General features: G+C 41.2%; 50 protein-coding genes, 15 tRNA genes and 1 other annotated feature (1 of these 66 running past the window's edge). Of the genes, 12 read left to right on the top strand and 53 right to left on the bottom strand.

Annotation, left to right across the window (positions count from 1 at the left end; translation table 11 throughout):
- Nucleotides 1-24: the 3' portion of a creatininase family protein gene (locus tag KHM83_RS05210; RefSeq protein ID WP_213235849.1), read on the top strand. It extends 741 nt beyond the left edge of the window; only the last 24 of its 765 coding nucleotides appear in the window; its start codon lies off the left edge, out of view; its stop codon occupies nt 22-24.
- 48 nt (nt 25-72) lie between these two features.
- On the opposite strand, the gene KHM83_RS20010 is transcribed toward KHM83_RS05210, so the two are convergent.
- Nucleotides 73-285, bottom strand: a complete 213-nt coding sequence (locus KHM83_RS20010) for an SDR family oxidoreductase (protein WP_213235929.1) — start codon at nt 283-285, stop codon at nt 73-75.
- Nucleotides 282-620, bottom strand: a complete 339-nt coding sequence (locus KHM83_RS05200) for an SDR family NAD(P)-dependent oxidoreductase (RefSeq protein WP_213235848.1) — start codon at nt 618-620, stop codon at nt 282-284. The genes KHM83_RS20010 and KHM83_RS05200 overlap by 4 nt, the downstream gene beginning before the upstream one ends.
- A gap of 105 nt (nt 621-725) precedes the next feature.
- Between KHM83_RS05200 and KHM83_RS05195 the strand changes: the two genes are divergently transcribed.
- The 3 genes from KHM83_RS05195 (at nt 726) to KHM83_RS05185 (ending at nt 2,723) form a co-directional block, all read left to right on the top strand.
- Nucleotides 726-1,511: an ROK family protein gene (locus KHM83_RS05195; protein ID WP_213235847.1), complete on the top strand. Its 786-nt coding sequence runs from the start codon at nt 726-728 to the stop codon at nt 1,509-1,511.
- A gap of 130 nt (nt 1,512-1,641) precedes the next feature.
- Nucleotides 1,642-1,717, top strand: a tRNA-Thr gene (locus KHM83_RS05190).
- 367 nt (nt 1,718-2,084) lie between these two features.
- Nucleotides 2,085-2,723 carry a hypothetical protein gene (locus KHM83_RS05185; protein ID WP_213235846.1) on the top strand — a complete coding sequence of 213 codons (639 nt, stop codon included), beginning with the start codon at nt 2,085-2,087 and terminating at the stop codon, nt 2,721-2,723.
- 14 nt (nt 2,724-2,737) lie between these two features.
- On the opposite strand, the gene KHM83_RS05180 is transcribed toward KHM83_RS05185, so the two are convergent.
- From KHM83_RS05180 to KHM83_RS05160, 5 genes are all read right to left on the bottom strand, one after another.
- Nucleotides 2,738-3,229 carry a GNAT family N-acetyltransferase gene (locus KHM83_RS05180; RefSeq protein ID WP_213235845.1) on the bottom strand — a complete coding sequence of 164 codons (492 nt, stop codon included), beginning with the start codon at nt 3,227-3,229 and terminating at the stop codon, nt 2,738-2,740.
- A 301-nt stretch (nt 3,230-3,530) separates the two neighbouring features.
- The gene (locus KHM83_RS05175) at nt 3,531-4,025 is read right to left on the bottom strand and encodes an arsinothricin resistance N-acetyltransferase ArsN1 family B (protein WP_213235844.1); all 495 of its coding nucleotides are present in this window, start codon (nt 4,023-4,025) and stop codon (nt 3,531-3,533) included.
- A gap of 14 nt (nt 4,026-4,039) precedes the next feature.
- Nucleotides 4,040-4,660: an NUDIX hydrolase gene (locus KHM83_RS05170; protein ID WP_213235843.1), complete on the bottom strand. Its 621-nt coding sequence runs from the start codon at nt 4,658-4,660 to the stop codon at nt 4,040-4,042.
- Nucleotides 4,661-4,686: 26 nt separating this feature from the next.
- Nucleotides 4,687-5,499, bottom strand: a complete 813-nt coding sequence (locus KHM83_RS05165; protein WP_213235842.1) for a mechanosensitive ion channel family protein — start codon at nt 5,497-5,499, stop codon at nt 4,687-4,689.
- A gap of 20 nt (nt 5,500-5,519) precedes the next feature.
- Nucleotides 5,520-6,344, bottom strand: coding sequence for a histidinol-phosphatase HisJ family protein (locus tag KHM83_RS05160; RefSeq protein ID WP_213235841.1), 825 nt, complete (start codon nt 6,342-6,344; stop codon nt 5,520-5,522).
- Nucleotides 6,345-6,649: 305 nt separating this feature from the next.
- Between KHM83_RS05160 and KHM83_RS05155 the strand changes: the two genes are divergently transcribed.
- Nucleotides 6,650-7,402: a winged helix-turn-helix domain-containing protein gene (locus tag KHM83_RS05155; protein WP_213235840.1), complete on the top strand. Its 753-nt coding sequence runs from the start codon at nt 6,650-6,652 to the stop codon at nt 7,400-7,402.
- A gap of 129 nt (nt 7,403-7,531) precedes the next feature.
- Here KHM83_RS05155 and KHM83_RS05150 read toward each other — a convergent pair whose 3' ends face one another.
- The 4 genes from KHM83_RS05150 to KHM83_RS05135 all read right to left on the bottom strand — a co-directional run bounded on the left by KHM83_RS05150 (nt 7,532) and on the right by KHM83_RS05135 (nt 13,668).
- Nucleotides 7,532-7,795 carry a metal-sensing transcriptional repressor gene (locus KHM83_RS05150; protein ID WP_213235839.1) on the bottom strand — a complete coding sequence of 88 codons (264 nt, stop codon included), beginning with the start codon at nt 7,793-7,795 and terminating at the stop codon, nt 7,532-7,534.
- Between the two features lie 8 nt (nt 7,796-7,803).
- On the bottom strand, nt 7,804-10,422 hold the full coding sequence (locus KHM83_RS05145; RefSeq protein ID WP_213235838.1) for a heavy metal translocating P-type ATPase: 2,619 nt from the start codon (nt 10,420-10,422) through the stop codon (nt 7,804-7,806).
- Nucleotides 10,423-10,705: 283 nt separating this feature from the next.
- Nucleotides 10,706-13,114, bottom strand: coding sequence for a leucine--tRNA ligase (gene leuS, locus KHM83_RS05140; protein ID WP_213235837.1), 2,409 nt, complete (start codon nt 13,112-13,114; stop codon nt 10,706-10,708).
- Nucleotides 13,115-13,157: 43 nt separating this feature from the next.
- Nucleotides 13,158-13,346 (bottom strand) — a binding site (T-box leader).
- A 64-nt stretch (nt 13,347-13,410) separates the two neighbouring features.
- Nucleotides 13,411-13,668, bottom strand: coding sequence for a YkuS family protein (locus KHM83_RS05135; RefSeq protein ID WP_213235836.1), 258 nt, complete (start codon nt 13,666-13,668; stop codon nt 13,411-13,413).
- 199 nt (nt 13,669-13,867) lie between these two features.
- On the opposite strand from KHM83_RS05135, the gene KHM83_RS05130 reads away from it, so the two are divergent.
- Nucleotides 13,868-14,455, top strand: a complete 588-nt coding sequence (locus KHM83_RS05130) for a flavin reductase family protein (RefSeq protein WP_213235835.1) — start codon at nt 13,868-13,870, stop codon at nt 14,453-14,455.
- A 21-nt stretch (nt 14,456-14,476) separates the two neighbouring features.
- On the top strand, nt 14,477-15,928 hold the full coding sequence (locus KHM83_RS05125) for a SpoIIE family protein phosphatase (RefSeq protein WP_213235834.1): 1,452 nt from the start codon (nt 14,477-14,479) through the stop codon (nt 15,926-15,928).
- 107 nt (nt 15,929-16,035) lie between these two features.
- Here the strand turns inward: KHM83_RS05125 and KHM83_RS05120 are convergent, their stop codons facing one another.
- The 5 genes from KHM83_RS05120 to KHM83_RS05100 form a co-directional block, all read right to left on the bottom strand.
- Nucleotides 16,036-17,202 (bottom strand): ribose-phosphate pyrophosphokinase, encoded by a 1,167-nt coding sequence (locus tag KHM83_RS05120; RefSeq protein WP_213235833.1) that lies wholly within the window; start codon nt 17,200-17,202, stop codon nt 16,036-16,038.
- Nucleotides 17,203-17,471: 269 nt separating this feature from the next.
- Complete coding sequence (locus KHM83_RS05115; RefSeq protein ID WP_213235832.1) at nt 17,472-18,770, bottom strand: hypothetical protein; 1,299 nt, start codon at nt 18,768-18,770, stop codon at nt 17,472-17,474.
- Between the two features lie 62 nt (nt 18,771-18,832).
- Nucleotides 18,833-19,444, bottom strand: coding sequence for a Crp/Fnr family transcriptional regulator (locus tag KHM83_RS05110; protein ID WP_213235831.1), 612 nt, complete (start codon nt 19,442-19,444; stop codon nt 18,833-18,835).
- A 240-nt stretch (nt 19,445-19,684) separates the two neighbouring features.
- Nucleotides 19,685-19,760 (bottom strand) — tRNA-Val (locus KHM83_RS05105).
- A 227-nt stretch (nt 19,761-19,987) separates the two neighbouring features.
- Nucleotides 19,988-21,997: a methyl-accepting chemotaxis protein gene (locus KHM83_RS05100; RefSeq protein ID WP_213235830.1), complete on the bottom strand. Its 2,010-nt coding sequence runs from the start codon at nt 21,995-21,997 to the stop codon at nt 19,988-19,990.
- A 394-nt stretch (nt 21,998-22,391) separates the two neighbouring features.
- On the opposite strand from KHM83_RS05100, the gene KHM83_RS05095 reads away from it, so the two are divergent.
- Nucleotides 22,392-23,408: a helix-turn-helix domain-containing protein gene (locus tag KHM83_RS05095; protein WP_213235829.1), complete on the top strand. Its 1,017-nt coding sequence runs from the start codon at nt 22,392-22,394 to the stop codon at nt 23,406-23,408.
- 470 nt (nt 23,409-23,878) lie between these two features.
- Nucleotides 23,879-26,260, top strand: a complete 2,382-nt coding sequence (locus tag KHM83_RS05090; protein WP_213235828.1) for a hydratase — start codon at nt 23,879-23,881, stop codon at nt 26,258-26,260.
- A 218-nt stretch (nt 26,261-26,478) separates the two neighbouring features.
- Here KHM83_RS05090 and KHM83_RS05085 read toward each other — a convergent pair whose 3' ends face one another.
- The 4 genes from KHM83_RS05085 to KHM83_RS05070 all read right to left on the bottom strand — a co-directional run bounded on the left by KHM83_RS05085 (nt 26,479) and on the right by KHM83_RS05070 (nt 29,237).
- Complete coding sequence (locus tag KHM83_RS05085; protein ID WP_213235827.1) at nt 26,479-26,967, bottom strand: AbrB family transcriptional regulator; 489 nt, start codon at nt 26,965-26,967, stop codon at nt 26,479-26,481.
- 223 nt (nt 26,968-27,190) lie between these two features.
- On the bottom strand, nt 27,191-27,580 hold the full coding sequence (locus KHM83_RS05080; RefSeq protein WP_213235826.1) for an ACT domain-containing protein: 390 nt from the start codon (nt 27,578-27,580) through the stop codon (nt 27,191-27,193).
- 12 nt (nt 27,581-27,592) lie between these two features.
- Nucleotides 27,593-28,873, bottom strand: a complete 1,281-nt coding sequence (locus KHM83_RS05075) for a hypothetical protein (RefSeq protein WP_213235825.1) — start codon at nt 28,871-28,873, stop codon at nt 27,593-27,595.
- 31 nt (nt 28,874-28,904) lie between these two features.
- Complete coding sequence (locus KHM83_RS05070) at nt 28,905-29,237, bottom strand: antibiotic biosynthesis monooxygenase family protein (RefSeq protein ID WP_213235824.1); 333 nt, start codon at nt 29,235-29,237, stop codon at nt 28,905-28,907.
- A 319-nt stretch (nt 29,238-29,556) separates the two neighbouring features.
- On the opposite strand from KHM83_RS05070, the gene KHM83_RS05065 reads away from it, so the two are divergent.
- The gene (locus KHM83_RS05065) at nt 29,557-30,372 is read left to right on the top strand and encodes an alpha/beta fold hydrolase (protein ID WP_213235823.1); all 816 of its coding nucleotides are present in this window, start codon (nt 29,557-29,559) and stop codon (nt 30,370-30,372) included.
- Nucleotides 30,373-30,463: 91 nt separating this feature from the next.
- Here the strand turns inward: KHM83_RS05065 and glmS are convergent, their stop codons facing one another.
- The 6 genes from glmS to KHM83_RS05035 all read right to left on the bottom strand — a co-directional run bounded on the left by glmS (nt 30,464) and on the right by KHM83_RS05035 (nt 39,280).
- Nucleotides 30,464-32,290, bottom strand: coding sequence for a glutamine--fructose-6-phosphate transaminase (isomerizing) (gene glmS / locus KHM83_RS05060; RefSeq protein WP_213235822.1), 1,827 nt, complete (start codon nt 32,288-32,290; stop codon nt 30,464-30,466).
- An 826-nt stretch (nt 32,291-33,116) separates the two neighbouring features.
- Entirely contained in the window at nt 33,117-33,467 is a 351-nt protein-coding gene (locus tag KHM83_RS05055; RefSeq protein WP_213235821.1) for a DUF1667 domain-containing protein, read from the bottom strand.
- A 1-nt stretch (nt 33,468) separates the two neighbouring features.
- Nucleotides 33,469-34,716, bottom strand: a complete 1,248-nt coding sequence (locus KHM83_RS05050; RefSeq protein WP_213235820.1) for an NAD(P)/FAD-dependent oxidoreductase — start codon at nt 34,714-34,716, stop codon at nt 33,469-33,471.
- Nucleotides 34,716-36,158, bottom strand: a complete 1,443-nt coding sequence (locus KHM83_RS05045) for an NAD(P)/FAD-dependent oxidoreductase (protein WP_213235819.1) — start codon at nt 36,156-36,158, stop codon at nt 34,716-34,718. Before KHM83_RS05045 ends, KHM83_RS05050 begins: the two co-directional genes overlap by 1 nt.
- 227 nt (nt 36,159-36,385) lie before the next feature.
- A complete protein-coding gene (gene glpK, locus KHM83_RS05040) occupies nt 36,386-37,879 on the bottom strand; it encodes a glycerol kinase GlpK (RefSeq protein WP_213235928.1) in 1,494 nt (497 codons plus the stop codon).
- A gap of 321 nt (nt 37,880-38,200) precedes the next feature.
- A complete protein-coding gene (locus tag KHM83_RS05035; RefSeq protein ID WP_213235818.1) occupies nt 38,201-39,280 on the bottom strand; it encodes an HD-GYP domain-containing protein in 1,080 nt (359 codons plus the stop codon).
- A 258-nt stretch (nt 39,281-39,538) separates the two neighbouring features.
- Here KHM83_RS05035 and KHM83_RS05030 point away from each other — a divergent pair, with 258 nt between their 5' ends.
- Both KHM83_RS05030 and mnmH read left to right on the top strand, forming a co-directional pair.
- Nucleotides 39,539-41,185 (top strand): hypothetical protein, encoded by a 1,647-nt coding sequence (locus KHM83_RS05030; protein ID WP_213235817.1) that lies wholly within the window; start codon nt 39,539-39,541, stop codon nt 41,183-41,185.
- A 48-nt stretch (nt 41,186-41,233) separates the two neighbouring features.
- Nucleotides 41,234-42,274 (top strand): tRNA 2-selenouridine(34) synthase MnmH, encoded by a 1,041-nt coding sequence (gene mnmH / locus KHM83_RS05025; protein ID WP_213235816.1) that lies wholly within the window; start codon nt 41,234-41,236, stop codon nt 42,272-42,274.
- 158 nt (nt 42,275-42,432) lie between these two features.
- On the opposite strand, the gene glmM is transcribed toward mnmH, so the two are convergent.
- The 27 genes from glmM to KHM83_RS04890 form a co-directional block, all read right to left on the bottom strand.
- On the bottom strand, nt 42,433-43,770 hold the full coding sequence (glmM, locus tag KHM83_RS05020; RefSeq protein ID WP_213235815.1) for a phosphoglucosamine mutase: 1,338 nt from the start codon (nt 43,768-43,770) through the stop codon (nt 42,433-42,435).
- A 59-nt stretch (nt 43,771-43,829) separates the two neighbouring features.
- Nucleotides 43,830-44,843: a TMEM165/GDT1 family protein gene (locus tag KHM83_RS05015; RefSeq protein ID WP_213235814.1), complete on the bottom strand. Its 1,014-nt coding sequence runs from the start codon at nt 44,841-44,843 to the stop codon at nt 43,830-43,832.
- Between the two features lie 334 nt (nt 44,844-45,177).
- Complete coding sequence (locus KHM83_RS05010; RefSeq protein WP_213235813.1) at nt 45,178-45,723, bottom strand: 2-oxoacid:acceptor oxidoreductase family protein; 546 nt, start codon at nt 45,721-45,723, stop codon at nt 45,178-45,180.
- A gap of 2 nt (nt 45,724-45,725) precedes the next feature.
- The gene (locus tag KHM83_RS05005) at nt 45,726-46,469 is read right to left on the bottom strand and encodes a thiamine pyrophosphate-dependent enzyme (protein WP_213235812.1); all 744 of its coding nucleotides are present in this window, start codon (nt 46,467-46,469) and stop codon (nt 45,726-45,728) included.
- Nucleotides 46,469-47,533, bottom strand: coding sequence for a 3-methyl-2-oxobutanoate dehydrogenase subunit VorB (locus KHM83_RS05000; protein ID WP_213235811.1), 1,065 nt, complete (start codon nt 47,531-47,533; stop codon nt 46,469-46,471). Before KHM83_RS05000 ends, KHM83_RS05005 begins: the two co-directional genes overlap by 1 nt.
- Before the next feature lie 17 nt (nt 47,534-47,550).
- Nucleotides 47,551-47,769 (bottom strand): 4Fe-4S binding protein, encoded by a 219-nt coding sequence (locus tag KHM83_RS04995; RefSeq protein WP_213235810.1) that lies wholly within the window; start codon nt 47,767-47,769, stop codon nt 47,551-47,553.
- A 32-nt stretch (nt 47,770-47,801) separates the two neighbouring features.
- Entirely contained in the window at nt 47,802-48,488 is a 687-nt protein-coding gene (locus tag KHM83_RS04990; protein ID WP_213235809.1) for a nucleotide-binding protein, read from the bottom strand.
- A gap of 16 nt (nt 48,489-48,504) precedes the next feature.
- A complete protein-coding gene (gene buk / locus KHM83_RS04985) occupies nt 48,505-49,578 on the bottom strand; it encodes a butyrate kinase (RefSeq protein WP_213235808.1) in 1,074 nt (357 codons plus the stop codon).
- A gap of 37 nt (nt 49,579-49,615) precedes the next feature.
- Nucleotides 49,616-50,521 carry a phosphate butyryltransferase gene (locus KHM83_RS04980; RefSeq protein ID WP_213235807.1) on the bottom strand — a complete coding sequence of 302 codons (906 nt, stop codon included), beginning with the start codon at nt 50,519-50,521 and terminating at the stop codon, nt 49,616-49,618.
- 248 nt (nt 50,522-50,769) lie between these two features.
- Complete coding sequence (locus tag KHM83_RS04975; protein ID WP_343213120.1) at nt 50,770-52,512, bottom strand: sigma-54 interaction domain-containing protein; 1,743 nt, start codon at nt 52,510-52,512, stop codon at nt 50,770-50,772.
- Nucleotides 52,513-52,556: 44 nt separating this feature from the next.
- Complete coding sequence (locus KHM83_RS04970; protein ID WP_213235806.1) at nt 52,557-53,120, bottom strand: class I SAM-dependent methyltransferase; 564 nt, start codon at nt 53,118-53,120, stop codon at nt 52,557-52,559.
- A gap of 621 nt (nt 53,121-53,741) precedes the next feature.
- Nucleotides 53,742-55,037 carry a CdaR family protein gene (locus KHM83_RS04965; protein ID WP_213235805.1) on the bottom strand — a complete coding sequence of 432 codons (1,296 nt, stop codon included), beginning with the start codon at nt 55,035-55,037 and terminating at the stop codon, nt 53,742-53,744.
- Entirely contained in the window at nt 55,021-55,860 is an 840-nt protein-coding gene (gene cdaA / locus KHM83_RS04960) for a diadenylate cyclase CdaA (RefSeq protein WP_213235804.1), read from the bottom strand. The genes KHM83_RS04965 and cdaA overlap by 17 nt, the downstream gene beginning before the upstream one ends.
- 128 nt (nt 55,861-55,988) lie before the next feature.
- Nucleotides 55,989-56,252 carry a chorismate mutase gene (locus KHM83_RS04955; RefSeq protein WP_213235803.1) on the bottom strand — a complete coding sequence of 88 codons (264 nt, stop codon included), beginning with the start codon at nt 56,250-56,252 and terminating at the stop codon, nt 55,989-55,991.
- A 123-nt stretch (nt 56,253-56,375) separates the two neighbouring features.
- Nucleotides 56,376-56,451 (bottom strand) — tRNA-Phe (locus KHM83_RS04950).
- Between the two features lies 1 nt (nt 56,452).
- Nucleotides 56,453-56,529: transfer RNA gene (locus tag KHM83_RS04945), tRNA-Ile, on the bottom strand.
- Between the two features lie 31 nt (nt 56,530-56,560).
- Nucleotides 56,561-56,649 (bottom strand) — tRNA-Ser (locus tag KHM83_RS04940).
- A gap of 15 nt (nt 56,650-56,664) precedes the next feature.
- Nucleotides 56,665-56,741: transfer RNA gene (locus KHM83_RS04935), tRNA-Arg, on the bottom strand.
- Nucleotides 56,742-56,745: 4 nt separating this feature from the next.
- Nucleotides 56,746-56,820 (bottom strand) — tRNA-Gly (locus KHM83_RS04930).
- Nucleotides 56,821-56,825: 5 nt separating this feature from the next.
- A tRNA-Tyr gene (locus KHM83_RS04925) sits at nt 56,826-56,910 on the bottom strand.
- Between the two features lie 5 nt (nt 56,911-56,915).
- Nucleotides 56,916-56,991: transfer RNA gene (locus tag KHM83_RS04920), tRNA-Thr, on the bottom strand.
- Between the two features lie 30 nt (nt 56,992-57,021).
- Nucleotides 57,022-57,098: transfer RNA gene (locus KHM83_RS04915), tRNA-Asp, on the bottom strand.
- Nucleotides 57,099-57,102: 4 nt separating this feature from the next.
- Nucleotides 57,103-57,178 (bottom strand) — tRNA-Val (locus KHM83_RS04910).
- Nucleotides 57,179-57,212: 34 nt separating this feature from the next.
- A tRNA-Glu gene (locus KHM83_RS04905) sits at nt 57,213-57,287 on the bottom strand.
- A gap of 35 nt (nt 57,288-57,322) precedes the next feature.
- Nucleotides 57,323-57,397: transfer RNA gene (locus KHM83_RS04900), tRNA-Met, on the bottom strand.
- 58 nt (nt 57,398-57,455) lie between these two features.
- A tRNA-Leu gene (locus tag KHM83_RS04895) sits at nt 57,456-57,544 on the bottom strand.
- A gap of 6 nt (nt 57,545-57,550) precedes the next feature.
- Nucleotides 57,551-57,625: transfer RNA gene (locus tag KHM83_RS04890), tRNA-Asn, on the bottom strand.
- Nucleotides 57,626-57,671: the final 46 nt, after the last annotated feature.

Genomic DNA, 57,671 nt, shown 5'->3' with positions numbered 1-57,671 from the left:
CGCGAGGTCCTAAAAACACAATAAAGCGCATTCGATCATCACTGCTAAGATGTACTGCTTTACCTTGCCGCATCACACAAGCGTACCGCCGGTGCAGTCTATGATTGCACCATTTATTTGTTTTGAACGTTCTGAGCACAGAAAAGCAACGGCACCTCCGATTTCGTAAGGCGTCGCATAAGCTTTCAATGGCAATTGCCGTTGCTTCTCCCTTGATTTAAAGTCATCATCACGATAGTGTTTTTCAGTTTGAACATAGCCGGGAACAACGCCGTTTACCCTTATGCGTAGACAATGAGTTCTTTTGCCATCCCGCGTGTCAGTGTCATCAAACCACCCTTCGCAGCAATGTAGGCAGCATTATGCACACTGCTTGATAAAATCGCAGATTTAGAAAGCATATTCACGATACACCCGTTTAACCTTCTTATCAGCAGGTGATGCGCAAATTCACATCCTACAAAAAAAGCCGCGTTAAGCGTCCCTTCCTGAACTTTACGCCATTCACTGGTTTCAATTGACTGAAATGCTGTCTTCGTAAAGTCTGATCCAGCATTGTTAACCAATAATTCTATTGATGCAAAGGCTTGCGCTTTCTCGTCATCTGATCGATAATTCACAATTAAATTACAGCCTTCTTCTGCAAGTACGCTGCAACAGCCTTTATAAACCGAACTTTCTCCGATTCGACTGACGCTTCGCCAATGGGGGAGATGGTGCTGCGCATGCTCGATAAATTTAAAGATCGTACACTAATGGGCGTTTCTGTTGGTCTAAATGATAAATTCCCATATTTAAACGATGAGCTCGTCTTTAATCGCGAGGACACATCGCTGCCCATTAGCTTTCGCGATGAAATCACAAGGCGCATTGGTGTCAGCCCACTTGTAGATCATACATTGAATTTTGCAACTTATGAGCTGCATCTTAAAAATCTGCATCCAAGCGAAGGTACAACCGTTCTCTTCTTTATTTATAAGCAATCTGCTGAAAGCGGGCTCGTGATCAATGGTGAAATATATAAAGGCAAACATGGCAATAGCGGTTTATTTGGCGAAATTTACACGATAAGTTTAAGTGGCAAACGCGTTAAATACTGTGACTTGATTTCAGGTGATGCCATTTTATCGAGAGCTAAGGCGCTTAGATCCGAGTATCCCAATTCAATCTTCGCATCGAGAAGCGACTTTGAAATGGAAGCGCTCTGCGAAGGTTACTATCAGGACGATCCGCTCTGTCTTAAAGTCTTTAATGAAATTGCCTATTATTTAGGCCAGCTTATTGGCATTATTATTAATGCACTTGATCCTATTAATGTTATGCTAAGTGATTATCTTCCTATGGATGAACGCTTTATGAATCTCATCTTGTTTGAAGCTCAAAAAAATGTCGCAGTCCCCTTGTCCAGAGATTTAATCTCCGTTCAAAAAATAGGACGCGCACAATTTAGTCCCTCATTATCAGGCGGTATTCGATTGGTATCGCAGAATTGGATTTCTAATTTGTTCTAATTGGCAACCGTATATTTGCATCAAAAGAATGCCTATGGATAGAATCTAAGAAATACGGCCTTTCCGCCTTCTTTTTTTGCTATTAACCCTTTACGGATACGTCAAAATCCTTTATAATGTACAAGGATACGCCGTCTTAGCTCAGCAGGTAGAGCATCACCATGGTAAGGTGGGGGTCGTGAGTTCGAATCTCATAGTCGGCTCCATGAATAATGAAACCCAGTGATTAATTGAAATCACTGGGTTTTGTTGATTTTTTGAAATGGGATTACATTGCTTTTAGACGAACCTTCACCCAAAATCAATATTCAATAACAACTTAAAGAAACTGATTTGTACTGTTTGCCACTGCATCGCATTGATCCAATTCCGCCATGTTTTTCATAACGTGAAATCTGAATTCTTCATTTCCATATTCAGTCCGGTTACACTGTATTTATTGACTCGAAAAACACCGCTGTCATAATCAATTCAGTGAAAAAGTACACCCCATTGGCATATTTATCTCTTACGCGCACGGTGGTTTTGCGTTAAGCTATAGAAAATATACCTTTGGGAAAGGATTGTTGTCATATGTCTGTAGCTGAAAAATTCATTTTAAGCAATTCCAAGCAGTCTATTGAAGCCATACGCGCTTTGGCTCATAATTTTAACCGATCTGGTTTTGAAAAAATCGAAGAAACACTTGTCTGTAATTCTGCTACACCGGCAATTAATCGCAATCATTTGGAAGATATTCTCCATACCAAATTTGTCCAGCGCACTCTAATTGACAAATTGGATCATCCAATTTATATTTTTGTATTAGATTATTGTTTTAATGATGGCACAAATGCAAAGGTTTTTACTAATCAAGGCATCATTATGCTGGCAAAACCAATCTGCAACAACGCTGTTACTGAAATCTTGCTACATGAACTGGGACATATGCATAATGTCACCAGAACTGGTGATATCCGTTTGTGCCCAAATGATTTTAAAGGAATCGTCAATCATGAAGTTATTAAGCGCGATGCTTTTCTTCAATCGCACTGGAAACATACAGAACTTCGCTGCACTTATGATATTATGAGAGAAAAATATGCCGATGCCTATATGATTGCAGGCATGTCCTTTATCACAGGACACGATGTACAGCGCTTCATTACCAACCGCGTAAGCCATGAAACAAAACAGCTCTGTCAATCCTACTTTTTAAAAGAACTTCTATAACTTTAAAAGCTTCTCTATAGCGTCGCCGTCATATCATACCATTCGGCTCCGCCATGTGTCGATTCTGATAAACCTCTCAGGACAAACCCAAATTTTTCATAATAGGCTATCAGATGTGATTTGCAGGTCAAGACGACCTGCTTTCTTTTTTCTTTCCTTGCACGTTCGATAATCGCTTCCAGTAACATAGCTGCCACACCTTGTTGACGGTTTTCAGGCGCAACCGCCAAATCAAAAATCATTTGATTGGCACCATTCGGATCATGTCCGCCATCCGCTTCAAACAACTCATCACAAATGGTCGGCAAATCCGTACAACATCCATTAATGAGTCCAATAACCGTCCCAGCTTGCTCTGCTACAAGAAAAGACGTTGGAAATACTTCTATGCGATATCGAAAAGTTTCCATTGAAGCTGCCTCAACCTTTGGAAAACACATCAATTCAATCGCAGTAACGCGATCGAGATCTTCAAGTTTAACATTTCTAATCGTCATTTCATTCATCTTTGCCTCCAATAAGTTTTATGTAATATACAATCTCCGAACGATGGGCACTGCCTCTCTCTCAATTGATCTCCATTTTATTTTCGATGTCTAAAAGTTTATGAAGGCACATACTGAAGTATGTGCCCTATACGGTTCGACTGTTTATGTTTTTCATTTTCTAGATCATTATATTTTCGATTAATTAGCCTTACAACACAGTTGACATCCTCTAATCATTTGAATCCAAAATGCTTGTAAGACGCAGCTAATATTAATGTGCCAGTCTAGCTATTCTTATCATCAACTCATGCTTTTAATGTTACCGGTTTAGCTGAAGTTCCCAAAAGCCGATGTCGAGCCACTTGTCAAACTTAAAACCAACATTTTGAAAATGTGCCACTTTCTCAAATCCCACCGCTTCATGAACGCCGACACTTTTTTCATTCGGCAGAGCAATTCCCGCGACAAGCGCATTATATCCTTTGGCCTTCATGACTTCGATCAAAGCTTTATACAATGCTTTGCCAATACCATTTCCCTGAAAGTTTGGTGCAACATAGACGGTCACTTCGGCTGTAAAACGGTAAGCTTGACGCTCACGCCAAATGCCGGCATAGGCGTAACCATTAATCAAGCCAGTCGTTTCATCTACAGAGACAAGCCATGCATGGCGCGCCAAACGCACTTCTATACGTTTCGCCATTTCTTCCACTGAAACCGGGACCGCTTCAAACGTCACCGTCGTTTCCATCACATAAGGATTGTAAATCGCACAAATTGCTTCTGCATCTTCTATTCTAACTGTTCTAATCATTTCTACCTCATTATTTAATCCACTTCCATTTGCATGAGCATCTCACAAATGCGCTGAAAATACCTTGGATTTCGCTGGACAAACGTACTCCGATTCATCGTGACAGCATCTCCCGTATCAATATTTTGAATGGTCGATACTTGTTTCTTCATCAAAGCGATGAAATCCAGTCGCTTGACGAGCAATATACGTTCGACTTCTTCTGTGATGACGGGAGCAAACACCGCATCATGCCATATGAGCAAATGTACCCTAGCAATTTCCCGATCAACCATACCATCGTAAAAAAATGTTTCTTCAAAATCGAAAACATGCGCCAATTGTTCATACTTTACTTCAATACCCAGTTCTTCAAACAACTCCCGTGTTGCGGTAAAGTCCTCATCTGCACTATAATGTCCCGCACAGGAGACATCATACTGCCCACCGCCAAATCGTTTGAGCGGCGAGCGCTTTTGAATAACCAAGGCATCTTTGGATTTTACATAGACCCAGCAGTGCATGACATAGTGTCGATCACCGTCGCGGTGAACATCCTGGCGTCGTTTGATGCCAATTCTCTGATGAGCGGCATCATAAATTGCCAGTTTTTCATCTGCTGAATCGTTTATACTATTATCATTTTGATTTGTCATGTGCGTCCGATTACTCCTATGTCCGATTACTCCGCTTCTGCTCTATGAACAACCATTTGCGGGAACGGTATTTCAATCCCTGCCTGATCAAATGCTTCTTTAACTTCTTCCAACATTGTATGATAAACTTCCCAATAGTCCGAAGCATTTACCCAGACGCGCACTTTAAAATCTAGGCTGCTGGCGCCGTGATTAGTAAGCCTGATAAAAGGTGCAGGATCTTTTAAAATCATTTCATTTGCTTCGACTACATGCAGTATTGTTTGTTTAACCGTTGTAATGTCAGAACCATAGCCGACACCAAAAGTCAGGTCGACACGGCGTGTAGGAAACTCGCTGTAATTCACTAGAGAGCTGCTGATTAAATCTGAATTGGGAATAATGATTGCCCGATTGTCAAAAGTTGTCAGCCGTGTATAAAAGAGACCAATCTCTGTAATTACACCAGATTGGCCGGCACCTTCGATGTAATCACCAACTTTAAATGGACGAAGTGTTATAATCATAACACCTGCACCAAGATTGGCAAAATTACCTTGAAGTGCTAAACCAATTGCAAGACCGGCCGCACCAAGCATCGCGACAAAAGTAGAAGGTTCAACCCCCAACTTTGAAAGCGCCGAAATAATAACGACCGCTTTTAATCCCAATCTAAATGCCGAGCGTGCAAAAGACTGCAGCGTCGGGTCAACCTTTATCAGCGATTTTGTCTTAAATGTACGGCTTTCAATATAATTCACCACTCTAAAGCCTATGACAAGAATCAAGATGGCATAAACGATATTGATACCAGAATCCATAATCGTTGCTTTTAAACTATCAATTGCTTCAAATCCCATAACGCCTCCTTCATTAAATCTTATTTAAATTCATTTAAGCTGTGAAAAACAGGTTTCATCTTTTCAAAAGAACAAATGTATTTAAAACCCAATCCATCAAGCAGCGCAATATTTTCATCATGCATTAGCCCCAAATAATTAGGCGTGTGGGCATCGCTGCCAAGTGTGATCACTTCGCCGCCCTTCTCACGATAGCGTCTTAAAATATCAATCGTTGGATTATTATCCCCCAGCTTGTATTTATGCCCACCGGCATTTACCTCAATCCCCTTTCCTTGATAAATGATATGATCAAAGATAGAATCAATAATATCCATAAACTGAATGACGCTGACTGTTTTCAGATCTTTTTTATAACGCAAATATAGATCCAAATGACCGAGCACTGAGTAAGCATTCGTCATCTTCGCACATTGATCATACATTTCATAATAATGGCGAATGGATTCAAGTGCCGAATATTGATTAAAATAGGCACCATTGTACAAATCAATACCATCAACTGTATGCTGTGATGCAATGACAAAATCAAAATTGCCGCGGCTTATAAAAGTTTCCATTCGCTCTGCAAGATGGGGCTGTACACCAAATTCGATTCCCTTATAAAGATTCAATGTTCCTCGATACTGCTCCTTAAATTGCTGAATGGCCTCATCATATGCCGCTTCATCTATTTCCCAGCTCGTTATATCAGCCGTTAAATCATAATCGTAATCTACGTGATCTGTAATTGCCAAGTCTGTAATACCGGATTCAACTGCCGTCATGACCATGTTTTCAAGCGGTGTTTCAGAGTCACTCGAAAAGTCGCTGTGCACGTGAAAATCAATTTTTTTCTTTTGCATGGTCAACCTCCTTTATTTCATCATTATACTAAAATTACCACTTTTTTTGAATGAATATCAGTGAAATCATTTTATTTTAAATCATTTTCTAGTATAATTGCTTGAGTCTTACCCTGACTGGGACCAATCGACTACTTTCCATTCATTTGCTATCTTGCAGTTTCTTACATTTAGCCCACTTACAGCTTTTAGCCATACATAATATGTATAATAAAACTAATATAACCATATAATGGGGTGGATTATGTCCTTTTATCATTGCCCCTCAATATTGGTTTTTATACCGTGCTGATAAGGAGCTGTAAATGTCACAGTATTACGTATTATTACTTGATGAAAATTATAGAAATATAAAGAATTTATCAGAAGCTTTTTGGGCGAAAGGCATCTCTTATGAATACTTTCCAAAATTAGAACCATTCAATCTAGATAACTCAGAGTGTATTTTCATCGTATGCAATATTGCGCTATACGCCGATCTCGAATTACAAATACAAACAGAAGAAGAGCTTGGAAGCATTCCAACACAATGTCTTTACATTTTTGTTTACGGTGATCACAGCGATATTGACGATATTGAAGTCGCACTCTATCGCTTTGCGGATGACTATTTTTTTCTCCCTGTTTCACCGAAGCTTATCATGGCTAAGTTCAACGCACTGTCAAGACGTCATGATATTTATCAAACGCACTTGGCGTCTAAGACACATTGTATTAGCAACGATCATTTGATCATTGATCCCTCCACAAAAAAAATGCTGTTGAAAGGACAATTGGTCGCTTTGACGTTAACGGAGTTTAATATTATCTATACACTGGCCAGCAATCCGCAAAAGACCTACAGTATGGACTATTTGTTCACTTTGATTACCGGTCAAAAAAGTTTAGGTGATTACAATGCCATCATGACGCATATCAGCCGTATGCGTAAAAAAATCGCCGCCGTTGATCCACATAAAAAATACATTTTGACCGTTCGAAATCAAGGTTATCGCTTCAATGATAAAATTATAACACCCATTCCCATCGAAGCAAACAGTACTTCGAAAATGGCTTAAAGGGCTTATTAAAGTAAGCAAAGGTAAGTTTTCTCGTTTTGGCTCATACATAAAAAACCAGTATCACCGTGCTTTTATGCACAAAATGATACTGGTTTTTTCAGCTTGTCAAACGTTTTAGCGTCTGTGTTACTTGTAGTATTTATCCAAAATACCAATGACTTCCTCGATTTTTTCATCACCGTTGTTATTGGCAAAGGCATCTTTCACACATGTTTCCATATGTGTTTTTAAAATTTGGTGATTGGCCTTTTTTAAAAGAGCTTGCGCCGCTAATATTTGTTTTGAAATGTCAATACAGTATCGCTCATCTTCAATCATTTTGATGATGCCTTCGATCTGCCCTTTTGATGTTCTAAGCAGCTTTAACGTTTCAGAGCGATCTTTTCTCATGGCCGCTCCTAGTTTAATCCCAATACTTTATAGCCAGCTTCTTCAACGGCTTCCGTTAAGACGACTTCGTCAACTTCACCCATAATGCTAATCATTGCTTTACCGGCTTCGAGATCAACTTCTGCACTTACACCTTCAATGCCGTTTAATGCTTTTTCTACTCTCATTTTACAGTGATTGCAAGACATCCCTTCAATACTCATTTCTTTTTTCATTTGTTTTACCTCCTCTTTCGTTTCAATTTGGCTATTTTTAGCCGCACTGTCATCATTAATCACGTCTGTTGTCAACGCTTCGATATTTCCCTGTTTGTCTTCTTGACCAAATGTCAAAGTTTTAAAGCTTTGATGTTGTTTGGATTGCGCTTTCACATTCCGCGGTTTAAAAGTTCTGAGCCTTAATGCATTAGACACAACCGTAACGGAGCTGAGACTCATTGCTGCCGCGGCAAACATTGGATTGAGTTTAAAACCAAAGCTCAAATAGAAAACGCCTGCTGCAATGGGAATTCCCAAAGTATTATAGAAAAATGCCCAGAACAAATTCTGTTTGATATTGCGAATGGTTGCCTGGCTCAGTGTAACCGCTGAAACGACATCCCTCAAATCACCTTTCATCAAAACAATATCTGCCGCTTCAATTGCAACGTCGGTACCGCTTCCAATAGCAATACCCACATCAGCTCTTGCAAGTGCGGGCGAATCATTGATCCCGTCACCTACCATGGCCACGCGTTTGCCTTGCGCCATGAGTGCTGCAACGACTTTATCTTTTTCATCCGGCATGACTTCTGCATAACAGGTCTCAATGTTGAGCTGCTCCTGCACATATTTAGCAGTTCTCAGATTATCACCCGTCAGCATAATGACATCAATCCCTAAACCGTTTAATTGTTCAACCGCTTCAATACTGGTTGACTTTGGTACATCAAGCGCTGCAATAACACCGACTGCTTTATCGTCAATACCAATCATCAAAGGTGTCTTTCCAATTTCTGCAAATGCTTCTGCCTTTTCGCGCGCATGAGCATCATCAATCCCAACACTTTTCATCAGCGAAGAATTGCCAATATAGATTTGTTTACCGTCAACTTCAGCAATAATGCCTTTGCCGGTAATATTTTTAAATGCCACTGTATCCAGTGGACGAATCCCATGGACTTCACCATATTGTTTAACCGCCTCAGAAAGCGGATGTTCTGATGGTGTTTCAGCCGATACCGCTAATAACATCATCAGTGATTCATCAAAATCAAAAGTGACAACATCTGTCACGACAGGTTTCCCCTCTGTCAGCGTCCCAGTCTTATCCATGACAATTGTGTCGACTAAATGCGTCATTTCCAGCGCTTCGCCGCCTTTTATCAATACGCCGAGCTCTGCACCTTTTCCAGTTCCTACCATAATCGCCGTTGGCGTCGCCAATCCAAGCGCACAAGGACAGGATATAACAAGAATGGAAATGGCAATACTCATGGCAAAGACAAAATCATAACCCATAAGCAGCCAGACAACAAAAGCCGTCAAAGAGATTCCGAGCACTGTTGGTACAAAAATCGCGCTGATTTTATCCGCAATCTTTGCAATCGGCGCTTTCTGGGACTGTGCATCCTGTACAAGACGAATAATTTGCGCCAACATCGTGTTATTGCCAATGCGCGTTGCCTCCATTTTAAAATAGCCTGTTTTGTTAATCGACGCCCCAATGACAACATCACCCACTTGCTTCTCAACGGGGATACTCTCACCAGTAAGCATTGATTCATCTACAGCAGCACCACCTTCAACAATTTGACCATCTACCGGCACTTGTGCACCCGGTCTTACGACAAGGACGTCACCTACTTTGACATCTGTCAGCGGAATTTCATACGTCTCACCCTCTTTAAATAAAAGTGCTGTTTTAGGAACGAGATCAATAAGCTTTTTAATCGCATCTGATGTTTTGGCTTTAGCACGTGCTTCCAAATATTTACCGACTGTAATCAATGTTAGAATAACTGCAGCAGATTCGAAGTACAAATCATTGACGTATTTATGTGCCAGCACATCGTCCTGCGTCATTACGCCAATCGCAATCTGAACCAATGCGAAGAGGCCATAGAGCAGTGCTGCACTTGTACCAACGGCAATCAGCGCATCCATATTCGGATTTCTGTGCCACAGTGTTTTAAAACCGTGTTCATAAAAACTTCGTCCTTGCCAAATAACCGGCAATGTCAGAAGCAGTTGAATTACTGCGAAAGCAAGCGGTGCATCATGCGGCGTCATAAATGACGGCAACGGTAATCCAACCATGTGTCCCATGGTGATATAAAGCAGTGGTATGGTACTAATCAACGATATTTTCAACCGTTTTTCAAACGCTGCTTTTTCTTCCGAATGCGCTTTATCAATTTCCATTTTTATTTCATCAAGCGACTGTGTTGCACCATAGCCGGCATCCTCTACCGCTTTGATAATCGTGTTCGGTGCTGCCGAATCAGCATCATAAGTGACTTCCATCGTATTCGTAATGAGATTAACAGATACGGATGAGATACCCGTCACTTTCTGAACGCTTTTCTCAACAGCCAGTGAACATGCTGCACAGGTCATGCCGGTGATATCGTATTTTTCCTTTTGCATACTAAGAACCACCTTTCACACACCCCACCAGGGGTGTGTCTTCATTGTACACCTAACACCTCTTACTGTCAAGTTTCAAAGAACTGCTTCTAGTTTCATTTATTGATAAAGTACCCCCATGCTATGCACCATTCAACCATCTTCTTTTCATTGTCCATTTTAATGAAGGGATTCTTTTTCAAAAAAGACGGAGTCAGCTTTCCTACACCCCCAAGTGTATTAAAACTGACTCCATAACGTCTTATACTTTATAATCTATTTTTACCCCTCAAACAGCATGTCACTATTTTACAACAATGTTGTAAATTTTTCCTGGAATATAAATTTCTTTTACAACGCGTTTGCCTTCTGTAAATTGCAGCACTTTTTCATCAACAAACGCCAGTTCATGTGCCATCACTTGTGTTGCATCAATCGCTAGTGTAATAGTACTCCTCACTTTGCCATTGACTTGAACTGCCATTTCAATAACATCATCAATGACTTTTGCTTCATCGTAGGCTGGCCAAGTTTGATCGGCGACCATATTATCATAGCCTAAAACTTGCCAGAGTTCTTCTGTGATATGCGGTGCAACCGGATTTAACAAAATGAGGAATGTCTTCATTTCACCTTCCGTTATGGCTGTTTGCTTTTTAAAATCGTTTAAGAGTGCCATAAGCGTTGCAATTGCCGTATTGAATTTTAAATTTTCGTAATCTTCAGATACTTTTTTAATGGCCTTATGCATGGCAACTTCAAGTGTCTTGGAATAACCAGCATCATCGGTTACATTTTCTTGAAGCGTCCAGATGCGGTCCAAGAAACGTCGACATCCTTTGACACTGTTGTCTGACCACGGTACGCTTTTTTCAAAGTCGCCAATAAACATTTCATAAAGTCTGAGCGTATCTGCACCAAATTCTTGGATGATATCGTCTGGATTGACAACGTTTCCCCGAGATTTAGACATTTTTTCGTTATTTTCACCCATGATCATGCCATGTGAAGTACGTTTCATATAAGGCTCTTTGGTATTGACGACGCCGATATCAAACAGGAACTTGTGCCAAAAACGTGAATAGAGGAGGTGAAGTGTTGTATGCTCCATCCCGCCATTGTACCAGTCAACAGGCATCCAGTAGTTGAGTGCTTCCATGCTGGCAAATATATCATCATTATCCGGATCGCAATACCTTAAAAAATACCAACTTGATCCAGCCCATTGCGGCATGGTATCCGTTTCACGATGGGCAGGCCCTCCACATTTCGGACAGGTCGTTTCAATCCATTCGTCCATTGCAGCCAGCGGTGATTCACCATTATCCGTTGGTTCATAGCTTTCAACCTCAGGCAGTGTCAATGGTAATTCCGATTCCGGCAGCGCTACCCAACCGCAGGTTGGACAGTTGACCAATGGTATCGGCTCACCCCAATAGCGTTGTCTAGAGAAAACCCAGTCTCTGAGTTTGTAATTAACTTTGCGTTCACCAAGACCTTTATCCGTTAAATAATCGGAAATTTTTTCAATGGCTTCCTGAACATTTAAACCATTGAGAATATCTGAATTGACCATAATGCCTTTATCGGTATCCGTATAAACAGCTTCCTGAACATCACCGCCCTGAACGACTTCAATAATCGGAAGTTCAAATTTTTTAGCAAATTCCCAGTCTCTTGAATCATGCGCCGGTACAGCCATAATCGCACCTGTCCCATAAGACATGAGCACATAATCACTGATCCAAATGGGGATTTCTTCATCATTAGCTGGATTAACCGCACGAATTCCCTTAATTTCAACACCCGTTTTTTCCTTATTGAGCTCTGTACGCTCAAAGTCAGATTTTCGGCGCGCTTCATCGCGGTATGCTTGCAGCGCATCGAGGTTTTCGATAAGGTTTGCACGCTCCTCCAGCATTGGATGTTCAGGGCTAAGTACCATGTAAGTCGCCCCGTAAATCGTATCCGGTCTCGTTGTGTAGACTCTGAGGTTATCGCCGGATGTGGTTCTAAAATCGACTTCCATCCCTTCTGATCTACCAATCCAGTTCTTTTGCTGCGTCTTAACGCGTTCAATATAGTCGAGATCGTCGAGATCGTTAATTAAACGCTCTGCATACTCTGTAATTTTTAGCATCCACTGAGATTTAGCCTTTTTGATAACAGCACCGCCGCAGCGTTCACAAACGCCGCCAACAACTTCTTCATTGGCAAGGCCGACCTTACAGGAAGTACACCAGTTGATGTCCATTTCCTTCTTATAAGCGAGCCCCTTCTCAAATAATTTGAGGAAGATCCACTGTGTCCATTTATAATATTTAGGATCTGTTGAATTGATTTCCCGCGACCAGTCAAATGAAAGACCAAGGCTCTTGAGCTGACCTTTAAACCGCTTAATATTTTGCTCTGTTACAACTGCTGGATGTATTTTATTTTTGATTGCATAGTTTTCTGTTGGAAGGCCAAAAGCATCCCAACCCATTGGATATAAAACATTATAGCCTTCCATTCTTCTTTTTCTCGCCACAATGTCCAACGCCGTATAAGGTCTTGGATGCCCGACGTGAAGCCCTTGTCCCGATGGATATGGGAATTCGACAAGTGGGTAATACTTAGGTTTTGTATAATCGTTATAAGCTTTAAAGGTTTCCTTTTCATCCCAAATGTCTTGCCACTTTTTCTCAATCTCTAAGTGTAAATAATCTTGCATGCCGTCTGTTCTCCTCCCAACAACAAAAAATAAGAGCCCTTCGTTTAGAGACGAAGGGCTCGCGTTACCACTCTAATTGACACCATATTGTGTCCACTCAATACGTATAACGGCGCTACCCGGTGTATGAATCAGCTCATAGACGAGTTCGAGCCTTTGTAAGACCTTTTTGCACCAACCAAAGGCTCTCTCCTCTTACTACGGCACTACTACTTCTAATCGTCGCTTTTACGCACTTTACAATTGATAGTATTATAATACAAAAGCAACAGATTATCAAGCATTGCCTTGAAAAGTTATGACGGACGTGAGAAATTTGCTACATGTGTTAAAACTTGATCGACACTCATCTGTGATGCATTGAGAATCATCACCTCGTTGTCCCCTGCACCAATGTAGGAGACGGGTTCCATTTCTTCATATTCTGCATCAATATTATTAATAATATTGACTTTTGCCCCTGATCCGCTCTGACGATACGGGACAACATTATGGCCTTTGAGGATAAGCGCTTGTTCAAGTGCTGACATCCCTTTTTGAATTGCAATCTTCAAAAAACCACCCCCTTCATTTTAATCATACCCTTTCCAAACACATTATGTACAGTTTTTTGAACAGTTTTACCGTTTATCTTTTAACAAACAATCTCATTAATCTTTTTCGTATTATTTTTTCTCATGCATTACTGCATGGGATTTCAATTATAGGGTGAGCTATGGTATAATTTAGCATATCGAAACATTAGGAGCTGCCATGTCAAAACTACATTGGAAACCCGGCACGATGCTATACCCTGTGCCGCCTGTCATGGTTACTTGTGGTAACCAGACTAAGGCAAATATCATTACTGTCGCATGGGCTGGAACGGTTTGTACCAATCCCACAATGGTCTCAATTGCCATACGAAAAGAACGGTATTCCTATCCAATCATTTTGGAGACCGGCGAATTTGTGATTAACTTAACAACAGAAGCGCTTACTCACGCTGCCGACTTCTGTGGTGTCAAATCCGGACGTGATCTTGACAAGTTTACAGAGACCGGTCTAACACCATTGCCGTCTGTAAACATAGAGACGCCGATGATCGCCGAATCGCCCGTCAATTTGGAATGCCGCGTGCATACCGTAACACCGCTGGGGTCACACGATCTCATTCTCGCCAATGTTCTCGGCGTCAATGTTGATGAAGCGCTGCTCAACGCAACCGGAAAACTTGAACTGAACCGCGCGGGTCTTGTTGCATACAGTCATGGCGCTTATTATACACTTGGCAATGCCATTGGCACGTTTGGCTTTTCCGTCAAAAAACCGTCTAAGAAAAAACGGCGACCATCAAGATAGAACGACGAATTGGAGATTCACATGCTGCGAAATTATCAACTTTTTATTGATTGTATTTGTTCGAAAGCGTGTCTTTCGGCATTAGAGACAGTCAACCAGTCTGAAGCATCATTTTATACATTTAGAATCAGACATCTTGAAGAACTTCAATTACCGGATTGTAAGCACGATCTCGTCATCTACGATCTTAAAGGTGCTGCACTTGCAAGCCATATCATGCAAGTACTCGTGGAACATTATGAAGAAGTCTTATTTATTAATGCACCTGCCGACCACGCTTTTTATGAAGCGGCGGCAGCATTGAATATCCATTATATATTACGTGAGCCCTACTGGCCTTTTGACTTCGAAAGTCTTTTCATGACCTATTTAAAGTTTAAAACGGCAGAACTCGAACACAGTATCTATATGGAACTATTCAGCAGTGCTCAAAACTCAATTGTCATGACGGATGTCAATGGTCACATTCTCTTTGCCAATCCTTACTTTGAAGAAATAGCCGGCTATACATTAGATGAATTGCTGCATAAATCACCGGGGATGCTTAAGAGTCACTATCACGACATCGAATTTTATACGCGTCTTTGGAACACCATACAAGGCGGCAATGTCTGGGAGGGAATCTTTATTAATCGCAGTAAAGACGGTGAGCTCTTTTATGAGGAAGCGACCATTACACCTGTCCGAAATGGTCACGGCGATGTGGAACGCTACCTTAAAATTGGTAAGAATATCACGCGGGAACGTTTACTGCTGGATCAGCTTTCTGAGGAAGTAAAGCTGGCGCGTTCTGTTATTGATACACTGCTGCCGAAATTTTATCAAGATGAAAAAATTGATTTTAGTTATGATATGATGCATTACAATGAAATTGGCGGTGATTTTATTTATTTCAGCAACGCCACTTCAACACAATATCATTTTGCACTCATTGATGTTATCGGTCACGGCGTCTCATCCGCTTTGGTTGCACTAACGTTGACTCAGATGTTCAGAGATTATATTCGATTTTTAGATCTCAATCAAACCGTTCGATCCATTAATCAGTTGCTCACGAGGCTAAATGCTGAAAATGGTGATCGCGGCATTTATGTGACAGGTGTTTTTATCGAAATTGATTTTAAACTGCATAATTATCAAATCATTAATGCAGGTCATCCCGATGTCTTGCTTTTAATGGAAGATCAAACGATTCGTCACGCTGAATCAACCAATGTCCTTCTCGGCGTCGAAGATCAGCGGGAATACCATATACACACCGGCTCACTCTATGAAGTTTCAAAATTTTTATGCTACACAGATGGACTCTATGAATCCAATCACATCTCTTATGACACAGCGCTTACAATCTTGGAAGAATCGCTGTCACATTTGAGTAATCAATTCTTTTATGAGAGTGTCCTTCACGCTTTTCTCAAACGAGCGCAGGTAGAAGATGATATTACAATCTGTAAAATTGAAATAAAAAAATAACACGTGATCACGTGTTATTTTTTTATACGCTAATGAATAAACTTCATTCTCAAGATATCGTTTCATCAAAATGCTTTACCGCATACAAAATCCGCTTTTGTGAGGCATTAAGCATCTTTCTCTGTTTCCAAATCATTTTTAAATGCGAGAATATCGCGAATTCCCACTGAAGCATCGATTAAGTCTCCAATTGAAATATCAAAGTTCAATCGATTGATCATCTTGGCAATGTACTCAGACATATCGACAATCGTCAACCACGGCGCTTTTTTCGCATCATCTTGTAGGTAAGATAAGTTCGTCGTGTAGACGCGATCGATTAGACCATCATCATAGAATTTCGTGAATTTTGAGATACCATCTGTAAACAAGGCAAACGTCGTTGCAATAAAAATTTTGCCAGCCTTTCGTTTTTTCAATTCCTTTGCAATATCAAAAACAGATTCACCTGAGGCAATCATATCATCAACGATAAGGATATTTTTACCGGTAACGTCTTGTCCAATGTATTCATGCTGAACGATAGGGTTGCGTCCGTGCACTACGCGGCTGTGATCTCTTCGCTTGTAAAAGAGTCCAATGTCAATGCTGAGCACACTGGAATAGTAAATCGCACGATCCATCGCGCCTGTATCAGGGCTTACGATAAGCATATTTGACGGATCATCCAAGACCGCTTTCTCATGACAGAGAATCGATTTGACAATTTCAAATGTCGGATAAAGATTCTCAAATGATATTAACGGAATCGCATTTTGAATCGTAGGATCATGCGCATCAAACGTAATAATATCATCAATGCCCAACTTTTCAAGTTCTTGCAGCGCCATTGCACAGTCAAGGGATTCACGCCCTTTCCGGCTGTGCTGTCTCGATGCGTAAAGAAGCGGCATTATCAACGTTATCCGTCTGGCCTTCCCCGCCATTGCAGAAAGTACCCGTTTCAAATCCTGTAAATGATCATCTGGACTCTTGTGATTGATAAACCCGTGCATTTTATACGTTAGGCTATAGTTCCCGATATCCGTCAAAATATAAATATCTTTCCCGCGTACTGTTTCTTCAATAAAAACTTTTCCTTCACCATTTGAAAAACGCACTTCATCATGTTTAATGATATACGTTTCCGGGAGTGCCTCAGCATCCAATCCGCATCGCAGCCGTTCATCCAATAAATATCGATCAATCGAATCGCCAAAATACTTACAATTCTCCATGACGATCAACCCGGGATCCCCAAACGGAATATGCTGCTTAAAATTAATATCTTCCATAGCTTCTTCCTTTCCCAAACTCCAAGATACTACTATTATACCGCATTTTTTGCCGTCAAACATGTGTGGAAATTGCACAATAGCCGTTCGTTGGGACTTCACTACAATATGTTGAATTCCTATATCACGGAGGCCATACATATTGTAGTGAGAAGTTTGAAATTTAAATGATACAAATTCCCAATTAAGAGATTAACCCTCTTAATGAACAACGATGGCATTATTGATGATAAAACATCAAATGCCATCGCTTTATAGATTTTATGGATTTAAACTGCTGTTGCACCTATAGCGGAACACGCGACGGCGTCAGCAATAGGCAGTTCGCCTTCTACAACCGCTAAAAAATTTAAAATTCGATCATAATCTGTCCGACTGCCGTATAAATTGCTGCTGAGTGTCAGCGTCTCCTGAAAACCGCTCAGTGCAACTTGAAAATGCGGCCGATACTTAATAGAACCGCAGACAAATGCATTTTCAATTTCTACACCTTTAAAAATTAGTTTTGACGCATCAATGGCACCTACATTTGTCATACAAATCGGTGGATTGTTCAAATGATTCTTTACCGTTTTAAAACCTTGTCTATCGCCGAGCATTTTAAAAATAAGCTGGAGTTTCACGAGTCCATTCACGCCAATATCCGACGCCTTTTTATGCATCATCTCTCGATTGATTTTAGCAACGGTCTCATCAAAACCTTCCGCCCGATCGACGGGAATATTCATGATAACTGTCGATGAGAAGTTGCTAAGTGCATTGAATTCATGATGGCCTAAATACCTTCGCATATCTACCATAATAGGCAACTCGAAAAAAGCAGTTTCAACTTGAAGCTTTTTGATGAGTGCCCTATAATAGGCAGCGAGAAATACATCGTTAACCGTCACATCATTTGCTTTACAGTAAGCTCTTATCTGTCGGTATTTTAACGTATCAAGCTCCCGCGTTATAATAAATGGAAAGACATCCGACTCATCACTTAAAGGAAAACTTATCCTACTTGCACGATTACTCTCTTTATTTTGAAAGATGAGGGATATTAAGCGTCTCCTAAGTGGAATGCGCTTCATAATACCCTTTAAACTTCGATCGCCATATATCTTGTAATTTGGGCGATAATGAGGGGATACCATAAGATTGGAATAAAACTGCGACAGCAGATAGAGGCATTGTTTAAAGCCGGCTGCGTCGCTTACCATATGGTTCATAATAATACCAAGTGTATCATGCTCTGCCGCATAAAGACACATATTAATCTGCGGGGCATTAAGCGCATTGAGCTTTGAGGTGCAATAATAATCAAATGTACGCTGGTCATGCACGATGAGCAATACATCGCGCTTATCGACAATCTTAATTTTCTTCCAGTAATCTCTGCCATGATCATGCCGATAGGCGCAAGATAAAATTGGTATTGTATCAAGCAGCATCATCACCGCTTTCTCTAGTATCTCTACATTCACTTTGCCTTTAAAGCGTATTGTACTGTGAAGCTGGTGATCATTAAACCCAGTCTCTTGATATAAATGTTGTACTTTATCAAAAATTTCCGCTTTGTACTTCATAATATTTTCATCTCATTTCTATTTGATATTTGAAAATATTATAGTTGATGAGAAAACGGCTGTCATTGATCTATATCAATATGTTTCTTGCGAATTCTGCTCAATGCTTCAGGTGTTATGCCCAGATATGAGGCGATATGGTATTGAGAAATTCTGCCTGACAAATTCGGGTATTTACGAATAAACAACCGATAGCGCTGCTGGGCATCTGCACTGAGAAAAGCGACTTCTCGCTCCTCTTTTTCAATAAAGAGCATTTGAAAATATTTCGAGACAACACGCTGCCAGCATTCATCTCCTTCCAGCAAAATTGCATAATCTTCCAAAGATATATAGAGTAGCACACTGTCTTCAAGCGCTTGAAAGGAATACCGCGAAACAGTATTGTCAAGCAGTGAATTATAGGCAGAGAGAAAACGCCCGCCCTCTCTGAAAACAAGACAATTTTCTTTTCCCGTATCCGATAAGTAATAAATACGAAATAGTCCTTCTGCAATAAATGCCACTTTGTCCGTTCGATCTCCAACGTTAATAAAATGATCATTTTTTGCTACTTTAACGACTTTAATCTGATCTGTAAAGCGTACAATCTCATCATTCGGTATCTCAGCAAATTCTCGGAGCACATTTAACAACGTATCAATCCACTCCGGCTTTATCACATTATTATTCATTTTGAATACGTGCCCCTTTTTTATACTTTTTTTGCTTTTCATTTCTTTTTTTATTACGTTTTATTTTTGCATGTCGCACTGCTTTTAATTCATTATACCCAAAGTTATAGGGTAAATCAAAATCCATAAACAGATCGATGATAACACAAATTAAATACCTGTAAGATCACGGCTAGTCCAAACCGTTCTATTTCAATAAAAAAACAGCCAAATTTCAAATAGAAATTTGGCTGTTTTAAATGGTGCGAGATAAGGGACTCGAACCCCTGACTTTTTCCACGTCAAGGAAACACTCTACCATCTGAGTTAATCTCGCGCATTGGGTACTTGTCTATTATGCCATAGATTTTTGTTTTTGTGTAGTCTTTTTTTGCGGTTATTACAAAAAATCAAATACCGTAAATATTCTGAAAACAGATGGCTAAACACATGCCAAAATACAATGATATCCTCTCAAAAATCATATCACGCCATCTGACGACTTATAGCGGCAAATGGCGTGATTATTTCTAATTATTTTTCTTTTGATTCAAAGCTTCACGACTACACGCTAAAGCGACTTACCTCTTCAAGCAGTTTCTGTGCAATTTCAGCAAGATGTTCTGATGACGCTGCAATCTCTTCTGAGACTGCATTTTGTTCCTCGGTAGATGCTGAGACTTCTTGAATAAAGTGACCGGATTCAAGCATGACTTCCGTAATGCGATCCACGGAACTTTTCACATCATCGCCCAATTGATCTGCTGTGGCGATTTCATTTTGCAGTTTCAGCGTTCCCTTAGCCGTTTGTCTAATATTATCAATAATCTCTTCGAAAGCTTTACCAGCTTCTTGGATCGCATGTTCTCCTTCATTAATTGCCATCCGTTCACGCTCTGTAAAACGATTTGCTTCAGAAATTTCAGCTTGAATATCATTAATTAATGCCGTTATACCATTGGCAGAACTTTGAGAATCCGTTGCGAGTTTCCGAATTTCCTCTGCAACAACAGCAAATCCTCTACCGGCTTCACCTGCTCTAGCTGCCTCAATTGCAGCATTTAAAGCTAACAAATTGGTTTGATCTGCAATTGCAGAAATCATCGCCGTTATCTCATTTATCTGATCTGACTGGGCATTGAGATTGTTAATAACTTGATTCGTCATTTGACTGCTCTCTTTAATCGTTGCCATTTTTTCAATGGTCATCTGCATGGATGAATGACTGTCTTCTGCTACTTTCTGGACACGATTTGCCTCATCACTCATCTTAATACTATCATCACTTGCAATATTTAACGTCGATTTCATATGATCAACTTGCTGCTGTGTCTGTTGGATATCGCCTGCCTGTTGATCAGAGCCACAAGAAATCTGCTGAATTGAAGCCGTTACATCGGTGGCAGATTTCCCGCCCTCTTCTGCCGAAGCCGCCAATTGCTGACTTGAAGTAGATACAATTTCCGTTGAATAAATAATTTCCGTCACAAGCTTACGAAACGCTTCCGTCATTTGCATTAGCGAGGCCGCAATCTGGTGAAGTTCATCACCGTCTTTGTCATAACTTAGTTCAATGGTTAAATCACCATTGCCGATTAGCGCCATCTTATCGTTGACATGATTAATTCGCTTTGTAATATAGCGCGAAATAATATACGAAAAGAGACCGCCAATGATAAACATGACAACACCTGATAAAATAATACGTTTTTGCATCGTCGCTACAGGGGCAAGGTATTCCGATTTCACAGCATTCACATTCACGGCAAAGGTATCAAACCCTCGGTAGATATCCAACTTTGATATGCCGTCATAAGTATAGGATACGCGGTTTGCGTTGCCCATGAGCATATCTGGCGCCGCCGCTGTTAATTCAGGTATTCCAAAGTCATAAATCGTCTTATTCATCACATAATCAGCAATTGGATGTGCAATAATCAGCCCATTGCTGTCGACAAGATAAGCATAGCCGGACTCGCCTATCTTCACACTATCAACTAAATTGGTCATCGAATCCAATTTAACAGAAGCGCCTAAAAGTGCCGTCATACGACCATTGGTATCATATATAGGATAAATATAGGCACGTATCGGTTTTCCCGTTAACTTTGATGATAATATTTCCGACCACGTTGCCCTGCCTTCAAGGGCTTTCTTGTAGTATTCTCTATCTGCAATGCTCACGCCAACACTTTGCCCCCCAGAAGCATCAACACGTACGATCCCATCTTTCGATGCGATAAAGAGCGTTTCAATCAACGTTTGATTGGCTTCTAAGTAATTGCTTAAATATGCACCAGCTTCATTCAATGAATCATTATATGTAAGATCAAGATTTTCAATCACCGGAAAAGTTCCCAGTACCTGCAACATTGATTCGACATTACGCTGATCCTTTTCCAGCAGTGTCACCAAGCTATCAATTTGAGCGATTAGCTTTTCTTCAACTTCGTTTTCAATCGCAGTGGCTGCACTAAAATAACTAATAATGCTCACAGTTGCTACAATTACGAGCACTAAGCTCACCGTCAGCGAGACAAGCTTTGCCGATAAGCGCCTTTTAAGAATATTCATTTTTCCCTCCATCAACTGGCACACCGTCGGACACGTTTTGTGTACAGTTGTTCAATGTTATGATTTTGTTCACATTTTGTGTTCGCCCTCTCAATTATACAAAATGCTTCATCTTACCACAACCATTCGAGCTATAATTTCTCATATATTTATTCGATGGGATTCATCAAGACATTCTCACTTCATCATCTTCACCGCTTAAACGATATCGTGACTGCTGCAACTGAAAACCATTTGTATTTTTCGGTTTTTCATTGTAAATTTTCGTTTACATAAAGCAATCCACCAATAGTTTGATATAATGTATAGAAAGACGTCACCGAGTGTTCTAACACAGCACACGTCCCATCTGTCCACCACGATGACGTGCATTATATAATGAAGGAAGTGAACCATGCTCGGTACGCTCATAAAAGAATTGCGGCAAGGCAAATTCAGCCAGCGAGAACTCGCGGCACTTCTCGGCGTCAGTCATTCTTATATCAGCAAAATTGAAAACGCAGAAGAGATCAACTTAAGCGATGAACTACTGTCAAAGCTTTCTGAGGCATTAAACTGCGAGCTCGAAATCCTTTATCTGGCGGCACAGCGCATTCCACCTGAATGGCTCAACTGCTATGACTTAACAAAAGGTTCTGTCTACAATGCCATTCGAAGCAAACTCAACACACATACACACATTCCAATGCGCTTCAACGAATATAACCTTATATACGATGCTTTTGAACAATCGAAATTCGGCTATGCCATTGTAGCGATTGATGATGAAAAGACTATCTTTGCTTCAAAATCATTTTTAAAATTCCTCGACTATCACGATGCATCATTGCCAGAAGTATTTCGACTACTGCCTGGACTTTCCAATATCTTAAATCAATATGCCTTCAACGGTGAATACCGGCATTGCATCTTGCCAATGGAGCTCGAAACAACGCTTTGTTTTGTTGAATTCTTTGCACATCGCTTTGAAAGCAATGACGTGCGCTATGCACTGCTTGAAATCATTTCCGTCCATTCGGATATTGAGAGTCTTAATTACATGGTTGGCTCTGACTACTGTCTGAGTCAAGCTTTCGAAAACATGAAACTCGGCATTCTAATTATGAAAGCAAGGCCTGAGAACAATACGCATCGAATTCTTAACTGTAATAAGTACGTTTGTGAACTACTGGATTATTCACTAGATGAAATGATCAAACAAAAGATGGTGCTCGCAGATATAGAGTATCAAACAGAGGCTCAGCTGGTTCGTCAAAGCCTTATTCACGAAAACAAAAGTCTCCACTTTACATCTATCTTTTTAAAACACGGCGGCGACATCGTGCCGGTTGAAATCTTTGCACACATTTTCGAAACGCGACATGCTAAAGGTCTTATCTACATCATTCGAGCATTCCAAGATCCACAATAGTAGTGCAGCCGATTTTCGCCATCACATTTTCGCGGTTAAATCATCCGCAAAAACGCTTAAAGCTCAAATCTTCTTATTTCAATAAGATTCGTGGCATTGGCTCAATGCCGCCAACCGATTTTCGCCATCACATTTTCGCGGTTAAACCATCCGCAAAAACGCTTAAAGCTCAAATCTTCTTATTTACAACAGAAAAGGGATGCACATTTGCATCCCTTTTCCCCTTCATTTTTTCCATCATTTTGGCGCGCCCTTATGTAATCTCTTTTCATCTCTCAGAGCACTTCTCTATTTTTAATCATTCTAGCACATTCTCCCAACACTTTCTGTAAAATACTTAACATTAGGCAACCGACGTCTATTAGCAAGATTGTATTTTTGTGTAATTGTATACATTTTCTCTTGTATACATTCTCAGCTTCCTGTATAATAGTTAATTATTACGATATTGAAATATTAGGGAGGCTCAAATGATTAAATTAGACTCAAATGGTACTTTTGTCTTTAAGGGACAGACAATTTTAGATGCGCCGCAAGTGTCCTCTCCGGATGCCCTCAATCTATTTCTCACCAATCAAGGACTCGAGCCTATGGCACTTGAATCTGAGGCTGACTTAAAACAACTAAAAAAAAACACAATCGCTTATGGCATTTTGCAGGCACACAATACTTCCGATAACACGCAGCAGCTTCAAATAAAATTTGATTCAATGGCATCACATGATATCACTTATGTTGGCATTGTTCAAACTGCAAAGGCCAGTGGACTAACGTCATTTCCCATGCCTTATGTGCTGACTAACTGCCACAATAGTCTTTGTGCAGTTGGCGGTACCATCAACGAAGACGATCACGTCTTCGGGCTTTCTGCTGCAAAAAAATACGGCGGTATTTACGTGCCTGCACATCAAGCTGTCATTCACCAATATATGCGCGAAATGATGGCCGGCTGCGGTAAAATGATTTTGGGCTCTGACAGCCACACGCGCTATGGGGCCCTTGGTACAATGGCCATTGGCGAAGGTGGCCCGGAACTCGTTAAACAGCTTCTTTCAAAAACATATGATATCAGCATGCCTGAGATTATTGCCGTTTATCTCGAAGGCGAGGTTTCACCGGGTGTCGGTCCACAAGATGTTGCATTGGCGCTAATTGGCAAAGTTTTTACCAGTGGTTTTGTTAAAAACAAAGTTTTAGAATTCATCGGCCCCGGCATTGAAAAGTTAACCATTGACTTCCGAAACGGCATTGACGTCATGACAACTGAAACCACATGCCTCAGTTCTATATGGATGACCGATGATAAAGTCAAAGATTATTATGCTGCACATCATCGCACTGAATCTTATGCAGCACTTACGCCTGGCGATATCGCTTATTATGATGGCCTGGTGCATATTGATCTCAACAAGATCGTTCCGATGATTGCACTACCTTTCCATCCAAGCAACGTTTATACCCTTGACGAGCTCATCGCCAATCCTTATGACATTTTGGGAAAAGTAGAAAAAGAGAGCAAAGCGCAACTTGAAAATCCCAATGTTCACTTTAAATTAACCGATAAGATTATCGATGGTAAAATTATGGTCAACCAAGGTGTTATCGCTGGCTGTGCAGGCGGCACTTTCGAAAATGTCTATCTTGCATCAGAAATTTTGAAACAAAAGTCCATTGGCAATGATTACTTTAAATTAAGTGTCTACCCTTCCAGTCAACCTGTCTTTATGGATCTCATCCACCATGGCGCCATTACCAATCTCATGGCCGCCGGTGCAGAGGTAAAAACAGCTTTTTGCGGACCTTGTTTTGGTGCAGGTGATGTGCCTGCCAACAATGGGTTAAGCATCCGTCACACGACGCGCAACTTTCCAAGCCGAGAAGGCTCAAAACCCGGCTCAGGGCAAATTGCCTCTGTCGCATTGATGGACGCAAGATCTATTGCAGCAACTTCTGCAAATGGCGGCATTTTAACATCCGCAACCGCAATGAGGTTTGCCAACGAAGCGCCCAAATATACTTTCAATGAAGAAGTCTACAATCATCGTGTATACTTTGGATTTGGCAAAGCTAACCCTGATGAAACATTAAAATATGGTCCCAATATCGCAGACTGGCCTGAAATGCCTTCACTTAAACCGCATTTACTCTTAAAAATGGCCTCTGTTATCAATGACCCAGTGACCACGACTGACGAGCTCATTCCTTCAGGGGAAACCTCTTCATATCGTTCAAATCCATTAAAACTTGCTGAATTTACCCTATCGAGAAAAGACCCCGGGTATGTAAATCGCGCAAAAGCAGCACATGAACTTGCAAAATTAGTGATTTCTGCAAACACGCTGGACGAACTGGATCCTGAAAATGAACTTTATACAATCTTCAAATCCTTATGCCCAGATAAAGCATCTTGTGATAACTTATTGCAGAATACTCTTTTTGGCAGTACCATCTTTGCTGTCAAACCCGGTGATGGCTCAGCACGTGAACAAGCGGCATCTTGTCAAAAAGTCCTTGGCGGTCTCGCAAACATCGTCAATGATTATGCGACGAAGCGCTATCGAAGCAACCTCATCAATTGGGGCATGTTGCCATTCACTTTTCCAGAAGGTGAAAGCTATGCCTTTAAACGCGATGATTACGTTTTTATAAAAGACGTTAAAAAAGGGATATTGAATGCCAATGAGCAGTTTGACGCCGTTGTCTTGAGTAAAAGCAACAGCGGGCATTTTGAACAGCACGCCATTACCCTTGAAATTAAAGGACTTACAGATGATGAACGCGCCATTTTATTGGCCGGATGTCTGATTAATTATAATGCACCTGCTCAGACAACAATTGGATCACTGTCGTAATATTGTCCATAATGATGTTGATTTAAGAATGACAAGTGATGCCCGTTTCATTATCAAATACAAAATGATAGTCAAATACAAAAAATGAAAGAAACCCTATTTTCAATACTTTTGAAGATAGGGTTTTTAATCTACTGTGTTCATGCATTGCAACGCGTCAATACATACTTGATAACGTGCGACCTGCATCTTTTTACGCCACCGCTATTACGCCATCATCACCGCCGTGCCAGAAAACCAAAGATCACCGGAAAAATCATTACGACTGTCATCAGCCGCAAAGCATGCATTACAACAACTTTTGCCGTTTCCGCGCCATAGGCTTCCGACAAAATTGACATATCTGCCAATCCTCCAGGCGAACAGCTAAACAGCGCTGTCATTAAATCCATTCCCGTCGTTTTATGAATAATAAATGCTAAGGCAAGACAAAAGGTTGTAAGGCCTATAATGAGAATAAGTGCTGGGACAATCATCAGCCTTAATTGTCTGATCATATCCATTGTAAAGTTGAGACCAATAATACCGCCAATAACAATTTGCGCGCCAATTTTCAAATTAACGGGAACCGTACCCTGACCAGTTGCAATATTGAAAAGACCTACTGCAATCATTGACCCAATTAACGTGCCAGCAGGAACTTTTAATTTCAGTCCAATAATACCGCCAATTGCTGCGACGAGTAACGTGTATACTACTTTTAACATATAGCCATCCTTTTTATACGTACAGTAAAACCTACTATTCGTATTGTAGCATTTTAGTTTTTCGTCGCCAACCGATTCAGCTTTACTTATTAAACTCTTTCACTTATTTTGATTTAGAAAATTCAGAATGCTGTGATACCCAAAATAGAAATAATCTTTCTGTCGCTTTTTTCTCTTTATCGACATCTCATTTCGTAAAAACTAGGCAAAACAACACACTTAATCATACCTCAACCAATATGCCGTCATGGGATAACGCTGCAACAGCAGCCTCTAAATTTGTGGCTTTAAGCATAATATAATCCGTATCATAAGTTGAAACTGCAAAAATACTAATGGAAGCTTTTGCTAATACATCACTGATTTTCGAAAGAATACCGATGAGTGAAAAATCTAATGGCCCCATTACTTTTAAAGAACACCAGTCTGTCTCACATAGAATACCTTCCGGCACGGAACTTTGGCTGCATACTACTGACAACTCGTCCGCTGTCTTTGTTATCGAAAAAAAAGGATCCTTTAAAGCCCAAACCGGCAGTTCACTGTTAGTATCTAGCCGGCAAACGGAAAGGGGTTCAGACATTAACTTTAATTTGAGCGACATAGCTTGCATCGGTTTCCTCCTTTAAATGATTTTAGAACGTTCTTCTGACATCATAACGTAAATACTGATAATTCCCAAGATACAAAACAGTACTACACGCATTGCCGTCTCAACCGTTATCGTAATAATTGAGATGAGCAGTCCAATGAGCGGCAATATTTGCAAATGCGATTTTTTCCAAAACAAATAGCTTGCATCGCGTTCAATATCAATAACTGCATTGAGATCACCAATTTGGAGCATCCTTCTAATATGACTTGGCAGTCCGATAACATAAGCCATTCTGTCTTCTGTCAACGCCACGTTAACCTTATTCATCGTCGTTACATCACTCAATAAATGCGCCCTTAACGATACCTGTTTTTTTCCGTAAGATATGATAACTTTTTCCCCCGGTTCAATGCCCAACATATCAAAAGACGACTGTGATAAGCGGCATACGAATGCCGTTTCATCAATTGGCAGCGGCCTGATTACCGACAGCTGAATAGTTTTCGTTCCGATGATCCGTTTGAAAAATGACATATACAAGGCTTTAAACCAATTTTTGATACTCTTTTTTTGACCCTTTTGTATGGGGAGAAAAGATAGCTGATAGTAACCAGCTTCTCTTAAATAATTTCTAATCGTTTGCCACTGATTATGGTTGGGCTCCTTTTGCAGCACAGCATAATTGCCATCTTCCGCGTAATATGATGCGAGTCCTTCACGTACTGTTTCCGGCATTGCTTGCCAAAACGACTTCTTTATAAACATTGGTTCTCTTAAGCAAAGCAGTTCCCGTTCATAATAATTAATAAGAAACGCTTGTTCCTCCATACAGCCTGAAATACAATTTGACAGTGCATAATCAATCGTCGCACCTGTCATCTCATGAAAAACCCTTACCCGCTCAATGCCATCAGCTTTCATTTTAGCAATGACTGGTTCACTTAGCATCAATGCCTTTCCCGCTGAAAGGCCCATTTGTTTACGTTTGCCTAATGACAGTGAAAAAGATGCTAGCTTTGAAAGTACAATCGTCATGGGATCACCATTTATACGGTAATCACCAACTGATTCTATTGGACGATTAATAAAAAGTGACAATAAGAAATCTTCTGTCCTTATTTCATCAGGCCCACAGTTGGGATTATGTCTCACAATTCCAAAAATCGTTTCCGCGCTTCCTTCGCGATGAAGGCTTACCCACTCATCTTCATAAAAAAATGAATCACCCGCTAGATTTATTTCAATCCTATTATTTGGATGTTGACTTTGTGCATGACACGTCAAATTTAATTGCTTCTGCACACTGCTCATAAGCCGCATTTCCCCCTTAACTCACACCCTCTTATTGATGTTCGGGATGCTGAAAACTGTTTTCATATTTCACTTCACAAATGCGAATACGATAGCTGCTGTACCAAGTTTCCCTGCCCATAGACTTTGCAGAACTGTGCACGGCATTCTGTCGCCATTTGTCGATATGTGCCATGGATTCCCAATAGGAAATCGTTATGCCGAGGCCATTCGAATCCCTTACACTTTCAGCGCCTAAAAATCCTTCAAATTTAGAAACAATGGACACCACATTGTCTGCGGCCTCACCATAACCCTGATCGCCGTCCGTCCGCTGCGATGTAAAAATCACAGCATAGTAAGGCGTTTCTAATGCTTTCTGCATGTTGCCCTCCGTTTTCTCCTATTTAAATGTTTTCATTAGCTTTTGGCTAGCGACACTCTATTACTGTCGCTAGCATCATGAATCATCGTATATTTCATTATAACAATAACCAGCTTTGATTCAAAGGCGCATTCAACCGTCTTTCTTGTGTTCTATTTTTGTACACTGTGTTCATTAATATGACACCAATCCGATGTTATCATGATGATGGTTCTTTTTATAGTCATGCAATAACCTCATTTAATAACGGGTACGATGCGGTTGTTTTGGCATCGTAATTGCAATCTATAAAGTTAAGAATGGAATCAAGGAGGAAAATATGTCAATTTTTAAAAATGAAAATCTTTCACTCTATTATGAAGTTAAAGGGGATACCTCGTCTGATCGAACCATTGCTTTTTTTAATGGCGTCATGGCTTCTACCAGCAGTTGGGATGCATTATGGCCAATCTTTGAAAAACTAGGCTACCGGATTATTCTGCACGATTTTAAGGGTCAATTAAAATCAGACAAACCCGAAGGCCCCTATACCTTTCAATCTCATTGTGAAGAAGCTTATGCACTTCTTCAATACCTAGACGTTCAAAAAGTACATATTATCGGCACGTCGTACGGCGGTGAAATCGCCATGAAGTTTGCCATTCAATACCCTGAAATGACAGAATCCATTGCCATTATTGACTCTGTCTCAGAAATTGACGCCGTTATGAAGACTTTTCTCGACAGCTGGTCAATGTTATGTGATTTAGATGATGGCGAAAAATTTTTTTGGGGCATGCTGCCTAGTATCTATGGTCCCACTTTTATCAAAGAGAATAAATCCATGCTTGAAGAACGTGCCAAAGCGCTGAATAAAGTTCCTAAAGACTACTTCACTGGACAGAAAATACTTTATGATACATTTTTAAAAGATGCCGATTTCACAGATGAACTATCTCAGATCGGCTGCCCATCACTTATTATCTGCGGTGAAGAAGATTTGCTCAAACGCCCGGCTTTTTCCCGCATTCTCGCTGATAAAATCAAGGGGGCTGAATTCGCTCTGCTGCCCGATTGCGGTCACGTCGCCATCTTTGAAAAACCTGATGTATTAAGATCACTGCTGGCAGGTTTTATTCTCAAACAAAGCTTATAGTGTTTTTACAATGACGAATGGCCGCATCAGGTATTATTGACTGACGCGGCCATTTATAATGGTCATTTTAATAGTCATTTAAATGCTCAAACTACTCAACTGTCACCGATTTCGCCAAATTTCTCGGTTTGTCGACATCATTGCCTCTGGCAAGCGATACATAATAAGCAAAGAGCTGGAGTGGGATAATCGCTGTAATCGCAGCCAGTTCGTCCATGGTCTTTGGAATATAGAAGACCTCGTCTGCTGTCTTCTGAATTTCCGTATTGCCTTCCTGTGCAATGGCAAAGACATGTGCACCGCGCGCTTTGACTTCCTTAATGTTTGAAAGCATTTTATCGTACAGCCTATCTTGCGTCGCAACGGCAATGACGAAGGTACCTTCTTCAATTAAGGCAATCGTACCGTGTTTCAGCTCACCTGCCGCAATGGCAAATGAATTGATATACGAAATTTCTTTTAACTTCAGTGAACCCTCAAAGGCGAGATCACAATCAACGCCGCGGCCCATAAAAAATACTTTTTCATTGTTAAACTGTGCTGCGGCCAGCTTCTGGATGTCTTCGGTCTTATCGAGTACACTTTGGATCATCGTCGGCATTTTGAGCAGTTCCTTTAAAATTTCATGGCGATATGAATCAGTTGTATACCCATTCAATTTCGCAAAATACAACGCAATGAGATAGAACGCCGTTAACTGCGTCGTATAGGCTTTTGTCGACGCCACGCCGATTTCAGGCCCTGCCCAAGTATAGAAGACGTCATCAGATTCACGCGATACAGAACTGCCGACGACATTGACAATACTGAGAACTCTAGCACCTTTACGCTTTGCCTCTCTTATAGATTGCAGCGTATCCAATGTTTCTCCGGACTGTGATACGGCAATGAAGAGCGTATGCGCATCAATAAACGGATCGCGATAGCGAAACTCAGAGGCAACATCACATTCAACTGGAATACCCGCGAATTTTTCAATCGCACGTCTGCCTACGAGCCCTGCATGATAAGCTGTTCCGCAGGCAACGATGTAAATACGATTAATCGCCGCTAAATCTTCCTTCGTTATTTGCAGCCCTTCCAGCTTAAGATCACCGGATGCATCAATCCGTCTCGTTACCGTATCTTTAACGCCTTTTGGCTGTTCATAAATTTCTTTTAGGGTAAAGTGTTCGTAGCCTTCTTTTTCTGCCGCGTCAATATCCCACGTCACTTCAAAAATATCTCGTTTGACCACTTGGCCAAGGTCATCATAAATGGTGACATTATCTTTGTGGAGGTCAACGATTTCATCGTTTTCAATGAGCAGCATCTTTCGCGTGTACTTAAGCAATGCCGGAATATCTGATGCGATAAAGTTCTCGTTCTCACCCAGTCCTACGATCAACGGACTGTCTTTTCTAACAGCGACCAAACGATCTGGCTCATCCTTGGCAATAACGCCAATCGCATAGGCGCCTTCCATACGGTCGACTGCCTTTTTAACCGCTTCCAGCAAATCGCCTTCATAGTAATGATCGATCAGGTGGACAATTACCTCAGTATCCGTTTCTGAAGCAAATGCAATGCCGTAAGACTCAATGAGCCATTCCTTGATTTCCATATAGTTCTCAATAATCCCATTGTGAATAACCGCTATGGTCTTTTCCATATTGTAATGGGGATGCGCATTTTCGTCTGATGGCGCACCGTGCGTCGCCCATCTGGTGTGACCGATTCCAACCACGGTCTCAAGCGAAAAGTCCAATTGATCTTCTAAATTTTTTAATCGACCTTTCTTTTTAAATACTTGAAGTTCATGGTTGACATTAATCGCGATTCCAGCGGAATCATAACCTCTGTATTCAAGTTTTGACAGGCCTTCTATTAGAAATGGAATTGCTTTTTGTTCTCCTATATAACCTACGATACCGCACATATTATTTTCTCCTTATTAGACTGGCAGCTTTATTAATGGCCAGCTTTTTTCAGTATTGATTTATCTTTAGTCTTTAATGTTGATCTTGCCTCATTGATCACTTCAAACGTGCTTTGATTCTATTTGCTTGGGGTGTCCGCCCTAATCTTTTAGAAAATTGCATCACTCAAGTTTCCTTATTTGCCTATCGAGATAAATTTAGACAATTTATCAGAAACTTTCAATGATGCATGCTTTCCTTTCAATCGATTTCAAAAAATAAAAAAAACACCTATCTTCTGGTGTCTGTTTTTAGACGCACTTATAGCATGAATCGACCTATCGGGTTTGTTCACGTGATCACTCTCGTGGTTTGTCCGATATCTGACGGTGTCGATTACACCGCGGGGCACCCGCCGAAAACTTCGATTAACCCCGCCCTCGTCAACTGATCTACATCAGTTCTGGCGCTTGTATGCAATTTTACGTATGTTCCTCCTTTCTTCTCCCAATTATTATAACATAATGCGATTTTCATCACAACATTTAACCCTTCAACGTTGTCACAAGTAATCACTTTCTACTGTCGCGGCGATTAATCACACGTCCACTGATCTCAAACCCAGAATCATGCCATCTAATAAAAGGATACCCTTTATTAAAAACACATCACATCACACGCATGCCAAACGTATTCATCAGCGGCTTTGTCACCGTGTTACACGCACCCTTTTATATGCCTTATAGCTACTTTCAAACAATTGCCAATCTATCAATACAATCAAAGCCATAAAAAGAGCCGGCATATATTAGTGAGGGTTATATAGGCCGGCTCTATGCAAAGGTTTTACATCATCGATCTCGACGCAACGATGTTGACCTTTGTATCGAAAATATTTTCGAGGATAATCTCCCCTTGTTGTATTGGTGCTTTCACCGTCACACCATTCAGCGCCTTCATAAGATCGCCTATATATTTTTTTTCAATAGGCTGATCCGTAATGACCGGCAGACGATGCAGTAAACCGCCTTCGATGCGCACAGTTGACGGCACCATTCGCTTAGGACAAGTCATTTCCTCAATTGCGTATTTTTCACCCCTTGGGCATTCATTGCCACTGACTTTGAAGGTGTCTCCCGATGGTGTCACCGTCAGATGGCAGCCTTTTGGACAGACGATGCAAATCATTTGTTTCATTTTACGCCTCCACTTCTACGGTTAGCTGCTGATAGGCCTTTTCAAGTTTCAAGTCAACACGTTCCATTTCACTCGGTGCTAAATGCAGTTTCTTTATTGACTTTATTTTTTCACCATCGCCCAACACATTGATACGTGCATTTTTATAGGTCTTCTTAACTCTGAACAACAGCGTCACCGTATCATCTGTACTTTGTTCACAGATTTCCTGCGGCACAATATAACCAATGCCTTCTCCGGGTGCCGTCATCGTATAAGTTTCGACTGCTTTAAACTGACGCCCCTTAATAAAAGCAGCTGCATTTCTGCCGGCACGAATACTCTCTTCTGTGACGTAATCCACGAGATCATGAACGTGAACAACATTGCCGCAGGCAAATACACCCTCAAGGCTCGTTTCCATGTATTGATTCACAAGAGGCCCCTTCGTGCGAGGATCTATGACAACACCAAGCGCCCTTGATATTTCATTCTCAGGGATCAGCCCTACTGATAGAAGCAGTGTATCACATTCAATTACTTTTTCTGTCCCTTCGATTGGCTGCATTTTTTCATCTACTTGGGCGATGGTAATGCCCGATAGGCGATCCTTGCCTCTAATCTCTACAATAGTGTGGCTCAGATAAAGCGGTATTTCAAAGTCATCGAGGCACTGTACAATATTTCGCGTCAAACCGTTAGAATGCGGCATAATCTCTGCTACACCTAATACCTTGGCACCTTCCAGTGTCATGCGCCTTGCCATAATCAATCCAATATCGCCTGAACCCAGTATGAAAACGCGTTCACCAACCATGTAACCTTCCATGTTAATATAGCGCTGTGCTGTGCCCGCTGTAAAAACACCGGCCGGTCTTGAACCCGGAATACTAATCGCACCCCTTGTTCGCTCACGGCACCCCATGGCTAATATGATAGCTTTTGCTTGAACCCATGTGATGCCATCTGTTGCACTCATGGTCTTAATGCGCTTGTCTTTTGTCATTTCTGCCACCATTGTATCAATTTTATAGTCAATGCCCTTTGCTTTAAGCATATTAATAAACCGCTCTGCATAGGCTGGCCCCGTCAATTCTTCCTTAAAATGATGCAGACCAAAACCATTGTGAATACACTGCATGAGAATGCCGCCGAGTTCGCGGTCACGCTCGATGATGAGAATACTTTCAACACCATTGTCATACGCTTCTACCGCCGCCGCAAGACCTGCCGGTCCGCCGCCGATTACCACTAAATCATATGCACTCATTACGCCTCCTCCTCCACTTTGGTTTCTTTTGTGAGAATATACGCATCTTTGCCTTCCTGAACAATTGCCGTCAGCGGCAAATCGAGTTCACGCGATAGAATTTCCATCACGCGCGGTCCGCAAAAACCGCCCTGACATCTGCCTGCACCGGGTCTAACCCTGCGTTTAATGCCATTTAGCGTTCTGCCGCCGCAATTGCGATGAATCGCATCGACAATTTCACCTTCGGTAATCATTTCACACCGGCAGATAATTCGACCATAGCGGGGATCTTTACGCATTAACGCCGCTTGGGCTGCTTCGTCCAGATGATTAAATTTAATACGTTCTCTACGGGTATCAACATAGTCCTCATTTGGCATCAAAGAGACAAAAGCCTGTTTGACAATGCCTTCGACGCGCTCGGCAATGGCCGGCGCTGAAGACAGTCCCGGCGATTTAATACCGGCGACATTGACAAAACCATCTACCTTAGACATTTCAATAATGAAATCGCCCGTATCCGGCTCTGCGCGCATGCCGGAAAAATTTGTAATATTCAAATGGAAAGGAATATTACCGCACATATGTGCTGCATTTTCTTTAAGTGCCATTAGGTTTTCCCGCGTCGTTTCCGTCGCTTCTTTCATGGATTGCGGCAGATCTTCTGAATCCGGTCCAACGAGTATATTGCCGTCAATCGTCGGTGCGACGACAATGCCCTTGCCCATTTTAGTCGGCGTTGGGAAAATCGTATGATTGACAAATCCCTCAGTTTCTTTATCCAACAAGTAGTACTGACCTCTTCGGGGGATGATTTTAAATTCAGGCGTCTCCGTTACCATACCATAGAGATCATCTGCGTGGACACCGGCGCAGTTGACAATCAGCTTGGTCTCAATTTCGTCGTTGATTAGAAAACCGTCTGATGTCTTTTGGATCTGCGAAACGGTATAATTGAGTTTAAGCGCAACGCCGTTGTCCATCGCGTGTTCCATATAGGCCATCGTCACTTCCCAAGGCTCTGTAATGCCGGCAGATGGCGCATAGAGTGCACCCACTGGTTCTGCTGTAATGGATGGTTCCATCGCTTTAACCGCATTGCCGTCTAGGATTTCTAACCCTTCTATCCCTAGAATTTTCCCATTTTCAAAAAGTGATTCCACAACTTCGTATTCTTCATCATTCAGTGCGACAACAAGTGATCCAATCTTTCGAAACGGAAATTTGAGCCGTTCTGATTCTGCTTCGTACATCTGATTGCCGCGTACGTTCATTGCGGCCTTTACCGTTCCGGCATGTGTATCGTAGCCAGCATGAACCAATCCCGTATTTGCCTTTGACGTGCCGCACGCTACATCATTTTCGCGTTCCAGTACAACAACACTCAGTTGATACTTGCTCAAATAGCTTGCAACTGACGCGCCAATTACACCAGCACCGATAATCGTTACATCAAACATCCCAATCCCTCCAATAAGATCTGTGACTTCATTTTTTCGCGACTAAACCATCGAAAAAAATATGAACGAGAAAACTGCTTATTTTATTCAATAAAAAAAGCCAACACAAACAAACATACTCCTATGCTTATCTATATTGGCTCTCATACTCTTGCCGTCTATTCATTTATGTCTTGATTATAACACAAGATTTTTCACGCGTAAAGCGACAAATGCTCTAAACGGGATTATGACTCCCATTTCATCGCGCGATCCACTGCACGTTTCCAGCCTTCGTACTTGGATGCTCTCATGTCTTCGGACAATTCCGGTGTGAACAGGCGATCCACTGCAAAATTCTCAGTAATGACTTCTTTGCTAGGCCAAAAGCCCACTGCGAGCCCCGCTAAATAAGCTGCACCAAGTGCTGTTGTTTCTGTAACCGTCGGTCTGACAACTTCTGTTCCCAAAATATCAGACTGGAACTGCATTAGGAAGTTATTAGCCGTTGCACCGCCATCGACTTGCAGTTTGCTGAGTTTAAGACCTGAATCTTCCTGCATTGCATCCAGTACATCTCTTGTTTGGTATGCTAATGATTCAAGCGTTGCACGAATAATGTGATTTTTATTGGCACCACGCGTCAATCCCACCATGGTTCCGCGTGCATACATATCCCAGTATGGTGCACCGAGTCCTGCAAATGCCGGCACAAGGTAAACGCCGTTTGTATCATCAACTTTAGATGCAAAGTATTCACTATCCGCTGCATCAGAAATAATTTTAAGTTCGTCGCGCAGCCACTGAATAGCGGCACCGGCTATAAAAATTGAACCTTCCAGCGCATAATGAACTTCCCCGTCAATACCCCATGCAATTGTCGTTAAGAGGCCATTTTCGGATTTCATCATTTTTTTGCCGGTATTCATAAGCATAAAGCAGCCCGTACCATAAGTATTTTTTGCCATCCCCGGTTTAAAGCAAGACTGACCAAACAGTGCTGCCTGTTGATCGCCAGCTGCGCCGGCAATTGGTATTTCAGCACCGCCGAATGTTTTAGGATCTGTATAACCATAAACTTCAGAAGAAGGTTTGACTTCCGGCAGCATCGCCTTTGGTATGTTCAGCATTTCCAGTATTTTTTCGTCCCACTTGAGCTCTCCAATATTGTACAGCATCGTTCTGGATGCATTTGAATAATCTGTCACATGTACTTTACCGCGCGTCAAGTTCCAGATGAGCCATGTATCGATGTTACCAAAGAGCAATTCACCTTTTTCAGCTTTTTCACGAGCACCTTCGACGTTATCGAGAATCCATTTGATTTTCGTTCCTGAAAAATAAGCGTCGACGACGAGTCCTGTCGCTTCTCTAATGTACGTATCTTTGCCGTCAGCTTTAAGCTTGCTGCAAATATCTGCGGTTCGACGGCATTGCCATACAATGGCATTATAAACGGGTTTGCCCGTTGCCTTGTCCCAAACCACCGTTGTTTCACGCTGATTGGTGATGCCAATGGCAGCAACTTCTTCCGGTTTCGCGCCGGCCGTTTCCAAAACCTCGCGCGCTACACCTGACTGTGATCCCCAGATTTCCATCGGATCGTGCTCGACCCATCCTGCTTTTGGATAGAACTGCGTAAACTCTTTTTGTGCGACTTTAACAATTGCACCATCTGCATCAAACAGGATCGCTCTTGAACTCGTAGTTCCCTGATCCAAAGCCATAACATATTTTTTCATACTCATCCTTTTCCCCCTTTATTGAATTTAGGTATTACTGCATCAGCTAACAAGTAAGGAAATTGCATAATAGACTTAAGGAGATCATTCACTACAATATTTCGAATTCCCTCTTTCAAAGAATAGACATATTGCTGCAAAGGATTATTTTGCATTATACAATTACCTTACATATTCAAGGTTCTAAAAATGACGTGCCCAGCGCAACAATTTTATTCTATTGCTGCTCCATTTCATATTTTATCACGCTGTTATTTTTCTAAACACATTATGGCTTAAGAGCGTAAATTTATCACATCTTTTGGCAAAAAAATAGCGCCCCTAAGGGAGCTTAGGCAGCGCTTTTTTGATAAACAGTGTTAAATCTTTCATAAGATCAAGCAAGGTATTTTCGTCATCGACAGGTCTTACTATCGGTCGCGTAGCAGAATTTACATTGTTCTCTACGACAATGCCGATCTTACCATCGCTCAGCTCGACAATCGTCCCCGGCGGATAGATATCAACGATCTGAATCAGCGTATGAACAACATCGGCATCGAGTTTCACCGGCGATGCTGCTCTTAGTATTTCAATCGCAACATCTACAGAAATACGGTTATTGTATGTACGATCTGATACAATGGCGCAGAAAACGTCGCATACGGCAACAATCCGCGCCGTTAAAGGAATTTGATCATCAATAAACCCATTTGGATAACCAGACCCGTCGAGGCGTTCGTGATGCAGCATAATCACTTGTCTGGCAATTGGTGAAAGCTCCACGAGATCCTTGAGAATGCCATAACTGTAATCCACATGATTTTTCATCGTTGCAAACTCGTATTCATCCAGCTTTCCACGTTTATTTAAGATTTCCTGTGGTACACGCGACTTGCCGATATCTGCAAGCACGGCACCCATACCGAGTTTAATGAGCCGTTCACGGTCAATACCAAGTTTCCTGCCAATCAGTACCGATAGGATCATCACCTCAACCGCATGGTCAAAATGATAAACTTCTGCCCCTAAAAATTCTGTACTGTAATATTTTTTATCTTGAAAAGCATATATTTCTGTTAACACATCGTCAACCATCCCTCGTAGTGTTCGAATCTGATCTTCGGTAATTTGCGGTATATTATCATTGGGATGGTTATCCGCCATTTGCGATTCATATATTTTTTTCATAAAAGCAATCGCTTGAAATTTAAGCTGTTCAGAGATAAGGGGTTCTAGAAAGATCCCATCTGAAAGCGCGTCATTGATGTACAGATGACGAACATCTGCTGCTTTAAGTTTTTCAATCGTTCGATCTGTTAATGCATTACCCTCTCTGATTAATAATGATAATTTAGAATCGTAAATGGGTTTGGCAACTTCCAGCCCTTCTACGGCATCCTGAACGCTAATCATTCTCATATAAAACCTCCTATGCCCATGAAAACCCTTATTACTTATATTATATGAAATATTTTTATTGTAAACCTTTTTTACAGAATTGATAATTTTTCAATTCGCAGGGTATCATTGGGATGTGAGGAAATTGCATCATTCAAATTTTATGCCTTTCATGACAATAGACATTCTTTTTATAAGATAAAAACTTAACCTATTGCCACGAAGGATCAAGTAAAGGTAATTATGCAATTTCCTTATGTATTATAAAGGAGAACAGCCATGCTAAAAAATACTTATTGGCACCGAATTGTTATAAGATATGCTTCACTCGCCATGATCATTGCCTGCTTTATTACAGGTACATCTTATATCATTATGCAAAGAGCACTCCAACATTCTTTTATTACCCTTACAGAAGCACGTACTAATCAACTATTAACGGAATTTAATGCATTTTATGCAAAAAAAGCCGATGCCGTCGCCACATTAGCCTCTGATCCGGCACTTATCGACTTTCTGCACTCGCTTAATTATATTAACATCCATAATAGTGCCGCTTCAAATTATCAATTTTATAATATTGTCGAAATGCTCAATAATGTTTCGCTCCGAGATCCTGACATATTGGCCGTAACACTGACGCTCTTTGATAAAAATGAAATCATCTACAACACTGGCGATGTTTATGCAACACAGCACAACGAGCCTTATAACCAATGGCTGCCCTCTCATTTGCCTCAAGATATTGATATTATCTTTCCACCATACTACGATCTTCATTATAATAAATCGGTCATTGGTTTTCGAAAAATTATTTTCGATGGTGATTCTCCAATCGGTGCCTGTACTGTCCATATTGAGCATGATCTTTTCAATGATGAGGTTATGCTTTCTGAACAATCCGGTGATAGACTGCTCTTCTTTGATGATAAAGGTTACATTCTCTATGCTTCAGAGGATGATCTCGTTCAGTGGCAAACCCTCGGAGATGTTGACGCTTCTTTTACAGCTGAGCTCCCCGAGCTTATGCGCCAACAATCTTCAGCAACGTTTAACGGTACAATGGGTAATCAGAACATGCTTTTTTATTATGCATACCTTCCCGATCAATCCCTTCATACGATCATTGGCTTTAATACGGCACCTATCAATGCCGAAATACGAAGGTACACGCTTTGGATCAGCGCTTTGAGTATAAGCTTTCTGCTGCTCTTTATCCTCTGGATACTTATGCGCAACCATAAGTGGGAAAAACAATTCCGTATGTTTTCAAAACATTTAACAGCTGCTAGTGAAGGCCTTTTTAGTTTTACCAGCTTACAATCTGATAATCCGTCTTTCAATCAACTCTTTATCGCATACAATGATATGCTGACGAGCTTAGAGACGATTTCAAGCAATATTTCAAGCATCAGCAATAACATTCATCAATATGCTACTGCACTCAATGAAGATGCTGAAGTAAACAACCGTGCCATACAGCAGATTTCCAGAGCCGTTCGTACCATTTCTGAAGATACCATGCAGCAAGTTGAAGGCATTGAGACACTAGACACATTGGCGCGTGCCATTAATATTAAAATCAACGGCATTAATAAGCATTTCAACGCCGTTGAAAGCACACTCCAAAATGAATCGGATGTTCATCCTGAAGTGTTGCTGTTCGTAAAAACACTGCGAGAAGATTTTCAGTTTCTAGAAGCGCGAAACAATGATATTCTCAAGTACTTAAAAGAACTCACCAACGCTTCCAAACAAAATGCGTATGTCAGCAGATCTATTAAGCGATCTATCGACCAACAGCGTGATTCCATAAAGAGCATGTCTCGTGCCATTACCAATCTCTATCGGTCGAGTCTCAATCTCAACAACAATCTTTCAAAGTTTTCTGTTAAAATCGAATCAAATAAAAAGCATCCTAGTTAGGATGTTTTTTTTGTGTTAGAATAGGATTGGATTTAGGAGGCGAACTGAATGGCATTAAAAATCCCCTTTGACGTCACACGTCAAAATACTTACTACATAGATGTTCGAAGTGAAAGTGAATTCGAGCAAGGCCACATTGTCGGCGCTGTGAATATGCCCATTTTAAACGATCAGGAACGTCGTGATGTCGGCACACTTTATAAACAAGTCTCTGTAGAGGAAGCGAAACGATTGGGACTCAAAGTAGCATCCGGCAAAGTCATTGATTACTTTGATGCTATTTGTAAGGTGAAAGCTGAGAAGCCCAATGCAGTCATTGCCTTTTACTGTGCCAGAGGCGGCTTTCGCAGCCGTTCTATTACACAGCTGCTAAAGGGAATCGGTGAAGAGGTCTATTGTCTCGACGGCGGTTATAAGCATTACCGTCATCAAGTCTTAGCTTATTTAGATTCACCCTCGCGTTTTCCAAAGTTTATCATGGTTCATGGTCTTACTGGTGTGGGCAAAACAAAACTGTTAACGGGGCTTATGCGCAAAGGATACCCGGTTCTCGACCTTGAAGGCGCAGCCAATCACAAAGGATCACACCTCGGCGCCATTGGCACGAATGAAATTCAACACATGCAGATGTTTGAAAACACCGTTTTTCATCAACTCGCTGCATCACCTGCTGAATATGCCTTTGTAGAATCTGAAAGCAAACGAATCGGCAACGTCTATATTCCGCCAAAACTCTTTGAAGCAATCCGTTCAGGGGAACATATAATGGTTTACCGCGAAATGGAAAATCGCATTAAAGCTTTAATTGATGAATATTGCAGCGCCGATAATTTTGAAGCGCTCATCTGGCCGGCCTTTGAAAGGATTAAGCCTTATCTTTCAAAAGAAACTTACGGCGATATGGCTGAGAAACTCCGAACAGCGCAATATGAAGCTTTTGTTGAAGGCATATTAACCAAGCATTATGATCCTATCTATCAAAAAAGCATTAAAAACTACGTTTATGATTTGAGTATTCACGCTGAGACTGACGAAGCAGGGATCTCTGCACTCTCACATTGGTATGATACAACACATGAGCTTTCATAACGATAGTGGTGTAAACCTTACACACATCAATCCTGTTTTCATGTCGATACGTATCTTTACTTACATTGCTATCGTGTCATTCCATATATTCATTAAAAAGCGCCTGCATTCTCCCCAAAGAGAAACAGGCGCTTCATATTGCTTATATAAGTTTAAATTTAACCCAATTCCTGTTCGATCAATGCTGCCAATGTCTTTGCCGCTACTTCCAGCTGCTCTTGACATTCACCTTCGATCATCACTCTGACTAGCGGCTCGGTACCCGATGGTCTTACCAATACACGTCCTTTGCCATGAAAATCCGATTCAAGCGTCATAATTTCCTGTTTGATTAAGTCGTTCTGGAGATACAAGTGTTTCTTATGATTGGCGACTTTTGCATTGACGAGAACTTGTGGATAGACTTTCATAATCATTGCCAATTCAGAGGCAGACTTACCAGTCTGTTTCATCACTTCAAGAAGCTTTACAGCTGTCAGCAGGCCATCTCCCGTTGTATTATGCTTTAGAAAGATAATATGACCCGACTGCTCGCCGCCTAATGCGTAACCGTTCGCGAGCATTTCTTCCAATACATAACGATCGCCAACCTGTGTTTTCACTGCGTTAAGTGCGTGCTCTTTTAAAGCGATGTCAAATCCTAAGTTACTCATAACCGTCGAAACAACTGTATCCTCAGGCAATATCTCCTTTGCCTTCATTGCCTTGGCACAGATGGCCATGATTTTATCGCCATCAATGATCTCACCATGCTCATCAATTGCCAACATGCGATCAGCATCACCATCAAAAGCAATGCCTATATCTGCTTGGATTGTCTTTACAAAAGTTTGTAAATTGCTTAAGTGCGTCGATCCACATCCTTCATTGATATTATAGCCGTCCGGTTCGTGATGGATCGCATACACCTTTGCGCCCAATTGATTAAGCGCCATCGGCGCAACAAAGGAAGCCGAGCCATTGGCACAGTCCAATGCCACCTTTAAACCTTCCAGCGACAATCCTTTAACGGCTTTAAGCGTCTCTTTTATATAATCGTGTTCCGCTTGATCATAATCAGTCATAACGCCTATATGCGTCGTGTCAATATCTCTCTTATCGCGAATTGCTTCTTCGATTTCATCTTCAAGTGCATCTCGAAGTTTAAAACCGTTTTCATCAAAAAATTTAATGCCGTTGAATGCTACCGGATTGTGAGAAGCCGATATCATAACACCTGCATCAGCATTCAGTACCCGAATGAGCTTTGCAACTGCTGGTGTTGGTATAATACCAAGCCTTACAACATTACATCCAGTTGAAAGAATACCGGCAATTAATGCAGATTCCAACATATCGCCCGAAATTCTGGTATCTTTTCCTACGAGAATCATGCCATTTTCTTTGCCCTTTGTGATCAAATGTGCGCCATATTTTCCCAGCTGCATTGCCAGCTTTACGGTCAATTCTGTATTTGCAATGCCTCTAACACCATCTGTTCCAAAAAGTCTCGCCATTTACGCCACCCCAATTCATTCTTTGTTTATTGTAACCAATGGCGTACAAGCCATCTATTTCATACTAAATGTATTGTATTCTTTTCTATAATTTTTTCAAGTACTTTTTGAACGGTTACCAGCTGCCAATTGGTTTCACGCTCATCAGGATATTTTTCAAAGTACTCGTCAATCATTACACTGATTACCTTTGCCTTGTCAGGATCAAAATCTCGATTATGGAGCATTTCCAAATAATCTGAATTTAATTCTCCCGGTTTCATGCGCTCGGCAAGAATACCGCGCATATATCCCACGACACAGCCCATATCTCTACAAACATCACAGCCTTGACAAAGCTGATCAATACCATTTTGAATACGTTCTTTATAAGCCTTCAAATCCTTAGCTTTCTGTCGTAATGCCGATACAGATATTTCAACAATTTGCCTTCTAAATATAATAAATCTATAAACTGTCAAAAGTGCAATCATTAAAATAAGAATCCATGTAAAGGTGCTTCCCATACTTTGTACATAGGAAGAACTAAATATTTTATTGAGACCAAACAGCATGAAAATCACAAAAGAACCCAAGCGAATCATGTGTTCTGGAATACGATCTCCTAACTTGGCGCCAATAAAGATCCCAACCGAACTTACGACGACCATACCTGAAACGGTCCCCATCAATGTCATTATCGGCAGCTGGGCTTGTGTTGAAAGCGTCAATGCCGTCAGCTGCGTTTTATCGCCAAGCTCCCCTAAGAAAAATGACATTGCGACGGTTGCGATGGCACCGTATTTATTGATTTTTGTCGTTTCTTCATCTTCTTCTGAAATAGAAAGTGACAATAGACCAAAAGCGACGAATAACACACCGGCTACCAGTTGTAAAGCTTCCAACGGGATATAGCGGTTTAATAATGAACCTAGCATGATTGCCAGTCCATGGTTTAAAAAAGCACCTATTCCAACCCCAAGCAGAATGTGAGAAATTTTATATCTTGTCGCAAATGCCATCGCCATGATTTGCGTCTTATCCCCCATTTCCGCAACGAAAATCAGCGCAAATGCCTGTATAAAATCTTGCATTTTGAAACCCCTTCTATTTTTATTGCACTTTATTATCTCATAAATTATAAACCTATTCAATGATTGTCACTGTTTCGAAATATTTGGATCCCTTATCCTTACACCAATATACCGATTCGCTTTACCATTCAAAGTCCGACGATAATCTTTACGCAATCACAGTTGTATATTAAAAAAGAGATTGGACTCGCCAATCTCTTCTCAAAAGCAGCTTGTATCATAAATGACTTCTCAAAAGTCAATGAATCTTGTTTTGTTACTCACATACTGCAATTTCTTTTTTTATATGCTTTTGTATTCTGAACACTACATTATTCATTGTATAAAACAACGCCTATGCTCTTACGGCTTCTGCACCTTTTTTGATTGCTTCACGGTTTATATCTATGAGATGCGCCTTTGCATCACCCAGCGTCTTTTTCAGCGCGCTTAACACCGATTCAATCTCAACAGCTTTTGTAAGTTCTAAGTAGGCGCCAAGCATAACCATGTTTGCCGTCTTTAAATTGCCGAGATCATTGGCTATTTCATTCGCAGGCACATAGTAAACTTTAAGGTCTTCTCTGGCTGCCTTTTTTTCGATTAGTGAGCTGTTAATCAAAAGATTGCCGTCAGCGATAACATCCGTTTCGAATTTATCAAGTGAAGGCAGATTCATAATGATTGCCGTCGTTGCATTATCGGTGATAACCGGTGAGCCAATTGGTTTATCAGAAACCATAACGGCACAGTTTGCAGTTCCGCCACGCATTTCAGGTCCATATGAAGGCAGCCAAGATACTTCTTTGCCTTCAATCATGCCTGCATATGAGATCAACTGTCCCATGAGCATAACGCCTTGTCCGCCAAATCCAGCGCATATTACTTTTTCATTCAACATGATTACACCTCCTCTGGTCTTCTGAGGTTACCAATCGGATAATATGGAATCATATTGTCTTGAAGCCATTTAATGGCGTCAATTGGTGTTAGGCCCCAGTTAGTCGGACAAGTTGACAGCACTTCTACGATGGAAAAACCTTTTCGTGCGATTTGGCATTCAAAAGCTTCTTTAATTGCTTTTTTAGCTTTGCGAATATTCGCAGGCGAATCGACTGATACGCGTTCGACAAAAGCCGCCCCATTAATGGTCGCCAGCATTTCAGATACTTTGAGCGGCATACCGGAATGCTCGACAGTCCTGCCAAGCGGTGCTGTTGTGGCACGTTGTCCAATCAGCGTCGTGGGAGCCATTTGACCGCCTGTCATACCATAAATGGCGTTGTTGACAAAAATCGTCGTGATTTTTTCACCACGATGTGCAGCATGAATAATCTCTGCCGTACCGATCGAAGCGAGATCCCCGTCCCCCTGATAGGTAAAAACAACTTTATCTGGTTGAACGCGTTTGATCCCTGTTGCAACAGCCGGTGCACGACCGTGTGCCGCTTGATGTATATCCATATTGAAATAATCATATGCCAATGTTGAACAGCCAACTGGTGCAACGGCAATGGTATCACCTAGTACATCAAGTTCTTCCAATACCTCTGCCACCAATCGATGGATAATCCCATGGGTACAACCTGGGCAATAATGTGTTTGATTGTCTAAAAGACCCTTTGTTTTTTGAAAAACCACAGCCATTATTTAACACCTCCCATGATTTCTTTGACTTTCGCTACAATGCCATCCGGCGTTGGAATCATACCGCCTGAGCGTCCATAAAAATCAACAGCCCATCTGCCATTTGAAGCAATCTTAATATCATCAATCATTTGGCCCATTGACATTTCAACAGAAACAATTGCTTTACAGGTTTCTGGAATTGCGTCAAATGCTGCCATTGGGAACGGCCAGAGCGAAATCGGTCTAATGATTCCCGCTTTAATGCCTTCTTCTTTCAGTGTCGCTATCGCATTGCGTACGATTCTGGAAGTTGTGCCATAAGCGACGAGTACAATATCTGCGTCTTCGACACCAACCGATTCATAACGAACTTCATTGGCTTTCATATCGTCATATTTTTTTTGAAGTTTATGATTGTGCTCTTCAAGCTGTGCCGGATCAAGGAACAGCGAATTGATAATGTTGTGTGGTCTTTGACCTTTTGTACCAGTCGTCGCCCATGTTTTTTCAGATAATGTGTATTTCGTTTTAATCTCTCTAAATTCAACAGGCTCCATCATTTGACCGATCATACCGTCGCCGACGAGCATTACGGGATTTCGATAGTAATCAGCCGCATCAAATGCTTCCTGCATCAAGTCAACCATTTCCTGCAAGTTAGCCGGTGCCAATACGAGCAATTTGTAATCCCCATTGCCGCCGCCTCTCGTCACTTGGTTATAATCAGACTGAGCAGGCTGTATGCCGCCTAGTCCAGGGCCTCCCCTTACGATATTGACGATGACACAAGGCAGTTCTGCCCCTGCAATATAAGTAATGCCTTCCTGCTTCAGGGCAATCCCCGGAGATGAAGAAGAGGTCATTACACGAGCGCCGCAGCCAGATGCGCCATAGACCATATTAATCGCCGCGACTTCACTTTCTGCTTGTAAAAAGACACCGCCGTTTTTAGGCAGTTCTCTAGACATGTACTCTGGCACTTCATTTTGAGGTGTGATAGGGTATCCGAAAAAGTATTTACAGCCTGCTTTAATCGCCGCTGCCCCTATCGCTTCGTTACCTTTCATCAGTATTTTAGCCATTGCTTCCTAACCTCCCTTTAAAATCTTTCAACAGTGATGACACAATCTGGACAGATCATCGCACAATTTGCACATCCAATACATTTGTCCGGATCTGTTACAGCAGCAGGGTGATACCCTTTCGCATTAATTACCTTTGTGTCCATTGAAATAATTTTGACCGGGCAAGCTGTCGTACAGAGTGCACACCCTTTACAAATATCCACGTTAAATGTAACTTTACCTTTTACCGCCACTTGCCTTACCTCCTATCTTTTTATTCAGTACATTACATCCAATCTTCCCGCATAACCATCCTTATCGGGAAAATTTCACCTGCCATCGAACCTTCGAGCTCTGCTGCAACGGATGAGAGCGTACTAATATACTTAACTGGTATCTCCAGCAATCTGGAGACTTCTTCTGACAACAACTGTCCTCGCATGACATCTTCAGTCGTTGTTTCGCGAAGCATATGCGTGTTATTAATAAGTCCTGTGACTTTTAATCCCGCTGTCGCTTCGATTGCTTTTATATGAGACAACACCCCTTGAACATCCTGTGTCTGCTCGCGATTCGCGTTGATGACACAGAACATATCATAGTCCCCTTCTTTTAAATTGGGATGATAACGTGCAAGCACTCTAGCGCCGACTGAATCTCCGCCAACATCCAAAATAACCTGCTCTTCGGGCTGTTGCAAAGGCCCCAATATAGCTGCACTAATCATCGGAATATCTAAATTGGCCTGATGGCCTCTAGCACCGCTTATCACAGTAATCCCTGCTGATTCGAGCATTTCTGCTTTCTCTCTCGATCTGAAGTAGGGATTGACAATATCAAGATCACAAAGGCTAACATGCTTGCCTCGCTTACTAAGCGCTAACGCATAGTTAACGGCGAACTCTGTTTTACCGCTGCCGTAGTGACCAATAATGATTCGAATGCGTTTATCGTTTGAAATATTTGATCCCATCCTGACCAACCTTTCACTAGCCTTCATATATCTGCGGCGTTTCTTCTCCTTTTAGGACCCTTAAGCCGCCTTGAGCCAATGCACGCATTTCATCTTCTCCTGGATAGACAACCACTTCGGCTATAAACTGAACCGCATCAACAATCCAGTTCGTTAGCATCTTGCTATAAGACAATCCGCCTGTGAGAATAATAGCATCTACTTCGCCTTTGAGGACAGTCGCACAAGCTCCGATTTCTTTTGATACTTGATAGGCCATTGCTTCGTAAATGCGCTTTGCATTTTCATCGCCTTTTGCAATCATGGCTTCAACTTCTCTGCCGTCATTGGAATTTAAATAAGAGACCAGTCCGCCTTTGCCTTTTATTTTTTTCTTGATCTCCTCTAATGTGTACTCTCCTGAAAAGCACATCTTCGTCAGCGTGCCAATTGGAATGCCGCCAGACCGCTCAGGCGAAAATGGACCATCGCCATCAAGTGCATTATTGACATCGACAGCTTTGCCCTTTAGATGGGCACCCACTGAGATGCCGCCGCCCAAGTGTGCAATAATAACGTTAATATCTTGATATTGCTTGCCAATAGATTTTGCATACCTTCGCGCAACCGCTTTTTGATTGAGTGCGTGGAAGATTGAGATACGATCAACCCCTGCCATTCCGGAAACTTTTGCAACATCTGTCATCTCGTCAACGACTACCGGGTCTACAATAAATGCCGGAATATGATACTGAGATGCAATTTCGTTTGCAATAATCCCACCGAGATTGGAAGCGTGCTCACCCAAAACACCTTTTTTCAAATCGTTTAGCATAGGCTCATTGACTGCATAAGTGCCGCCTTTAATCGGTTTGAGTAAACCGCCCCTGCCAACAACTGCATTCAAGGTATTAAGATCAAAACCTTTCTCTTTGAGTGTATCAATGATAATTTGCTTTCTAAAGTCGTACTGATCAAATATGCATGCATATTGTTCGATAACTTCATTCGGATGCCGAATGGTTATTTCAAAGACTTCTTTTTCCTCCTCGAACACTGCAATTTTGGTCGAGGTCGACCCCGGATTAATCGCTAAAATATTAAATGACATTGGTACCTCCCATCTTTCATCTTTTGTAGACTTACAGTTACCGATTAGCTGTCATTAAAACACCCAATGCAATGGAATAGTGTTTGGATTCATCAGTGTCTGCTCGTGATGTTAAAATAACGGGTGCTGTTGCACCGACAATAACACCCGCAGATTTTGCGTTCGCTAAAAAATTGAGTGCCTTGTATAAGATATTGCCTGATTCTATTTGCGGACTAACCAGTAAATCAACGTCACCTGCTATGGGGTCTTTGACACCCTTAATTTGAGCGGCTTCCTTTGAAATCGCATTGTCAAGTGCAAATGGTCCGCCAATAATGCATTCTTTAATTTCCCCATTTTGATTCATTTTTACGAGTTCACCTGCATCGACAGTTGCCTGCATTGCCGGATTCACTTTTTCCTTTGCTGCCAAAACGCCGACTTTAGCTGTTTCAATACCAAGTGCTTTTGTGACCGCCAGTGCATTTTCTACAATTTGCTTTTTCGTATTTAGATCTGGGGCAATATTCATAGCCGCATCTGTCAGCATTAACATTTTATGATAAGTCGGCACTTCAAACACGGCGACATGGCTGAGAACATTACCGCTTCTTAGTCCAACCTCTTTGTTTAATACAGCTTTTAAAATAACAGATGTATCGACCAGCCCCTTCATAACGATGTCTGCTTTGCCGGAGGATACCAATGATACAGCTTTAAGAGATGCTTCAACAGCATCCTCAATTTGAATGCATTCAAGTCCTGAAATATCAAAACCAATCGTATCTGCAATCGCTTTAATCTTTGGTTGGTCTCCTACCAGTATCACGTTAATCATACCCTCTGTATACGCCGCTTTAACAGCTTTTAAGACATCGTCATCCTGCGCACACGCAACTGCTACTGTCTTAGGTCCCTTCTTGACGGCTTCGGTACATAATGCTTCAAAACTGCTAATCATGATTTCACCTCATCGTTTTCTTTTTACTCGACAGTTATATATTATGCAAATCTTATGCCAAAGGTGTACTTTGCATACAGTCTACAGATTCACAGGGTTTTTCAGCAGGTTTTATAACGAGAATGTCATAAAACGCAAAAATCTGCATGCAAATATTTGCAAAACAATCGTTTTTTTGCAAATATTTGCATGCAGATTTCTTAACATCCGCCTGTTTTTGTTTCTGAAAAAACTGCCTGCTTCATGTTTCAGACAATATCATAAGCCTTTATTTTATAATAAAGTGTTCGCAAACTTATCTTAAGTGCTTTTGCCGTCGCTTCCCGATTATATTCATTCACCTCCAAAGTTCTGATGATTAATTGTCTTTCAAAGTTCTTTACACTTTCTTCCAAGCTTAAAATACTTTCGTCCAACGGATGGAGGGCTTCATTTTTGTGCGACTGCCGATAGACAATTGACGGCAAGTGCGCCTCAGTCAAAATAATTTCCTGCATTTTGATATTAATCATTGCACGACCAATAAAATTCTCCAGCTCACGTACGTTGCCGGGCCAGTCATATGCGGAGATTATCCGCAGTGCACCCTCAGAAATTTCTTGAACATTTCGCCCGTATTCTAAATTAAATTTATTAATCATATGCTTTACAAGTTCCAAGATATCCTCTTTGTGCTGACGCAATGCAGGAATATCAATGGGCACAACATTAATTCGATAATAGAGATCCATTCGAAAACGCTTTTGCTTTACGGCTTCTTCAAGGTTAACATTGGTTGCTGTAATCACACGAACATCAATGGGGATCGATTTGTTAGCGCCTACTCTAAGAATCTCTTTTTCCTGTAGGACACGCAGCAGCTTTGCCTGTATATTCAGGCTGAGTTCACCAATTTCATCTAAAAAGATCGTACCGCCATTTGCCTTTTCGAAAAGTCCGACCTTACCACCTTTTGAAGCACCTGTAAAAGCACCTTCCTCATAACCAAAGAGTTCACTTTCTAGTAACCCTTCGTTAATCGCTGCACAGTTTACCCGGATAAACTGCGCATATTTTCGATCAGAAGAGTTATGTATCGCATGAGCAAAGAGTTCCTTACCCGTGCCGCTTTCACCTCTTAAAATAACCGTTGCTGGCGTTTCAGCTGCCATTCTTGCCTTTTCGACAGCATAGCCCATCAAATCACTTGTGCCAATGATATCATCAAATGTATATTTTGCTTCTAAATTCCGAATAATCTTTTTGGCCATGTCAAGCTGTTTGTAGATTTCATTTATTTCCGTAAGATCATGGATTATGGCAACAGATCCTTTGATTTCTCCTTTGACGATAATCGGCGCTGCCTCGGCAATAACGTCTTTGCGCTGTGGTCCTACCCGAAGTTTTTTACCTTTCACCGGTTTACCCGTTCGAAGTACTTCCATATGGACACTTTCACCTTCTGTCAAATCAACGGTGCAGTCTTTGCCGATTATCTGTTCTGCAACGAACCCCGTCATGCGCGTATAGGCAGGGTTAATTAAAATCCCAATCCCTTGTGCATCAACAACTGAAATAGCGTCTTGAGTTGCTGTAATGGTCGCTTCAAGGGTTTCTTTAATCTGATTAAGATTCGTTATGCGTTCTGCAAGGTCTACCATTTCTGAAATATCTCTAAAAATAGCGATTGCACCGATAATATCACCGTCATCGTCAATCACAGGCATTCGATTGGTAACAATGATAATGTCGCGAAGCGGCTGCTGCTGATTGAGCTCAGAAATCCCGGTTTTTAAAATAATCGGTAGACGGGTATTGTCAATGACATCTTCCACAGGACTTCCAATGGCATAAGATGCTTTCTGCCCTGTCAATCGTTCAGCTGAACGATTAAAAATCGTTATATTTTCATCTTTATCAATAGCAATAATTGCATCGTGCGCTGCATCTAGAATTTTTTCAATATCCTTGCGCATGCCGTTTTCACGTTCTCTTTGATTAATATCAATCACGATTTTTTATTCCCCTTTAGTTTTAGCTTGTTATTTACTGGTCTTCAAGCAAATTTGATCGCTATGCCATAATCGAATATTCCTTTTCCCACGCTATGACCCTCTACGATTTTTAGGTTATATCGTTCAAAAAGCGACTTCGGTGTTCGTACTAACTGGCAACCATTGGCTATCTTTGACCATAGTGGGTTGACCACTTTGAATGCTTTGGCAAGTCCAGCATCATTAGGCAAGACATGATCCATATAGACAAATGTACCCCCAGGCTTTAGAACGCGTGCAATTTCGGAAATTGAACGCTCGAGTTCATTCACAGAACACAGTACAAGTGTTTCGATAACCGTATCGAAAAAATCGTTTTCAAAAGGTAACGCTTCTACGCTACCCGTTACAAAATGAATGGGCAAATCGTTTCTAACGATATCATTTTCAGAGGTATCCAAAGCCGTTATGTGGTGTATTGCATCTGTATTCATAAATTTAAAATTTGATCCGGTACCATAACCGATTTCCAATACCTCTCCTTTGACATAACGCATGAGCCACTCACGTTTTTCGGCCAGCCACTTTTTTTCAAGCGGATACATCATGCCATCATAAATATTCATACCATACCTCTCTCTGTGATATTATTCTATGTTATTCTAGGTTTTCCTGCAACTGAATTGTCATGTAATGAAATTATTGGCGCCTAAACTGCATCAATTCATTATCTTATTATAGTCAATCGTCATTTTCTTTCGTATTGTTGCATAAGCGCTTTTAATCAGCATCATTAATCCATCGTAATCCACCATACATTATATGAGTACATGAAGTATACTTCATTTCAATGACAAAAGGGCGAGATTATGATATCCCCGCCCTTCCTTATTAAATACCCTCATTTGCTCTATTTAAACGACCTTTAATCTGAATGCTTCTCCCTCACTTTTCATATCTATGATACCCTTTCTAAAAACCATAATAAGCAAGTAAGAAAACACTGCATACAAAGTACCCGATCAATATCAAATTGAAAACATAGGTTAAAAACCAAGATAAAAACTTAAATTGAGGAAATTACACCACTCAAATTATAATCTTTTCACGGCAATCTGTACTATTTATATCTTACGAAATTTCACATATTGTCGTGAAAGATCAACAAAAGGGAATGATATAATCTCCTCAACTAAAAACTTACTTATTTTACTAATATGCTAAAAAAAGGAGACATATGTCTCCTTTTACTCTGTTACTTGAATTTCAATATAAACCGGATCAATGCTCAGCTCTTTGAAGCGATCTTCATTGGCAACATTTACTTTTAACCGGTATAGACCAGCTTTATCAACTATTCCAAAGTTGATGGAAAGATGAATATCGTCTTTTGATAAGTTATTGATAATTGATTCTAAATCTTTCACCTTAATATTTATCGTTCCTGTATTCTCATTGAGATTTGTTCGCAGTGTATCCGATAGATTGACAATCGGAATGTCCTTAACGTTAAAATTAAACTCTTTTGTGATAATCGGTTCAATCAGCACTTCAATCTGTACCATATTATTTTCGACATTGGACTTAACGCCTGGCGGCAAGTCGATACTCTTTTCGACAATGAATGACGAAGCTTCTTCACCTTTGAGATTAATCGGCTCAGCGAACACTTCCGATAATGATGATACAACAGCTTCATTCCCGCTAACCATCGTGTAAACAGGCGATATCGTCGTAGATACGACCTCAAAGCCATCCATAGGCGCTCCATTGATAACAGGTTGCACTGGAATCATTTTTTCCATTCCTACATTGATCGTAACACTGCTATAGCTTTCATCCAGTGTTACACCAGTGACCATTTCACCATCATTATCATATGGGACTAGACTGATTTCCTTTGTTGTATCAGAATCGATATTTGAAACATTTAACGTCCCTCCGAGATACGCAACTTGGTTTACAACACTTTCAGGCCCATTAACTTTGACTTCTTCAGGACTTATCGTCATGCCACTTTGATAGAACCCATCCTGATAATTTCCCGAAATTGTAACACGCACTGGTTTTGGTATTGAAACAATTTGATCAATACTCAGCACAATTTCATTTGGAATAAGGGTTTTGATGGCGACAGCCTCAGAATTAATTGTTTTATTGATCTGAAGTATATTTGATCCTTTTTTCACATTACGCATATCTGCCCATAAATAGATAGAAGATTTGCTGGTATTTAAAACATTATTACGTCGTCCGGTAATTTCAACATTGACAAAATAATCATGCTGATCCATAATAATCAAATCGTTCTGATCAAGCTCTTGCTGATTAATAAGCTGCACTGGTACACTTTCAATTACTTTTGTAATTTCCGGATCTACTTGGTCCATAACAAATACCCAGAACAGTATCGCAAGTACCAATGAAAAAATTTTGGTTCCTGTATTATGATTTAAATTGATGCTGAAAAATGCTTTCGGTAAGTTTTTGATGCCAGTTATGATCTTTTTTAGCCGTTCTAATAGTTTATTTTCCTTTGGCATTGCGCTTACCTCCCTGCTTTTCTTCTTTTTCTACGACAAGCGCATTACTCATAAGTTCTTTTAGCGTTGTCGTATCCAGAAAGCGTTGAAGTTTGCCTTCTAAGGCCATTGATATCGCACCCGTTTCTTCAGAGACAATAACAATAAGCGCATCTGAGCTCTCGGTCATACCCATCCCTGCACGATGGCGTGTCCCAAGCTCTTTTGAAATATATTTGTTTGATGATAATGGCAGCAAGCAACCGGCGGCCATAAGGCGTTCATTTTTTATAACGACTGCACCGTCGTGAAGCGGTGATTTCGGATAAAAAATATTCATTAGCAGATCTGCGGAGATCTGCGCATCAATGATGGTGCCTGTTTCAGCTATATCATTGATCCCCGTAGTGCGCTCAATAACAATAAGTGCACCAATTTTCTTTCTGGACATAACGCCCGCTGCGTCTACGATTTCATTAACCATTCGCTCCAGTGAGTTCTGAACGCTCTTCCGAGCAGGCATCAGGAACAGTTGACTTCGACCTAAGTGTTCCAACGCCTTTCTTAGTTCCGGCTGAAATATGATGACCAAAGCAATCAACCCAATCGTAAATGTGCTTTGAAGTACATAATTAACCGCATAGAGTTTTGCCCATTCACTCAATTTGGAGATAATGAGAATAATTAGAAATCCCTTGACGAGCTGTTCTGCTCTCGTTTCACGAATAAGTCCCAATAATTTGTAAAATACAAATGCAATAATTGCGATGTCGACAATATAGTTAATTTTTATTTCATATAAAAAATTAAAGGTCGACGTTGATAAGGATTGTAATAATTCCATTTAGCACTCCTGAATATGATAAATTACTCTGTTCTCAGTATACTATTATTTGGAATTGCTGAGTATAGTCCTTTTCTAATCTTAATATATTTGTAATTCTTTTCTATCGCTATCGGGCAATATACTCATTATTTAACATATTTTGATTGTTGAGAACGGCTTTGTTCAAAAATACTGCGATAAATTTCAATAATATATGTTGAATATTCTGATTCAGCCAGCGTTTCTGCAATGCGCTCTATTATCTCAGCTTCGCGTTCTGGTTGCAGGACTACCATGTTTTCACGCTGTTTAAAAGCGCCAACTTGCTCAGTCACTTTAAAACGCTTTTCAAGCAATTCTATAAGTGTTTCATCTAAATCATTTAACTCTTTCCTCAATTGATCCAGCATAACGTATCTCCAATCTTCTTTGATTTACTCAATTTATTATAGCGTTTTATGCTTAACGCTAAAAGATGCAAAAATAAATAAAGACCAACAACTAAGATAAGACTTAATCATTGATCTTTCTGATGGTGCCCAGAGGCGGAATCGAACCACCGACACGGGGATTTTCAGTCCCCTGCTCTACCGACTGAGCTATCTGGGCATGGTGGGCATAGATGGACTCGAACCATCGACCTCACGCTTATCAGGCGTGCGCTCTAACCAGCTGAGCTATACGCCCCAATATTGGGAAATAGTATTTTCATCTAAGTTGGCGGAGAGGGTGGGATTCGAACCCACGTGGGCTCGCACCCTAACGGTTTTCAAGACCGCCCCGTTATGACCGCTTCGGTACCTCTCCGAACTAAAATGAAATTGGCGCGTCCTTAGGGACTCGAACCCCAAACCCCCGCCTTAGAAGGGCGGTGCTCTATCCAGTTGAGCTAAGAACGCATAATGGAGCGGAAGACGGGATTTGAACCCGCGACCCTCGCCTTGGCAAGGCGATGCTCTACCACTGAGCCACTTCCGCAAATTTGGTGGAGGGAGAAGGATTCGAACCTTCGAAATCACTGATAACGGATTTACAGTCCGTCCCCTTTGGCCACTCGGGAACCCCTCCAGCTTTGGAGCCGGTGATGGGACTCGAACCCGCGACCTACTGATTACAAGTCAGTTGCTCTACCAATTGAGCTACACCGGCATATAATGTTTTTACTTTCAACCATAAAAATGGCGACCCAGAACGGACTCGAACCGTCGACCTCCAGCGTGACAGGCTGGCGTTCTAACCAACTGAACTACTGGGCCATAATGGTGGGGGTAACAGGGCTCGAACCTATGACCCTCTGCTTGTAAGGCAGATGCTCTCCCAGCTGAGCTATACCCCCACACAATGCGGTTTACGATACCACATAAAACGAATGGTGACCCCTAGGGGAATCGAACCCCTGTTACCGCCGTGAAAGGGCGGTGTCTTGACCGCTTGACCAAGGGGCCATGATATTCATGGCTATTGCATAATCATTAAATAATGGTTGCGGAGGCAGGATTCGAACCTGCGACCTTTGGGTTATGAGCCCAACGAGCTGCCACTGCTCCACTCCGCGATGCTGATAGCATTGACGTCGATAAGTCAGTCAACCCTATTAATAGTTAGGTAATTCTTGGTGCCGGAGACCGGAATCGAACCGGTACGATCGGTAAGGATCGCAGGATTTTAAGTCCTGTGCGTCTGCCAGTTCCGCCACTCCGGCAATTTTTGGCTCCAAGGGAGGGATTCGAACCCTCAGCCTATCGGTTAACAGCCGAGTGCTCCACCGTTGAGCTACCTTGGAACATTTTAACCGGCAACGTCCTACTCTCCCAGGCAGCTTCCCGCCA

The organism is Fusibacter paucivorans, from assembly GCF_018390735.1.
Taxonomy (GTDB): Bacteria; Bacillota; Clostridia; order Peptostreptococcales; family Acidaminobacteraceae; genus Fusibacter; species Fusibacter paucivorans.
The sequence above is the reverse complement of the archived record's forward strand: the minus strand, read 5'-3'. Positions and strand labels throughout refer to the sequence as shown.

Bases quoted from the DNA above. Each gene is read 5' to 3' on its own strand.
- KHM83_RS05070 (WP_213235824.1), bottom strand. From the start codon at position 29,237: ATGCAGAAAGCATTAGAAACGCCTTACTATGCTGTGATTTTTACATCG.
- KHM83_RS05170 (WP_213235843.1), bottom strand. From the start codon at position 4,660: ATGACAAATCAAAATGATAATAGTATAAACGATTCAGCAGATGAAAAA.
- KHM83_RS05115 (WP_213235832.1), bottom strand. From the start codon at position 18,770: ATGAAGTACAAAGCGGAAATTTTTGATAAAGTACAACATTTATATCAA.
- KHM83_RS05145 (WP_213235838.1), bottom strand. From the start codon at position 10,422: ATGCAAAAGGAAAAATACGATATCACCGGCATGACCTGTGCAGCATGT.
- KHM83_RS05035 (WP_213235818.1), bottom strand. From the start codon at position 39,280: ATGAGAATGATTAGCGTTCAGGATGCCGTAGAAGGGCTGGAAGTTGCC.
- glmM (WP_213235815.1), bottom strand. From the start codon at position 43,770: ATGGCGAGACTTTTTGGAACAGATGGTGTTAGAGGCATTGCAAATACA.
- KHM83_RS05195 (WP_213235847.1), top strand. From the start codon at position 726: ATGCTCGATAAATTTAAAGATCGTACACTAATGGGCGTTTCTGTTGGT.
- KHM83_RS04990 (WP_213235809.1), bottom strand. From the start codon at position 48,488: ATGGGATCAAATATTTCAAACGATAAACGCATTCGAATCATTATTGGT.
- KHM83_RS05130 (WP_213235835.1), top strand. From the start codon at position 13,868: ATGTCAAAACTACATTGGAAACCCGGCACGATGCTATACCCTGTGCCG.
- KHM83_RS05050 (WP_213235820.1), bottom strand. From the start codon at position 34,716: ATGAGTGCATATGATTTAGTGGTAATCGGCGGCGGACCGGCAGGTCTT.
- KHM83_RS05015 (WP_213235814.1), bottom strand. From the start codon at position 44,843: ATGCAAGATTTTATACAGGCATTTGCGCTGATTTTCGTTGCGGAAATG.
- KHM83_RS05080 (WP_213235826.1), bottom strand. From the start codon at position 27,580: ATGCAAGCTATGTCGCTCAAATTAAAGTTAATGTCTGAACCCCTTTCC.
- KHM83_RS05045 (WP_213235819.1), bottom strand. From the start codon at position 36,158: ATGTTTGATGTAACGATTATCGGTGCTGGTGTAATTGGCGCGTCAGTT.
- KHM83_RS05175 (WP_213235844.1), bottom strand. From the start codon at position 4,025: ATGATTAGAACAGTTAGAATAGAAGATGCAGAAGCAATTTGTGCGATT.
- KHM83_RS05185 (WP_213235846.1), top strand. From the start codon at position 2,085: ATGTCTGTAGCTGAAAAATTCATTTTAAGCAATTCCAAGCAGTCTATT.
- KHM83_RS05160 (WP_213235841.1), bottom strand. From the start codon at position 6,344: ATGCAAAAGAAAAAAATTGATTTTCACGTGCACAGCGACTTTTCGAGT.
- KHM83_RS04970 (WP_213235806.1), bottom strand. From the start codon at position 53,120: ATGAATATTTATGATGGCATGATGTATCCGCTTGAAAAAAAGTGGCTG.
- KHM83_RS04955 (WP_213235803.1), bottom strand. From the start codon at position 56,252: ATGCTGGATCAATTGAGGAAAGAGTTAAATGATTTAGATGAAACACTT.
- KHM83_RS05085 (WP_213235827.1), bottom strand. From the start codon at position 26,967: ATGTTAAAAGTAGTATACACGTTACTCGTCGCAGCAATTGGCGGTATT.
- KHM83_RS04965 (WP_213235805.1), bottom strand. From the start codon at position 55,037: ATGCCAAAGGAAAATAAACTATTAGAACGGCTAAAAAAGATCATAACT.
- KHM83_RS05075 (WP_213235825.1), bottom strand. From the start codon at position 28,873: ATGAGCAGTGTGCAGAAGCAATTAAATTTGACGTGTCATGCACAAAGT.
- leuS (WP_213235837.1), bottom strand. From the start codon at position 13,114: ATGCAAGATTATTTACACTTAGAGATTGAGAAAAAGTGGCAAGACATT.
- cdaA (WP_213235804.1), bottom strand. From the start codon at position 55,860: ATGGAATTATTACAATCCTTATCAACGTCGACCTTTAATTTTTTATAT.
- KHM83_RS05120 (WP_213235833.1), bottom strand. From the start codon at position 17,202: ATGGAAGATATTAATTTTAAGCAGCATATTCCGTTTGGGGATCCCGGG.
- mnmH (WP_213235816.1), top strand. From the start codon at position 41,234: ATGGCATTAAAAATCCCCTTTGACGTCACACGTCAAAATACTTACTAC.
- buk (WP_213235808.1), bottom strand. From the start codon at position 49,578: ATGTCATTTAATATTTTAGCGATTAATCCGGGGTCGACCTCGACCAAA.
- KHM83_RS05100 (WP_213235830.1), bottom strand. From the start codon at position 21,997: ATGAATATTCTTAAAAGGCGCTTATCGGCAAAGCTTGTCTCGCTGACG.
- KHM83_RS05005 (WP_213235812.1), bottom strand. From the start codon at position 46,469: ATGGCTGTGGTTTTTCAAAAAACAAAGGGTCTTTTAGACAATCAAACA.
- KHM83_RS05155 (WP_213235840.1), top strand. From the start codon at position 6,650: ATGTCACAGTATTACGTATTATTACTTGATGAAAATTATAGAAATATA.
- KHM83_RS05165 (WP_213235842.1), bottom strand. From the start codon at position 5,499: ATGGGATTTGAAGCAATTGATAGTTTAAAAGCAACGATTATGGATTCT.
- KHM83_RS05180 (WP_213235845.1), bottom strand. From the start codon at position 3,229: ATGAATGAAATGACGATTAGAAATGTTAAACTTGAAGATCTCGATCGC.
- KHM83_RS05000 (WP_213235811.1), bottom strand. From the start codon at position 47,533: ATGGCTAAAATACTGATGAAAGGTAACGAAGCGATAGGGGCAGCGGCG.
- KHM83_RS05090 (WP_213235828.1), top strand. From the start codon at position 23,879: ATGATTAAATTAGACTCAAATGGTACTTTTGTCTTTAAGGGACAGACA.
- KHM83_RS05095 (WP_213235829.1), top strand. From the start codon at position 22,392: ATGCTCGGTACGCTCATAAAAGAATTGCGGCAAGGCAAATTCAGCCAG.
- glpK (WP_213235928.1), bottom strand. From the start codon at position 37,879: ATGAAAAAATATGTTATGGCTTTGGATCAGGGAACTACGAGTTCAAGA.
- KHM83_RS05030 (WP_213235817.1), top strand. From the start codon at position 39,539: ATGCTAAAAAATACTTATTGGCACCGAATTGTTATAAGATATGCTTCA.
- KHM83_RS05010 (WP_213235813.1), bottom strand. From the start codon at position 45,723: ATGTTGAATGAAAAAGTAATATGCGCTGGATTTGGCGGACAAGGCGTT.
- KHM83_RS05055 (WP_213235821.1), bottom strand. From the start codon at position 33,467: ATGAAACAAATGATTTGCATCGTCTGTCCAAAAGGCTGCCATCTGACG.
- KHM83_RS04980 (WP_213235807.1), bottom strand. From the start codon at position 50,521: ATGATTAGCAGTTTTGAAGCATTATGTACCGAAGCCGTCAAGAAGGGA.
- glmS (WP_213235822.1), bottom strand. From the start codon at position 32,290: ATGTGCGGTATCGTAGGTTATATAGGAGAACAAAAAGCAATTCCATTT.
- KHM83_RS05150 (WP_213235839.1), bottom strand. From the start codon at position 7,795: ATGAGAAAAGATCGCTCTGAAACGTTAAAGCTGCTTAGAACATCAAAA.
- KHM83_RS05065 (WP_213235823.1), top strand. From the start codon at position 29,557: ATGTCAATTTTTAAAAATGAAAATCTTTCACTCTATTATGAAGTTAAA.
- KHM83_RS05110 (WP_213235831.1), bottom strand. From the start codon at position 19,444: ATGAATAATAATGTGATAAAGCCGGAGTGGATTGATACGTTGTTAAAT.
- KHM83_RS05125 (WP_213235834.1), top strand. From the start codon at position 14,477: ATGCTGCGAAATTATCAACTTTTTATTGATTGTATTTGTTCGAAAGCG.